The following is a 57,671-nucleotide window of genomic DNA, read 5'->3' as shown; positions in this document are numbered from 1 at the left end:
CGGTGTAGATGTCCGACCCCACCGTCTCCGTCCAGCCATTGGCCAGCGGATAGGCGCGGCCGCCGGCTTCCCCCGTCACGCCCTGGCCGCTGGCATTGATGTTGGCAACGTCGCGGTTCTGGTTCTGATAGGTCAGGAAGCTGGTGAACTTGGTCGCCGCCGACATCTGGTAGCTATAGGCCGTGCTGGCATCCCAGGCGCGGGTGGAGCGCAGGCCATATGCTGCATCATAATCGGTCAGCTTCAGGCTGCCGGTCACCTGCAGATCACTGCGGGGGCTCAGGATATAATTGCTCTGGCCGCGCACCACATGCTGGGTGCGGTCGGCCATGTCGAATTTCCGCAGGTCCGACAGCACCCAGGCCACATCACCGGCAGAGCTTGCCGGGATGTAACCCGGCAGGGAGGTGGAGTAATAAGCGCCATAGGGGTTGGAGACATAATCGCTGCCCGTCCGCCGTGCATATTCATAGGACAGGCGCGCCGTGCCCCATTCATACCCGGTGGTGGAAACTTGCAGGCGGCCAATATGATCGTTGCTGTCCGTCACCTCCCGTACCGAATGGTCGACGGCATCGTTGGTGTAGGAGACGTCCAGCTTCAGATGCTTGTCCAGCCGGTAATCGGCCTTGGCCTTCAGGGTCAAACGATCATTGGCGAACGGCATGTTCCGTATCTGCACCCGGCTGCCGGCCTGATCGGGGCGATAGATGCCGCTTTGCGATGGGATGAACGGGGCCAGCCCGCCATCAATCGCGATGTAGCCATATTGGCCCGTCTGCGGGTTGAAGGCGACGTAATTGGTGCGGTTCTCCTCGTTCCGGCCGCGTGCTTCCAGCGACAGGCCCAGATCGGGGGAGACTGTGTACTGATATTGCACCATGTAATTCAGAACATTGATGGCGGCATTCGCAGAGGGCTGCGACAGGGCGCCGGTGCTGTTCCACTGGTCCAGATTGATGCTGTCCCGCCCGCTGGCAATGATGCCGCTGCCGATGGTCGGGGCCAGCAGATCATCATCCTGGCGCATCATCGTATAAGACAGGCTGCCCGTCAGGCGGGAGGAAGGCGAGAGGACCAGCGCCGCATCGCCCTTGAAACTATGGGCATAATTGTCCGGCGGCAGGCTTAGCCGGCCCACCGGCGGGATATACATGCCGGGCGCATTGATGGAATTCAGCCCCGGATTATCCCAGACCAGTTCCCGGTTCTGATTATGGAAGAAGGAACCGGCATAGGCGAAATTGGCCAGGAAATTCTTTTCCTTGTACCGAACCCCGGCGGTGATGTCATAGGTCTGGTAATCGATCGGCAGGGCGATCTGGGTGGCGCCGTTCTGGAACGGATAGCCAAAGGTGGCGCTGATCGGCTGGGTGCCGTTACGCATTTCCACCGAGCCCCGCATGAACAGCTCGGTATTCTCATCCACCGTATAAGACAGCGCGTTGCCCGCCTTTTCGCGGGTGATTTTCAAGGTCAGCGCATCGGCGGCAGCCGCCACATTATTGACCTGGGCGGCGGTGGATTTGCCCGGTGTCAGGCCCGGTTTCAGGGTCAGCCGGTTGCTGCCCACCCCATCCCACAATGATTTGGCCGTTGTGGCATAGGTGTGGGGGATGGAATCAAAGTACCAGAGCGTGTTGAACACGCCATAGCGCCCGATTTCCAGCTGATAATACTGATCCTCCCGCCCGACATTCTGGCCCAGGGCTGAGACATGCAGGGCGGTTTTGCGGTTCTCCGCCGCAAAGCCGATGCTGGTCAGCACCGGCCCACTGTTCCAGGCACCATATTCCTTCAGCGCCGCCGCCCCCTTGTTCTTGCCGAAGGTGCCGATATAGCCGGCCTCCGCCCAGCGCAGCACCCACCAGTCGGGGTTGGCCTCGCTCTGCTTCATCTCCGGGGTCAGGAAGGGCAACGGGTACATCAGGCCGGTGGGCGTGCGCGTCACATCATCCAGCACGGACAGGCCGTTAACGTCACGCCCCCGGTTGTAAAGCTGGCCCTGCGGGTTCAGCACATTGCCGGGGCCGCCATAGCCGGTGGCCGAGCTGTCGGCCAGCGCCTGGGCGGCGCCAGCCAGATCCATCATGTCCAGCAAGGCTGCTGCCAGCAGCCAGCGGGCGGGGGAAGATGTCAGCCGCTTCCTCATCGTTCGAACCTGGAGCCGGAGGGAGAGTTCGAGCCATGCACGTTGGTGTGGCAGGTGGAGCAGGAGGTGGCCAGCAGCCTGGGGTCCGGCATGGCACCACCGGCCATGTTGCCCGCCGTCAGCAGGGCACCGGGATGGCTGGACTGGGAATGGCACTGCTGGCAGAGCACCGGGCGCGGGGCGGTCAGCAGGGCTTCGAAGTTCGACCCGTGCGGCGAATGGCAGTTCAGGCAGCTTTCACGCACCGGGGCATGTTCGAACAGGAACGGCCCGCGCTTTTCAGCGTGGCAGGTGTAGCAGACCTCATTCACGCTGTCGGCCTTCAACAGCGGGGCGGTGTTGGAGCCGTGCGGGTTATGGCAGTCGGTGCAGGACAGCTTGCCTTCCAGCAGCGGCATATGCGACCGGCGGGAGAATTCGGCGTGCTGCGCCTTGTGGCACTGCAAACAGGTCTCGTTGATGCTCTCCTTGGCCGTCAACCCGCGCGAACCGAAATTGGTCATCGGGTTATGGCAGTCCGAACAGCCGACCTGATTGCTGTCATGGATGCTCTGATGCCAGAAAATCCGCTGGCCGCCTTCATGGCAGGTCAGGCACTGGCCGTTCTGTTCCGGCAGCGGGGTTTTGCTTTTCTTGGAAAAGGCGATGATCTTGCTCAGGTCCGACGGGTCTTCCACATGGGCCGAGCCGGGGCCGTGACAGGCCTCGCAATTCTGCGCCTGCCGGTCATTCTGCGGGTTCAGGTTGAAGACCTTGGCATGAACCGTATGGGCCCAGTTCATGCTTTCCTGCTGGTGGCAGGCGGTGCAGGTTTCCTGCCCTACGAAGGTGCGGTCGGTTGCCGGGGGGATGCTGGCCGGTGCGGGGGGGGCCGCAACGGGTTCAGCGGCGGCAACCTGGGTTACCGCCGCCGCCTTGCTCTCCGTCTGGCCGGCGCGTTCCTGCGACGCGGCCATGCCATCCAGCCATTTCCAGGTCGCTGGCGCCTTCTCCGCCACCGGCTTGGTGGGTTCGGCGGCATGGCCTGCCCCCGCACCCGGCAGGGTCACCCCCATGCCGCTATGCAGGGCCGCGATATCGGCATCAATGCGCAGCATGGCCTTGTCATCGACCTTGCCGGCATGGATGCGCGCCATTTCGGCCCGCAGCGCTGCGGGATCGGGTGTCATGCCGGCGGTTTCGGCCTGGGCGGCAACGCCCAGCCCGAAGGCCAGCAGCAAAGCGGGGAGCAGGCGGCCGATCATCATTTACCGCCCAGGCTTTTCAGATAGGCCACCACATCGGCGCGCTGCTGCGCATCGGGCAGCATGAAGGGCATCTTGTTGGCCAGCGAGGCATCGCCAGCATAATCATCCAGATATTTGCGCGGGTTCTGCAGGTACGCGGTCAAGGTTTCTTCCGACCAGACCAGCCCCTTGGCGGCGGCGGCCTTCACGGCGGGGGAATAGCTGTAGCCATCCACCGACCCGGCCGCGCGGCCGACAACACCGAACAGGGTGGGTCCCACCTTGTTCTTGCCCGCTTCCACCGTGTGGCAGGCGGCGCAGCGCTTGAAGACCTGTTCGCCAGCGGCGGCATCACCGGCGGCCTGCGCCGCACCGGCTGTCCCCAGCGCCAGCAGCATGGCCAGCGTTCCAGCGGCCTTCATCATCGTCTTCCCCACAAACATCCGGCTTCTCCCCATTGGGTCCGGACCTGTGACGGATGGGCGGTGCGGTTTATTCCCGTCCCTTGCGAAAAAACTTTTGAAAGATTTTCGCGCGAAAATCGAAGGGACCGGGAATAAGCCCGCCACCCTATCCGTCTGAGAGGGTGAGGCGTGACTTTCCGGGGCATTCAGCCCTGGGAGCCGGTGGATGGTGATTATATGCTGATGCGGCGACGGTACGTCGTACCCCCCCAACCCCGTACCCGATCCGTGTCGGAGAGCCGGTAGCCGTGACACGCCCCAAACAGTTTGCCAATGCGCTGATCGCGCAGCTTCCGGCGTTGCGGCGTTATGCCATGACGCTGGCGGGCAATGTCGCCCAGGCTGACGATCTGGTGCAGGACTGCATTGAACGGGCACTGCGCCAATCGGCGCAGTTGCGGGAAATGCCGCTGCTGTCGGCTTGGCTGCGTCGTATCCTGCGTAATCTCTATACCGATGAGATTCGCAAGGGCCGCACGCGGGGCACGGAGCAGGACATTACCGAACTGGTCGATGCGGTGGAGTTGAGCGCACCGCCGGTCGATACCGGTGCGGCGCGGGATTTTATCGCGGCGGTCAATCGGCTGGCACCCGAACACCGTGAAATATTGTTGTTGGTGAGTGTGGAGGAACTAAGTTACCGCGAGATAGCGGAGGAATTGAAAATCCCGATCGGCACCGTGATGTCCCGTCTGGCCCGGGCACGTGAGCGGTTGCGGTCGGTTTTACAAGGAGAAGGCGCGGAGGTCATACCGCTGCCCGTGGCACCGAAAGACAAGATGTGAGCGAGCATCGACCCATAGAGCCACCGATCACGGAGGAAGAGTTGCACGCCCTTATCGATGGCGAGCTGCCGCCCCACCGTGCGCGCACGGTGGAAGCGATGATCCAGGCGGATGCCACATTGGCCGCCCGCGTCGCCGACTATCGCGCCCAGAAGGCGATGATGAAACAGCTTTACGGCCCCCTGATCGACCGGCCGGTGCCGCAGCACCTGATCGACCGGGCAAACGCCATTCCTGCCGCCCGCCAGAGCTGGGGCGACTGGCGCCGGTTTGCCGCCGCCGCTGTTGTGGCCCTGGTTCTGGCTGGTGGCGGGGCCCTTTGGCTGCGGCCCGGTGCGGCACCGGGCGATGTGGTGGCGCTGGCGCTGGATGCCCGCACCGCCAGCCTGCCCGGCACGCCGGCGGACCTGACGCCCTATAATGAGGCGTTGAGCCGGATCATGGAGCTGAAGGTGAAGGTGCCGGACCTGAGCCGCGCCGGCTATACGCTGGCCGGTGTGCATCTGGAGGAGGATGCGGCCAGCATCGCCTATCGGGATGCGCAGGGCAAACTGGTCACCATCTATCTGCGTCAATCCGACGGCACGGTGCGGTTTGATCAGTTCAAACGGGCCGATCTGCGCATCTGTGTCTGGCAGGATGACCGGCTGTCCATGGTGATGGCGGGCGACATGTCGGCCGCCATCATGCAGCGGCTGGCCAGCATGGCCTATATCGGGCTGACGGCCTGATCCTTTCACCCGAAAGGGAAGATGATGTTGAAATCCCGGCTGGCGAACCTGCGCTTTGAACTGCGCGGCTGGCGGTCCCGGCCAATGCCGGCCAATGCCAGGCGGGTGTTGATCTATCACGGCGTCACCCGCACCGGCGACCGGCGTTTCAACACGCGCTTTGTCTCTGCCGCCCGGCTGGCTGCCGATCTGGCCATGCTGGCCGCCATCCCCGGCCTGCGCTTCGTGCCGCTGGATGATCTGTTTGACCGGCCGGATGCGGCCGGCCCGCGCGTGGCCGTCACCTTTGATGATGGCTATCGCAATTTCCTCACCCATGCGCTGCCGGTGCTGTCGGCGGCCGGGGTGCCGGCGACGCTCTATGTCACCGCCATCCGGGCGGTGCGGGAACTGGCCCATGCGCAGGACTTCCTGCCGGGTGGGGAGCATGAACCCTTTTTATGGGCTGATCGGCTGGACCTGACGGCGTGGGAATATCCCGGCCCGCTGACGGTGGTGGGGGATGTTTTCGTGCAGGACAGCGCCCGGCAATGGCGGCGCCAAAGCGATGGCGTGCCGCTGAAACGCCTATGCAAGACAAGCCCGCCCGGCTTCCTGGCCGAATTGCTGGCCGTCCTGGAACGACATCGCCGCAATGGCGTATCACAGACCCACCTGCCGGCGGACCTGGCGGATTACTGGCGCCTGCTGGATGAAGGGGAACTGGCCCGGCTGGGCCGCCATCCGCTGGTGCGGCTGGGGGGCCATGGGGTCAGCCATTGCAACTTCTCCACCCTGTCCACGGCAGAGGCGGCCGCCGAACTGGCCTTGGGCAAGAGCTGGCTGGAGGGGGTGAGCGGCCAGCCGGTGCATGATTTCGCCTGGCCGGATGGGGATTACAGCCCGGCTTTGGCCGATCTGGCCGAACAGGCGGGCTATCGCCGCCAGGGGCTGACCGATTATGCCCGCGCCGAGGACGTAAATGATCCGCGCCTGATCAACCGGCTGGGCGTGAACCCCTTCATCAGTGCCAGGGCACAGCGCGCCATCGTGGCCGCCGGCGGCTATGGGCACGAGGCTTACGCGGCATGAGCCTGTCCATCGCCCCCCTGACCCCTTCCACCATCCCGCATATGGTCGCCGTCATCAACGGCGTGACGGGCCAGCGGCTGGACCCGGCACGCTGGCAGCGCAAATATGGCCCCGGCGGCCCGGCGGGGCCGGGCAAAGGCTATGTGCTGTATGAGCAAGGCCAGCCCATCGGCTGCATCGGTGCCATCCATTTCCGTATTGAGGCGGCGGCACGGGTGCTCAGCGGCTGGCAATTATGCGACATCTTCATTGCCAAGGGTCTGCGCAACGGGCGGGCCACGCCCATGCTCTATGAAGCCTTGATGGATGAAATCTGGCGCGATGGCGGCGACCTGACCTTTGGCTTCTGCAACCCGATGAGCGGGGCCTTGCTGAAACGCCGCCTGGGCCATCAGCAGATCGGCCGGATTGATCCGTTTGAAATCCCGCTGGGGCCAGCGGGCGGGCTGGGGGCGAAGCTGCGCCGCTGGCTCTGGGCCCCGCTGGCCCTGGCTGGGGTTGCGGCCGCTGACCTGCCACCGGCAATGGTGGCGGCACCGGCGATGGATGCTGCCGGGCAGCCATCCTTCTGGCGGGTGCGGCATGATGGGGATTATCTGGCCAGCCGGCGGGCCATGGGGGCGCATGTCGTCACCATCCGCGGCCGCCTTCTGCTGCTTTCCCCCGGCGGGGTGCTGAAGGTGGGGGGGATGGAACCCGTCACCCCGGCGGAACTGCCGGCCCTGCTGGCTGAACTACGCCGGTTCGGCCGCAGCATCGGCGCCGGCTCCATCCGCTTCATGGTCGACCGGCGCGACCCGTTGCATGACCAGTTGCGCGCCGTGCTGGGCCCCCCGCCAGAGGGCTGGTTCCTGACCGCCGCCCCCAAGCCGGGGGAGGCGATGCCGGCCCAGGGAATGCGCGTTTGCTTTGCTGATTATGAGAATTTTTAAGCGGGGGTGGCTTCAGGCCTCCGGCTGGAACCGTTCTTCCAGATAGGTGAGGGCGTGGGCGGCGGCGGTGCAGAAATCCGTCAACCGGGTCAGGGCCGGGTCGGGCTGGCCAGCGCGGAGGGCGGCCTCCACCTCCCGGCCCAGCACCACCAGATCGCGGCAGCCGAAGCTGCCGGTGGTGCTGATCAGATCATGCAGATCACGGCCCAGCGCGCCCAGATCGCCGGACAGGCGCGCCGCCTCCACCCGCGCCAGCCGCTGGCGGGAATTGGCCAGGAAATTGCCCATCAGGGTGGTGAATTGCGGCGGCGGCATCAGGGCCTGGATTTGCAGGATCGCCGCCTCGTCAATCCCTGGCGGCGGGGCCGGATCGGTCGCCGCCACTGCGTCGGGCGCGCGGCCGCGCCCGGACCAGGAGCGTACCTTGGCCAGAAAAGCCTGATATTCCACCGGCTTGGAGATGTAATCATCCATGCCGGCGGCACGATAGCTTTCCTCCACCCCCGTCATGGCATGGGCGGTCATGGCGATGATGGGGATATGGCGACCGGCCCCTTCCTCCGCGCGGATGCGGCGCGTCGCCTCCACCCCATCCATCACCGGCATCTGCACATCCATCAGGATCAGGTCATAAGCGCCACGACCCAGGGCGGCCAGTGCCTCGGCCCCATTGCCCACCACATCAACGGTGAAGCCGGCCCCGGTCAGCATATGCAGGGCCACCTGCTGGTTGATATAATTATCCTCCGCCAGCAGGATATGCCCGCCGCTGCCCGGCTCCTCCCGGCGGGGTGAGGGATCGGCCGGGGCAGCCACCGGCAGCGGCCGGCCGGTCAGCAGCGCTGCCAGATTGCTGCGCAACAGGGCGTGCAGCACCGGCTTTTCCAGCACCGCATCGGCCAGCCCGGGATCAACCGGATCGGCCACCGCGCCGATGGGGCGCAGGGCCACCAGGGGCGTAGCGGGGAAGCGCTGGCGCAGGGCCGCCACACGGGCCGGGGTCAGGCTGGTGGCCTCCACCAGCAACAGGTCGGCGGCCTCCGCTGCTGCTTCCCCCACCGGGTCCAGGCGGAGCGGCCCCACCTCCACCCCCAGGCTTTCCAGATCGGCGGTCAGGGCCGCCGTCACCAGCGGGCTGGGATCGGCCAGCAGGGCACGGCGGCCCACCAGTTCGGCCGGCGGCGGCTCCAGGGGCAGCGGTTCGGCCAAGGGCCGCAAGCCCACGCGGAACCAGAAGCTGGAACCGGCACCGACCTGGCTTTCCACCCCGATGCTGCCGCCCATCAGCTCCATGGTCTGGCGGCAGATGGCCAGACCCAGCCCGGTACCGCCGAACCGGCGGGTGACGGAACTGTCGGCCTGCACGAACTTGTCAAACAGCCGCGCCTGCGCCTCCTTCGGGATGCCGATGCCGGTATCGGTCACCCGCACCGACAAAAGCGGGCTGCCCGCGTCCCCTTCCAACCGCACCGCCACCACCACCCCGCCCCGGTTGGTGAATTTGATGGCATTGCCCACCAGATTAAGCACCACCTGACGCAGCCGCATCGGGTCGCTGATGGCGCGGGTGCGGGCGGCGGGGGCGATATCCAAAACCAGTTCGATCCCCTGTTCCGCCGCCTTGGGGGCCATCAATTGCACCACCTCTGCGAACAAAGCGGGGATATCGAAATCGAGATATTCCAGCTTCACCTGCCGCGCCTCCAGCTTGGAGACGTCCAGAATATCGTTCAGCAGGCCCAGCAGCAGCTTGGCGGATGATCCCACCAGTTCGGCGGAATGGCGCTGTTCCGGCGTCAGGCTGGTGGAGAGCAGCAGCGCATTCATGCCGATGATGCCATTCATCGGCGTGCGCAACTCGTGGCTCATATTGGCCAGGAATTCGGATTTGGCCTGGTTGGCGGCCTCCGCCGCCTCCTTGGCGCGGGTCAGTTCGACCTGGGCCTGGGTCAGCTTGGCATTGGTGGCGGCCAGTTCGCGGTTGGAGCGTTCCAGCGCCTCCACCAGGGAGGCGCGGGCCTCAGCCAGCCGCACCTCGTCGCGGGTGCGCTCCAGCTCCTGTTCCTTGCGGCGGAACTCCATGGAGATGCGCAGATTTTCCTCATGCAGCCTTTTGCGGCGCACCAGGGCGCGGATACGGGCCTTGATGATCTCCACATCATTGCCCTTGGTGACATAATCGTCGGCGCCGGCTTCCAGCCCGCGCATCAGGTCGGTCTTGCTGTCGCTGGCGGTCAGCATGACGATCTGGAACAGATCCTCCCGCCGGCGGCGGATGGCATCCAGCCGGGCGCAGAGCGCCACGCCGTCAATCTCCGGCATATGCAGGTCGACGATGATGCAGTCGAAGCTTTCCTGCTGCACCAGGGCGGCGGCGGCCAACCCGCTTTGCAGGGCCACCACCTCGTAGCCTTCTTCCTGCAACAGCAGGCGCAGATATTCCAGGAAGGTCGGGCTGTCATCGACGATCAGCAGGCGCGACGCGCGCAGCGAAGGGGCCGCCAGCCCGCTGGAACCCGGCCCGCTGCCGACGGCACGGCGCAGCAGGCCGCTGATGCGCAACACCAGTTCATCGGCATCGGCGGATTTGGGCAGATAGGAATCCGCCCCGCTTTCCAGCCCCCTGAACTCCGCCTCCGCCGTGGCCTCATCGGTCAGCATGATGACGGGAAGCGGGCGGGTGACGGCATTCAGGCGCAATTGGCGGATGAATTCATCCCCGCTCATCCGGGGCAGGTGGTAATCCACCACCAGCAGATCGGGGTGAAGATGGGTGAGTGCCGCCAGCGCCGCCTCTGCCGTGCCACAGATGGTGGAGGTCCAGCCCTGCCCTTCCAGGATCAGCTCCAGCTGAAGCGCCTGGGTGGGTGAATCCTCCACAATCAGAATATGCGGCGCATTGCTGCCGGACATGGCCCCCCGACCGATCCATCCAGGTCTTTACTATGCCCTTATTATGGGAAGCGGCGGATAATGCCCACCCAAAACTGTACAGTAGGCAGCATTTCAGGCCCGCCACGGGGACGGGGGGAGAGAGGCGGTTTGCGTTCAACCGCAAACCGCCCCCGTTTCATCAGAAGGTGATGCCGCCTTTCAGCCAGAAGGTGCGGCCCGGTTCATTGACACGGATGGTCTGGACATAGCCCTGGCCAACCAGACTGGGCGTGCCGGCCCGGCTGAGTGCTTCGGCATAGGTGCGGTCGAAGAGGTTATCGACGCCCAGCGTCAGCGTCACCCCCGCCGCCGGCCGCCAGCCGGCAGAGGCGGAGAAGATGGCGAAACCATCATTCTTGCCGATATCGGTGCCGGCAATATTGCCCCAGCCAATATCCACCCGGTTCTGTGCCGCCACGAACCGAGCCAGACCGCCGGCCATCCAGGTGCCATCATCATAATTCAGGCCCAGCTTGGCCTCCAGCGGCGGCATCTGGGCCAGCGGCCGGTCCTCGCTGCGGTTGCGGCCATGCACATAGGCCAGCGAGACATCCGCCCGCCAGGCACTGGCAATGGCATAGGCCAGTTCCGCCTCCCCGCCCCATTGGCTGGCACCGATATTCTTGCCCGTGCTGCCGGACAGCAGCATGTAATCATCAATCCGGTTGGCGAAGAGAGAGACGGAGCCCGTCCAGCGGTCGGACCGGTGCATCAGACCGGCATCGATCTGCGTGGTCTTTTCCGGGTCCAGCGCGAAGTTGCGGTTGCGCTCCCAATAATCCGGCGCGCGTTCGCTGTGGCCGACACCGACATGCAGGGTCAGCGGCAGCGCGCCCGCAATCTCCTGTTCCAGCCGGAGGAAGCCGTTATGCAGCACGTCGCTGTCGGTCGGGCCGTTGGCAATGGTCAGCCTTTCCGCCTTGGTGCGGTTCAGGCGATAGCCACCCACCAGCATCCGGTCGGCAGACAGGGCGTAGCTGGTTTCCATGAATGCGCCGATGGTGTTGAACTCTAGATCGGGCAGGCGGGGCTTTTGTTCATAATCCACCCCGGCGCGATATTCGGCCACCGACAGGTTGCGCACAGCGTGCCGGTCATGGCTGGCATCAGCCCCCAGGGTCACGGTCCAGTTGGGTTGCGGGCGCAGTTCCACGGCGGCGCGGCCGCCATAGCCCTTGCGATCGGGGTTGCTGAGCGGCCCCATCATGCCGCCGGTCCAGCGGCGCAGGCTGAAACTATCCATCACATGATCGACATAATCGTAATAGGCGCTGGCCTCCACCCGGCCGATCAGGGGGGAGAGATCGTCGCGGCCAAAGCGCAGCCGGTGGGATTCCCGGTCAAACTTGGAGCCATCCATCATGCGGTCGGCATAGGCGGCCCGCGCCTTGCTGAATTCGCTGCTGGCTTCCAGCAGGGTCTGGTCGTCCGGCGTCCAACCCGCCAGCAGGGTGGCGCTGCTGCGGTTATAGGCGGAATGGACCTTGTTGCCGTCGCCATCCTCATAATCATCGCTATGGGCGCGGGTGCCGATCATGCGGATATAGGCCTGCGACGTGCCGGCCGTCAGGTCCGCCAACTGGTCATTGCGGCCGGTGCTGCCGCCCAGCAGGTTGAGATTGCCCCGCACGCCTGGTGCCGTGAACCGTTCGGTATTGCGTTCGAACAGCACGGCGGCACCAGACATGCCACCGCCATAGCGCACGCTTTGCGGGCCCTTCAGCAGGGTGATCTTATCGAACGCCTCCGGGAAGGCATAGGCGGTGGGCGGGTCCATGCGCATCCCGCAGCCGCCCAGCACCGGCGACCCATCGATCATCATCCCCAGGCGGGAACCGGACTGGCCCCGGAACACCGGGTCGCCGCCCGTGCCACCCTTGCGGATGACCGAAAAGCCGGGGATGGATTTCAGATAGCCCGCCCCGTCATTGGCCGGCACCGGCTGGCGCGGCTGGCGGGGATCGGTTTCCACCATCAGCGGCGTAGACATGGCGGGTGCGGTGACGACCAGCGTGGGCAGCAACAGCGATTGGGCGGGGGCGGGCGGCTGGTCGGCAGCCTGGGCGGCGGCGGGCAGCACGGTACCGAGCAGCAGGCAGGCGGAGAGGCGTGCCGCGATTTTGGTGGCAGACATGATTTCTTGGTCTTTCCGCAAAAGGCGCGCGCGACAGCGCCGCCGGCACAAGGGGTGTGCGGGCAAGGCCGCCCCCTTCGTGACCATCAACAGGGATTGTTTGAAAAGGCGGGATCAGACCAAGGGCGGGGCGCGCGCGTTCCAGGGGATAAACTGGGCCGTGACGGCCAGCAGCAGGCGGTCCGGCCACAGGCGGAACAGCGACAGCCACGCGGGCACCGGCAGCGGCAGGTCGGCTGGCGGGGCGGCAAGGCCCACAGCCAGCAGCCCCAACGGGCAATGTCGCGCGCTGAGATCGACAGGGCCCGTACCCTTGCCATCGGGGGATTTGCTGATCGGGGCGGTACAGATCGGCGTGGTGATTCCGGCCGCCATGGCAGGCGCATAAAGTGACCACACCAAAAGGTTCAGCAGCAAAGCCAAACAGGCCAGGAAGCTGCCCCCCAACGCCAAACGGCGCGCCCATCCGGGAATGGCGGTACGATGCCTGAAGCAGCCCCCTGTCATGAGGGACACCATAATGGAGCGAACAACAAAGCGGCAGTTCCATTTCGCCGCAGGGGGTGGCAGGCTATCCCATCCATTCATGACGATTAACAAATAATGATAGCGTTATCATTGTTGTTTTACATCGCATAAGGCCGTATCGACCAAGAGGGTTGGTTGCAACCACCCTTTCTATCCATCTGAAAAGCCCGCCTTGTGCGGGGCCGGGACATCATGGGCAGCGCGTCTGACAAAAACAAAATCATCCGGACCAGACGCCGCAAAGGCAGCGCTGTCACCATTGAGGATGTGGCGCGGGAGGCTGGCGTTTCCGCCATGACCGTTTCCCGCGTCATCAATGGTGAAAGCGTGGTGCGGGATCAGACGCGGGCCCTGGTGCAGCAGGCCATCGAGAAGCTGAATTACAAGCCCAACAATGCCGCCCGCAGCCTGGCCGCCGGCGGGGCCACCCAGGTGGGGCTGCTTTATGCCAACCCCAGTGCGGCCTATCTGGGCCAGTTCCTGATCGGCGCATTGGAAGGGGCGCGGCACGGCGGGTCACACCTGACCGTGGAATCCTGTGATCAGGAAGGGGCGGAGGCGCAGGGGGAGGCGGCGCGGCTGTTCGCCCGCTCCAATATTGAAGGCATCCTGCTGCCGCCGCCGCTGTGCGAAGCACCGGCCGTGCTGGCCGCCATTGAAGCCGCCGATATCCAGATGGTGACGGTGGCCATGGGGCGGCCGCAGCCGGGCGGCATCAATGTGCGTATTGATGATTTTGCCGCCGCCCGCGCCATGACCCGTTATCTGCTGGAGAAGGGCCATCGCCGTATCGGCTTCGTGCGCGGCCATCCCAACCAGACCGCCAGCGAGGAACGCTGGCGCGGGTTCAAGGCCGCATTGGAGGAAGCCGGGCTGGATGCGGCCAATGCGCCGGTGGAACAGGGCTATTTCAGCTATCGTTCCGGCATCGTCGCCGCTGAACGACTGCTGAGCGGGGCCGACCGGCCGACCGCCATCTTCGCCAGCAATGATGAAATGGCGGCCGCCACAGTGAATGTGGCCCACCGCCATGGGCTGTCAGTGCCGGCCGACCTGTCGGTGGTGGGGTTCGATGATACGCCGCTGGCCACCATGGTCTGGCCGGAACTGACCACCATCCGCCAGCCGGTGGCCGCCATGGCCGAACGCGCCCTGGAATTGCTGATCGCCGCCGTGCGCACGGCCCGCGATGGCGGCACGCCGGTGCCGGTGGAAGAGGTGCTGGATTTCGAACTGGTGGAACGCAAATCGGTGGCACCACCGCCCAAGGGGTGAGCCAAGGGACAGAAAGCGTCCGGCTTTTCCGAAAACCAGCCCGTTCCACTTAAAACAGCTTGATTGATAGCGCTAACTTCCGCATCTTTCCCCCATAAGAAGCGCCATACGGCGCCAATTCGGAAACAAAAGTCCGGGCGATCCGGACAGGGGGAGGAATATGGCACATTTCGCGGCCAGCGGGCCCGCCACCGCCGATGCGGGGGATGAGCAGGCCAATCACGGGCTGATCCTGCTGATCGTCGCCGTGGCGACCATCGGCGGTTTCATGTTCGGCTATGACAGCGGCGTCATCAACGGCACCGTTGACGGGCTGCAAAAGGCCTTCGGGTCCGACAGTGTGGGCACCGGTTTCAATGTCGCCTCCATCCTGCTGGGCTGTGCGGTGGGCGCCTTTGCCGCCGGCCGGCTGGCTGACCGCTGGGGCCGCCGGGCGGTAATGCTGGTTTCCGCCCTGCTGTTCATTGTCACCGCCTGGGGGGCCGGGGCTGCCAACAGCTCCAGCGCCTTCGTCTTTGCCCGCTTCATCGGCGGGCTGGCGGTGGGGGCGGCGTCGGTGCTGGCGCCCGCCTATATCAGCGAGGTGACGCCCGCCAACATCCGGGGCCGGCTGGCCTCTGTGCAGCAGATCATGATCATTTCCGGCCTGACCGGGGCCTTTCTGGGCAATTACGTCATTGCCCATGCCGCCGGCGGTTCGACGGAGCCGTTCTGGTGGGGCTTTGCCGCCTGGCGCTGGATGTTCTGGGTGCAGGTGATCCCGGCGGGCCTGTTCCTGCTGGCCCTGCTGCTGATCCCGGAAAGCCCGCGCTATCTGGTGGCCAAGGGCCGGCTGGCGGAGGCCGAACAGGTGCTGACCCGCCTGTTCGGCGAACGGGCCGCCCGCCGCAAGGTGGCGGAAATCAGCGCCTCGCTGGCCGGTGACCATCAGCCGCGCCTGTCCGATCTGGTGGAAAAGACCGCCAGCGGCAGCCGCATCCGCCCCATCGTCTGGGCCGGGTTGGTACTGGCGATTTTCCAGCAACTGGTCGGCATCAATGTGGTGTTCTATTATGGGGCCGTGCTGTGGCAGGCCGTGGGCTTCACCGAGGGCGATGCGCTGAAAATCAACGTGCTGTCGGGCACCTTGTCCATCCTGGCCTGCATCGCCGCCATGGTGGTGATCGACAAGGTGGGGCGCAAGCCGCTGCTGCTGATCGGGTCCGCCGGCATGGCGCTGACCCTGGGTGCCATGGCCGCCGCCTTTTCCACCGGCACGCTGGAGGGCGGTTCGCTGCACCTGTCGGATACTGCCGGCCTGATCGCCCTGATCAGCGCCAATGCCTATGCCGTGCTGTTCAACCTGTCCTGGGGACCGGTGATGTGGGTGATGCTGGGAGAGATGTTCCCCAACCAGATCCGGGGTTCCGGTCTGGCGGTCAGCGGCTTTGCCCAGTGGATCGCCAATTTCGCCATCACCATGAGCTTCCCCGTGCTGCTGGTCAGTGTCGGGCTGACGGGGGCCTATGGGTTCTATGCTGCCTCTGCCCTGGTCTCCTTCTTCTTCGTTCGTGCCCTGGTGAAGGAGACGAAGGGGCGGGAGCTGGAGGATATGCAGGGGTAAGGGGGGGCTTCCTCCCTTACCCTCCTTAGAGTGATATGAACTGAGATGTGTTTCTCATATACCTGCCTTCCCCGCGAAAGCGGGGATCCAGGGGCCACATGAACCACAGTCCGGTGCCCTTGACCCTGGACCCCCGCTTTCGCGGGGGAGGCCGGAATGTGAAGAGACACACAGGAGCCTGATCGCGGGCAAGGGGAAGAACCGTGGAAGCGTGAAAGGGCCAACGCCCCACCACCTCCCTTCCCACCCCCACCCAATGATGGTAGCGTTATCAACGCCAACACCTGCCAAACCGAGAAATCACCATGGGAAACGCCGTCGCAAATTCCGTTGATCTGCTGCCCGCCGATGCGGCGGCGGGGGTCTTTGTTGGTCGCCTGCAACTGGAGGCCGGCCCCACCCCGGTGATCATCCGCCAGGGCAGGGTGGAAGACGTATCCGACACCGCTGCCACCGTGGCCGACCTGCTGGCGCTGGATAACCCGGCTGCTGTGACCGGCCGGCCACTGTTCGATGTGGCCGAACTGGCGGCACGGGCGGCGGCACAGGATGCCCGGTCCCCCTTCATCCTGGCCCCCATCGACCTGCAGGTGGTGAAGGCCGCCGGCGTCACCTTTGCCATTTCCGCCATTGAGCGGGTGATTGAGGAGCGGGTGCGCGGCGATGCCAATGCGGCGGCTGCCGTCCGCGCCTCCATCGAAAGCCGCATCGGCGGCGGCATCCGCGCCGTGGTGCCGGGATCGGAAGAGGCGGCCAAGCTGAAGCAGGTGCTGATCAATGACGGCATGTGGTCGCAATATCTGGAAGTCGCCATCGGCCCGGATGCGGAGATTTTCACCAAATGCGCCGTTCTGGCCTCTGTCGGCTGGGGCGCGGAAATCGGCGTGCGCTCGGATTCAAGCTGGAACAACCCGGAACCGGAAGTGGTGCTGGCGGTGGATGCCAAGGGCCGCATTCTGGGTGCCACCCTGGGCAATGATGTGAACCTGCGTGACTTTGAAGGGCGCAGCGCGCTGCTGCTGTCCAAGGCGAAGGACAATAACGCCTCCTGCTCCATCGGGCCGTTCATCCGCCTGTTCGATGCCGGTTTCACCCTGGATGATGTGCGCAACGCCGTGGTCGATCTGCGGATCGACGGGCCGGAAGGCTATGTGCTGACCGGGCGCAGCACCATGCGGGAAATCAGCCGCGATCCGGCGGAACTGGTGCGTCAGGCGATGAGCGAACATCACTTCCCCGATGGGTTCGTGCTGTTCCTGGGCACCCTGTTCGCCCCGACGCAGGATCGGGACGATCCGGGCCGGGGCTTCACCCATAAGGTGGGCGACGTGGTGCGGATTTCCGCTGAACGGCTGGGCGCCTTGTCCAACCGGGTGACGACGGCGCGCGATGCCGCCCCCTGGCATTTCGGCCTGCGCGATCTGATGCGCAATCTGGCGGGGCGCGGGCTGCTGCGCTGACGCGCGCAGCCCCCTTCCCTTTTCTTTGTTCTTTGACGTGATTGGAAGAAATCCATGTCGGCAACTGAAACGGCCGGTGCGCTCACCGCCATCTATCCCAGCCTGCGGGGCAAGCGGGTGCTGGTCACCGGTGGCGGGTCCGGCATTGGGGCCGGCATTGTCGAAGCCTTCGTCGCCCAGGGGGCCGAGGTGGTGTTCTTCGACATTGCCGAAGAGGATTCCCTGGCGCTGGTGGCCAGCCTGTCCGGTGCCAACCCGCCCCCGCGTTTTCTGCGCATGGACCTGAAGGATATTGCCGCCACCCAGGCCGCCATTGCCGGGCTGGTGGCCGAGGGCGGGCCATTCCATGTGCTGGTGAACAATGCCGCCAACGATGACCGGCACGGGCTGGACCAGATCACCGAGGCCTATTGGGATGACCGCATCGCGGTGAACCTGAAGCATAAGCTGTTCTGCGCCCAGGCCGTGGTGCCGGGGATGCGGGCGGCCGGCGGCGGGGCCATCATCAATCTGGGCTCCATCTCCTGGCATCTGGCCTTGCCGGAACTGTCGCTCTACCAGACCGCCAAGGCGGCGATTGAGGGCATGACCCGTTCGTTGGCGCGTGAGCTGGGGCCGGATAATATCCGCGTCACCTGCGTGGTGCCCGGCAATGTCCGCACGCCACGGCAGGAGAAATGGTACACGCCGGAGGGTGAGGCGGAAATCGTCGCCGCCCAGTGCCTGAAGGGGCGGCTGGTGCCGCGCGATGTGGCGGCCCTGATCCTGTTCCTGGCCTCCGACGATGCGCGGCTGATAACGGCCCATGAATATTTCATCGATGCGGGGTGGCGATGAGCGTCGTAACCAGCCAACCGGTCAGCGTCTGGTCGCTGGGCGCCACCCTGGGCGAAGGCCCGGTCTGGGTGGCCCGCGATGCCGCGCTGTGGTTTGTGGATATCAAGAAGCAGCATGTCCACCGCTATGACCCGGCCAGCGGGTCGCGGCAAAGCTGGGATGCGCCGGGCCAGTGCGGTTTTGTGCTGCCGGTGGCCGGGGGCGGCTTCATCGCCGGGTTGCAGCAGGGGCTGCACCGGTTCGATCCCGCGACGGGGGCCTTCACGCCGCTGGTGGCCCCGGAACCGCATTTGCCGGGCAACCGGCTGAATGATGGCACGGTGGATCACCAGGGCCGGCTGTGGTTCGGCAGCATGGATGATGCGGAGATTGCCGATAGTGGCAGCATCTATCGGCTGGCCGCCGATGGCACCTGTGTGGCCAGCACGCCCAAGGTTTGCATCACCAATGGCCCGGCGCACAGTCCGGACGGGTCGGTGCTTTACCATATCGACACGCTGGGCGGCCGGGTCCATGCCTGCGCGCTGGGGACGGACGGGTCGGTCCGCTCCAGCGACGTGCTGATCGCCATGGATGTGGCCGAAGGCTATCCGGACGGGCCGGTGGTGGATGCCGAGGGCTGCCTGTGGATCGGCCTGTTTGCCGGCTGGGGCGCCCGGCGCTATTCCCCCAAAGGGGAATTGCTGGAAATGGTGCGCTTCCCCGTGGCCAATATCACCAAGCTGGCCTTTGGCGGGGCGGATGGCACAACCCTGTTCGCCACCACGGCCGCCAAGGGCCTGTCGGATGCCGAGCGCGCCCAGCAGCCGCAGGCGGGCAACCTGTTCCAGTTCAGCGCCAGCGTGCCGGGCTTGCCGGGCGTGGAGATTGCGGTGGGGGTGTGAGGCGGGGGGCTGCGCTTACCGTCTGATCGTCGCCTTAAAGGTACTGTCTTGTCCCCTTGCCTCCCCCGCGCAAGCGGGGGTCCAGGGGCCAAAGTCACTGAAGCCTGGGTTCTAGTACCCCCTGGATCCCCGCTTGCGCGGGGAAGGCAATGTTGTGCATTCGGGCAGGCCCGCCCCCCCAACGGCGTCGCTATAACCCCCCCCTAATCCGCCACCCGCCGGGGCGGTGGCGGCAGGGCGATGATGTTGCTGGTGGGGGACGGGTCGGGTTCCACCGGGCGGGCCAGATCGGGATCGGGGGTCGGTTCCGGCTCCGGTTCTGGTTCCGGATTGGCATTCATCTGTTCCCGTGCCTCGGCAATGGCGGCGATCTTCGCCTGCATGGCCGCGTTATTTTCCAGCGTCTTATGGAAGGCGCTGCCGCCTAGTTCCAGCAGATGGCAATGGGTCAGCGCCACCACGTCGGCGCTGCGCGGCTTGCGGGCGATCAGGCCCATTTCACCGAAGAAATCGCTGCGGCCCAGGCGGATACGCCGCTTCTCCAGCAGAATCTCCACCGCACCGGAGGCGATGAAGAACATGCTGTCGGCCTTGGCCCCCTGGCTGATCAGCCTTTCCCCCGGCCGCGCGAAACGGGGACGCAGCAGCCCGGCCAGCTTGCCCAACTCCTCTTCGCTCAAGGTGGCAAACATGGGGAACTGGGCCAGCAGGGTCTGCGGTTCCAGCCGCAAATCCAGCCGGGGACGGCGCAGCACCGTATCCTGTTCCTCCTGCAATTCCACCCGCAGGTTATGGAACAGTTCCGAACCGATCAGCCCATCTTCGAGCAGGGTGCGGTATTCCCGCTCCTCCAGCCGCAGGGCGTATTGGCGCAGGAAACGGCGTTCCAGCGCGGCGGCATAGCCGGGATATTGCAGATGCTGGGCATCCAGCGCCTTGGATGTCGCCTCGATCCGGTTATCCAGCATTTCCCGCAGGATGGCGGTCATGCGCGGCCCCAGCACCGGCAACAGCTTGGCCGTGGCGAAGCGGCGCAGATCCTCCAGCACGATCCGGCTGACCAGCAGGGTTTCAAACCGGTCGGCCAGCCGCTGCGCCAGCATGGATTCCAGCCGTGTCAGCCGGTGCAGCGCCACGGCAACGCGCAGGGGCCGGTCGAATTCCAGCCAGCCGCGCGCCGCCTTGTTATAGTCCGACCGGCCCTGGCGCGCCGCTTCCACAATGCGGTCAGCCTGCTGCAGCATCGCCTCCAGCACCTTGGGTGAGGCGGTCTTGCGATGGAAATGCTCCAGCAGCACGTCACGCTCCCGCCCCGCCAGCGCCACCAGCCCGATGGACAGCCGGTCGCGTTCGGAAATCCCTTCACTGGCGGCCTGGGCCTCTGCCACCAGGGCAATGCGATCCTCATAGGGGCGCACGGTGGCGGCCAGCGTTTCATCGGACAGGTGATAGGCCTGGGCGCGGCTCGCCACCTCGTCCCGCACGGAGACCAGGGAAATGGCCAGCACCCGGTTGCGCAAGGCCAGATCGACGGGGCTCAACTGGTCCAGCCGCAGCAGCTTGATCACCGGGCGCAGGGTGGTGCCGTTCACCAGCAGGGTGAACAGCACATAGCCGGTGGCGACAATGGCGATGAAGCGCTGGATATCGTGGGAAACGGCACGGTTTTCCGTGATGGAGAGCGCCAAGGCCAGGGTGACGGCACCGCGCAGGCCACCCCACAGGATCACCGTTTTATAGGGGGTGGAGACACGCTGCCCCAGCCGCAGCAGCGACAGGAACGGCAGCAGGCCGAACAGCACGGCCGCGCGCGCCACCAGACAGGCCGCCACCACCACCAGCACCAGCCCGATATCGGCCAGATCGATGCCGCGCACCATCCTGGGCACCAGCATGGCCGCCAGGATGAAGATCAGCGAACTGGCCCAGAAACCCAGCTGTTCCCACACCTCATCCAGGAAGCGCCAGTTTTCCGGGGAAATGCGCGACCGGCCCATGGCCCCCAGCACCAGCCCGCCCGCCACCACCGCCACCACGCCGGAGACATGCAGATAGCGTTCGCAGATGATGAAGATCAGATAGGGCAAGGCCAGGGTCAGCGTCACCTCAGCCGCGCGCAGGTCACGCACCAGCGGCAGCAGCGCCACGAAGGCCCGGGCAATCAGCGCCCCCAGCAGCACCCCGCCGGCGAAGGTCCGCACAAAGCCCAGCAGCACGGCCCCCACCGCCGGCGGCTGCTCCGCAGTGATATAGCCCAGCAGCACGGCGAAAATGGCAATGGCGGTGGCATCGTTCAGCAGGCTTTCCCCCTCCACCAGCCGCGTCAGGCGCGGCGGCGCGCCCAGATCGCGGAAGATGGCCACCACGGCGGCCGGGTCGGTGGTGGCGACAATGGCACCCAGCATCAGGCAGGCCGCCAGCGGCACCCCGGCAAACGGCTCCAGCGCCAGCCCGACCACGGCGGTGGTGACCACCACGGCCACCACCGCCATCACCAGAATGGGGGCCGCATCATCGGCCAGCCGCCGCACATCCAGCGTCAGCGAGGCCTGAAACAGCAGGATGGGCAGGAACAGGAAAATGAAAACCTGGGAGGTGATGGGGAAATCAAGGATCAGTTCTGCCGGCTTGTTGAACAGGTCGGTGAAACTGCTATGCAGCAGGAAAGAAGAAATGGCGGCGATGGCAATGCCGACCACAGCCAGAATCACCGTCTGGGAAACACGCAGCACGCGGGCCACAGGCTGTACCAGGCTGATCACCGCCAGCAGAAAGGCGACGATGATCAGGATAGACGGTAAATCCGACATGTATCCGTTTCCCCTCTGCGCCGCTATCCCGCTGGATGGCTGACAGAATGATAACGGGCGAAGGTGGATTTAAGGCAAACAACGCGGACGACCGGGACAAAATGTGGCAGGCCCGTGGCATTGTTGCCGCTGGACAGACAATTTTGCGAGCGATTATCATGGATGTATCGATTAGACACACCATCCACGGGGTCGCCGCACCAATGCATATAAGACCTGATCCGGCGACCCCGAAAATCACCCTGGTCGCCGTCGCGGTCCTGCTGGCGCTGGCCCTGCTGGGCTTTCTGACGGCGGCGGGGGTTTAGATTATTACCCTGCGGCGATATGCCGGGCGATGGTGTCCCAGGGGCCATTGATGGCCAGGGTGAAGCCGGGCCGCTGGATATTCACGAACAGCGTTCCGGCATCGGGGGAGAAGCAGATGCCGGTGAATTCCCCATTATCCTTGTGCATGTTGGTGGCGAACGGGATCAGGTCGCCCTGGCGGGTGAGGATCTGCATATGGTTGCGGATCTGCTTTGCCACCGGCCGGTCTTCACACAGCATCAGGCCACCCCAGGGCGCGATGGTGACATTGTCGCCGGATTCCATGGCCTCTGATCCGGGGCTTTCATAGAACAGCTCCAGATAGCCCGGTGCCGCCTTCTCCCCGGCCCCGCCTTCCTGGATGGATGGCGTATAGCGCCAGACCTGACCGGTCTGGGCGGCGCCGGCATCGGTGGTGGTGAAATAGATTTCCGGCCGGCCTTCCGGTGACAGGCCGAAAATAATCCCCTCCCCCCGGCTGAACAGGGCCGCCCCCTTGGCGGCACCGCGCACGTTCAAATCGCCCTCCGGCGCTTCCACCTGATCCAGGTCGATCCATTCCACCGGCATCCGCACACCGGGTTTGACCGTGCCAGCCCCCCAGCCGGGTTCGCTGTCCACCGGCCAATTGCGCAGATCGGCCGTCCTGTGGCCCCGGATGGCCAGGGCCTGCAATCGGCCACCCTTGGCCAACTCCCCCTTGGCGGTCGGCAGATAACGATAGAACAGGCAGCGCGGTTCATCCTGGGTCAGATAGACGATGCCCGTCGGCGGATGCACGGCGGCCGCCTCGTGCATGAAACGGCCCATGGCCTTGATTGGCACCGGGGCGACGGGGCTGGTGGCGCTGGCCGGCACCTCAAACACGAAACCATGATCCTTGCCGGTCACATTGCCGGCCAGATCGGCCCGTTCCTCACAGGTCAGCCAGCTGCCCCAGGGCGTGGCGCCGCCGGCGCAGTTCTGCGTCGTGCCGGCCAGCGACAGGTTGGACTGTTCGATGCGGCCAGTCTTCAGATTATAGGTGAAGCTGCTGGTACCGCCCAGCAGCGGCCGCCCGTCCGGTGCGCGGTCATAGATCAGTTCCGGCGCCAACCGCCGGGCCAGCCCATGGTCGGGACCGAAGGCGCCCCGGTTGGTGACGGTGGGGTTCAGTTCATGGTTGCGCACCAGCCGCACCCGATCCGGATCGCCGGGAATGGCGAAGGTCGCCATGCCATCGGGCGAGCCGGGGGTGAGGAACCCATCCGTCATCGGGTCGCCGGTGCGGGAGATGATCTTATAGGTAAAGCCCTTGGGCAGGTCGAGGATGCCCGCCGGATCGCTTTCCAGCGCCAGGGGCAGCGGTTTGGCCCCGCCGCGCTGGGCAAAGGCCGCCAAGCCGGCAAAACCCAGCGAGGCGGCGGTGGCATTTCTCAGCCATTGGCGGCGGGACAGCATCATCGACGGGCACTCCGGCAAAGAGGGGAAAGGACGGGGGTGACGGCATCCCGTCCCCCCGTTCGGCATCAGAACTTGGCGCGCAGCCCCAGGGTGAAGGTGCGGCCATAATAATCATAGCGGGAGAACAGATCGTCGGCGACGAACTGCCATTGCGCCTCATCCGTCAGGTTGATCGCCTCTGCCACCAAGGTCAGATTATCGGTCAGCTGATAGGTGATATTGGCGTCCAGCGATCCGAACGCCTTGTCATTGGCGCTTTCCAGCCCGTTGGTGCCAACCTGCGCCAGCACATCGCCGCGCCAGCTGTAGGACAGGCGCAGACCGATCGGCCCCTTTTCATAAAAGCCGGTCAGGTTGACGCTGTGCTTGGCGACATTCTCCAGATCATCCTTGATGGTCCGGGTGCCGTCAAAATAGGTGGCACGCGTGTCGGTATAGGTATAGTTGGCCAGCAGGCCCAGCCCGTCAAACGGTTCGGGCAGCATGTCAAAGGTCTGCTGATAGGCCAGCTCCGCCCCCTTGATGCTGGCATCCCCGCCATTGACGCGGGCCGACAGCTCATAATTCACGCCATCCACCACCAGGGTGGATTTGCGCGTCGTCATGAAGGTGCCGATATCCTTGTAGAACAGGCCGGCGATCAGGGCGCTGGAGGGGGCGAAATACCATTCCAGCGTGGCATCATATTGCCAGGCCTCGAACGGTTCCAGCCGGGGGTTGCCACCCACAGCGGTCAGGATGGTGCCGGAGGAATTCAACGTCAAACGCGGGGCCAGATCGGCCAGCGAGGGCCGGGTGATCACCTTGGCCACCGACAGGCGGGACACCAGATCGTCACTGATATCGAGCGCCAGATTGGCCGAGGGCAGCACGTCAGTATAGTCCTTTTCGAACCGCACCGGCTCTGCCTTCTTGCCATCATCCGCGTGGCCGGAGGAAACCTGATTGGTCTGGGCCACGCGCACGCCGACATTGCCGCGCAGCGGCATGTCGCCCAGGGCGCTGTCCAGATCGGCCAGCAGATAGGCCGATTTGATGGTTTCAGTGATCTTGTAGGAATTGCGCAGATCGGCGCGGGCCAGCGGCTGGTTGATCAGGGTCGGGTCCATCAGTTCAAAGAACTTGTCGCCATTGGGCACCACCCAGGTGGTGGGCAGCGTGCCGCCGCTTTCGCCCAGGAAATCATCCACCAGGAAGCCGGTCTCGTAATATTCCGCGCCATAGAAGGTGCCGGTGATGGATTTGCCGTTCCTGTCGCGGGTGATGGTCAAATCACGCCGGTTATAGTCGCGCAGCCGGTCACGATATTTCACCCCGGCCTGCAGGGCAGAGATCGGCCCCCATTCCACCTGCTTTTCCAGATCGATCTGGGCGGCCTTTTCCGTATCCAGGCTGTCATTCACCCGCCATTCCAGCCGGCGGCCCGGCAGGGTGGACGGGCTGTTGAGATTGGCGGTCAGGAAGGACAGGTTATGCAGCTTGTCGCCGGCCGGAAAATATTCGAACGCCACATTGCCGACCGGCCCCAGCACGCGGGAGCGGCGGATGGGCGTGGGCGTGTCGCTGACGGCGCGGGAATAGGCCAGATCGCCCGTCAGCTTCCAGCCATCGCCGAACAGATATTCGCCATTCAGCCCGACCTGCAGGTTCTTATGGGCCAGTTCGGACTGTTCGCGGCCGATCTGGGTGGAGGTGCCGACCACGCCCCCCACCAGCACCCCATCCTTGATGACGGCTGTACCGGGCACCAGCTTGGACCAGTCGAAATCCGCCGAATAGGTCAGTTCATCATAGTTGATGTTCAGGTCGGTATAGGCGACATCCAGGTTGATATTGATGTCGGCCGAAGGGCTCCACTGCACAGCACCGGACAGGCCGACACGTTCCCGTTCCTCCTGCTCCAGCGTCGGGCGGGTGCTGGCGGAACGGTAGATGGGGCCGGTATCCGGCAGCTTGTCACCATTGGTGTCGATGCCGGCCCGCACCAGGGACCATTCGCCATTCAGGGCGCGGTCCTGGCGCATGGTGCGCTGGTCATAGACGGCGGCCAGCAGCACGCCGAAGCTGCGATCCTCGTTGCGCCAGCTGGTCAGGCCGGAAAAGCGGGCATCCACCGTATCGGCCAGTTCCGGGTAACTGGCCGTGGCGGAAAAGGCGTGCTGCGTGTCCTTCAGGTCCAGCGGACGAAAGGTGCGGACATTGACGATACCGCCGATGGCCCCTTCATCCAGGGCCGCCGTCGGGCTTTTGATCACATCCACGCGCGACACCAGTTCAGAGGGCAGCGTGTCGAAGCGGAATTGACGACCGCTCTGCCCGCTGTCGCGCACATTCTCGTTCACCGCGGCACTGCGGCCATTCAGGGTGGTGGTCTGGAAATTGGCGCCCAGGCCACGGACCCGGACAAACAGCCCCTCGCCCCGGTCGCGCACGATGGAGACGCCGGGCACGCGCTGCAGCGCCTCGGCGATATTCTGGCTGGGGAACTTGCCGATATCCTCCGCCGAGATGGCATCGACGATGCTGTCGGCCTCGCGCTTGATATCCAGGGCGCGGGTGATGGAGCCCTTGAAGCCGGTGACAATCACCTCTTCCAACGTCTCCGTCGCGGCCGGTGCAGCGCTGGCCGCTGCCGTCTGCACGGGTAGGCTGGTGGCGGCAGCGGCGGCCGGCTTCACCGTGACGCCAGCCCGCAGCAGCACGGTTTCGCCATCCAGCTGGAAATCCAGCCCGGTGCCGGACAGAAGCTGGCGCAGGCCCGCCTGCGGGGCCTGGGTGCCGCTGACGCCTGGGGTGCGCTTACCGGCCAGCAGGGCCGGGTCGGCCATCACCTGCAGCCCGGTCTGGCGGGAAAACTGGTCCAGCGCGCCGGCCAGATCGCCGGCGGGAATGGACAGGGCAGCACTGGCGGCGGCGGGCTTGGCGGCCTGGGCCTGTACGGTGGGTGACAGGGCCAGCAGGGCCACGGTGGCCAGCAGGCCGATACGGATATTCTTCACGCTCTCTACCCCCAAAATGATGCGCGCCCTTGGTGGCGCGTTCGGCTCTGGGGGAAGACGGGCTGGCGGGGTAAAACCGGACAGGAAGATTTTGTGAAGCTTTTGGGTGGGATTTGTGAAGGGGCCTGGGCCTCAGGCCAGCCGCAAATCCAGTTCCCCATTCTCCCGCCGCACGGTGAAGCCATGCAGCTTGCCCAGCGAGGCCAGCAGCTTTTCCGGCTCGGTCAGCTTGAAGCGCCCGGCCACGCGGCGGTCGGCCAGGGCCTTGTCCTGGATGCGGATGGGCAGCGGCGCGCTGCGGTTCAGCCGTTCGGCCAGCTGCGCCAGGGTCAGGCCCTGGGTCACCAGCCAGCCATTGCGGAAATCGCCGGCCAGCGGGTCGAACCGGGTCGGCCCGCGCAGCCGGCCGCCTTCCAGGCTGGCCCGGTCGCCGCGCGCCAGTTTCAGGCTGGCACTGCCGGCCGTCACCGTGGCCGTGCCTTCATAGACAGAGATTTCCGTCAGCCCGCTGCCGACATCCAGGTTGAAGGCGCCAACCGCGCTCTGGATGCGGGCGGTGGCGCAATCAATCAGGAAGGGCACCCCCTCCGCCGGGGCGACCTCCAGATAGGCTTCCCCGCGCAGCAGGGTGGCCTGACGGCCGTCCGGGCTGGTCAGCAGGTCGCTGCCGCCATTGATGGTCAGGCGGCTGCCATCGGCCAGATCCAGCCGCTGGGTGCCGCCCACCGGCACGCGCACGGGTGTCGCCTCCCTGCCGCCCTGCCCCAGCCGGTCCAGCAGCAGCGGGGCGGCGAGCGTCAGCGCCAGGGCGGCGGCAATGCCACCGCCGAGCAGGGCACGGCGGGAGGGGGTGGCCGTGCGCGGCGCCGGCGTGAAACGGGCCATGGCGGCCTGCAGCGCATGATCGATCAAGGTGGCCTGGAAGGCGGCCAGTTCCCCGGCATGGGCGGGGTCAGCCGCCAGCCAGCGCTGAAATTCCGCCTCTTCCGCCGGGGGCAGGATCGGGCATTCATCCAGGCGCAGCGCCCAATGGGCGGCCCCTCTCGCTTCATCCCGGTTGGCGGCTTCACGGTCCGGTTTTGCCATCATCAACGCTTCCCCGCCCGTGCCACCTCTTGGTGCAGCCATTCCAGGGCCCGCACCACATGTTTTTCGACCGCCGCCTCGCTCAGCCCCATGGCCTGGGCGATCTCCCGATGGCTTTGCCCCTGCAGGCGGCGGCGGATGAAAACTTCCCGGCGCAGCGGCGGCATCTTTTCCAGCGCGCGGGTGAACAGGGCCGTGCGCTGGCGTTCCATCAGCACCTGTTCGGCACTGGGGCGACCGCAGGCGATCTCTTCATCCAGCTCACCCGCGGGGGCCACACCACCGGCGCGGAAATGATCGGTGATCAGGTTGGCCGCGATGCGGAAACCCAGTGCCGCCGTATCGCCCACCTTGTTGGTCCTTGCATAGGCCAACAGCCGGGCCAGGGTTTCCTGCACCAGATCGTCGGCCAGAAACGGGTCGCGCACACGGCGGAGGATGAAGCCGTAAAGCGCCTCGCGCTGTGGCAATGTCTCCGCCGAACCCATCGTGCCCTCCCTGCCAAGGCTGATCCCGGTCAGGGCTGGTACAGGAGATTGGTTACGGGGCGATGACGGTTTGGTGTCATCCTGCACGCCACCTACCCACCAATCCCGGTCAGGGGCGGTGCGGGCTGAGCGACAGCCGCCGCCCCGACTGCGGCGCAGCGTGCTGGTATGATCCGGCACGCCCACACCGGCCTCACGGCTCCAATGCCCAGCCGATTTCCACCCCCACCAGGGTGGTGGTGTCATCATGGCCGGTGCGGCGCAGATAACCGCCGGGCTGGAAGGCGGAAAGGGAGGCGGTGACCGAAAGCCCCTCCCCCTTCCAGCCCAGCACCAGTTCGCCTTGATGACCAATATACCGACCGGCATCGGGATCGGCGGGGCGCAGCAGCTGGCCGGGCACGCTATAGACCCCGTCATGGCGGTTTTCCCGCCAATAGAACAGGCTGACCAGCGACAGGTCAAAGCCATGGCCCAAATCCAGTTCCAGGCCCGGATGCAGGTTCATGATGTTGCGCGGGCCGATGGGTGTCAGTTCCCCGAAATATTTGGCGCGCGGGTAGAGCGGGTTGAAGGTGCCCAGCCGGCCATCCTTGGGATCGCCATCCCCGCTGGCAATATTGGCCCGCAGCAGCAGGCGGGGTGACAGGGGCAGATCGGCGAACTGATAGCCCGTCTCACTGGCCAGCGACCAGGCCCGGATATTGCGGTCGACGAAATGGCCCCATTGGGCCATCGCCTCCCAATTCCAGGACCAGGGGCCCTGTTTGCCGGCCAGCCGGATACCCGCCGTGCGCCGCCGTTCCCGGCCATGCCCCTGGGCATAGCGGGCAGTGCCCTGGCCGCTGGCCAGCAGATAGGCATCCATCACACCCTGCGCCCCCTGCAGCGTGGTGTAGAGACCGCGCAGGAAACGGCCCTGGCCCGGCTGGTCATCAAAATCACCCGACCCGGTGATGACGGGCCGTTCCCACAGGGCCTGCGCCTTCCAGCCCTTGCCGGACAGGATCAACCGCCCGCCATCAAACGGCTGCGGCACATTGGCGCCGAACCGCCGCCCCACCAGCCGTTCAGAGCCCAGCCCCAGCAATTCCCGGCCACCGCTGGCCGACAGGGCGACCGGCCCGGCCTGCACCAGATCAACCGCGAGCGATGCCTGCATCAGATCAACGCCGGTGCGATCCGGCGGGCCGGGATCGGCCCGCATTCCGGTAACCCCGGCCCCGATCAGTTGGGTGAACAGGCGAAACCCGTCCCCCTTCACCGAAAGCGAGGGCATGACCCGTTCATAGAGATAATGGTCGCCCCCCTGGCCCCATTGGTCATGGGCCAGATCCTCCCAGCGCAGGCGCAGATCCAGCCCCGGCGTGACCGTGGGGCTTTCGGCTCCGGCCGGTGCGCTCAACGCCAGGGCCAGCGCCAGACCGGCAAGACACCGTCTCATGAGGGGGCGATCAGGTGGCGGACGACAGGCGCATCCGGCCCCAGATGAAAGGCACGCACCGCCTCCTGGTTTTCCCGGTCGGCATGGGTGACGCGTTCATGCTGGCGCAGATGTTCAAGCCAGCTTTCCAGCACAAAGCTCTCCACCATGCGGCCCGGCTCGGCCGCATCCTCGTAAAGCCCCCAGCTGATGGCGCCGTCGCGGTGGCGGATGCGGCGCAGCACCTGCATGGCGGCGCTGAAATCCGCCACCCTGGCCGGATCGACCCGGTATTCAACGGTAATCATCACCGGCCCCCGGTCCACCGGCATGTCGGCGGCCACCAAGGGCGCCGGCCAGTGGGAAGACGGGGCGAGGTTACCCGCGGCTTCCCCGCTGATCCGCCAGCGCAGCGCCAGCACCAGGGCCAGAACCTGACCGGCCGCCGCCACCATCAGGGTCATGGGGATGCCCAGATGCCCGGCCAGCGTCCCCCACAGCGTGCTGCCCGCCGCCATGGAGCCCTGGAAGACCAGCAGATTGACGGCCAGCGCCCTGGCCTTCACCCAGGCCGGCACTGCCATCTGGGCGGCGACGTTAAAGCTGGAGAGCATGGCGATCCAGCCCATGCCGGCCAGCGCCATGGCGCTGGCCGCCTCCCCAAAGTTCCGCGCATGGGCCAGCCCGACGGCGACCAGGGCGAACAAAATCGTCGCGCCAATGGTCAAGCCATTGGCCCCAGTGCGTGCCCGCACATGCGGCAGCAGCACCGCCCCCAGCACGGCCCCCGCCCCCATGCAGCCCAGCAACCCGCCATAGGCGGCAGGCCCCAACCCCAGTTCGCGCCGGGCAATGATGGGCACAAAGGCCCAGAGCGCGCTGGCAAACAGGAAGAAACCGATGGAGCGGATCAGCACCGTCTGCAGGGCCGGTGAATGTCGGGCATAGCGGGCACCGGCGCGCAAGGCGCCGAAGAAGCGTTCCGCCGGCAAGGTGGGGGCCGCCACCTGCCGCCGCCAGGTGACCAGCACCACCATCACCCCCAGCACCGACAGGGCGTTCAGGGCGAAGACGGCGGGTGTGCCGGCGGCGGCGATGATAAAGCCCCCCAGCGCCGGGCCGATGGCGCGGGAAATATTGATGCCCAGGCTGTTCAACGCCACCGCATCGGGCAAGGCCGGGCGCGGCACCAGTTCCGGTACGATGGCCTGGAAGGCCGGGGCGGACAGCGCCGCCCCGGTGGCAATGGCGAAGGTCAGCGCCAGCAGCACCAGCGGCCCGGTCAGCCCCATGAAGGTCAGCACGGCCAGCAAGCCGGCACAGACCAGCGCCCAAAGCTGGGCCCCGATCAGCAGGCGGCGGCGATCCACAATATCAGCCAGCGCCCCGCCCGGCAGGGCGAACAGGAACATGGGCAGGGTGGTGGCCGCCTGTACCAGGGCCACCATGATCGGCGCCTCGGACAGGCTGGTCATCAACCAGCCGGCCCCGGCATCATGCATCCAGGTGCCGACATTGGACACGATGGTGGCAATCCACAGCGCCCGGAACAGTGGCAGGTGCAGGGGGCCGGGGGTGGCGGAAGGGGACGGCGGCGGGGGGGCGGATGGCAATGGGGCAGCTTCCATGTCACACCCCCCGCCGCCGGCATGACAGGATGGCGGCCAGCACCAGCCCGCCGATCAACCCGCCATGTTCCAGAAAAGTATTGCGTTCATGAAAGCGGACCATCGGGTCAGCGATGGTCCAGAACGGATGGGCAATCAGGGTGGCGAGCGCGGTGAACACCCCCAGCGCCCCCGCCCCCAACCAGGCAAACCGGCCCCAGATCAGCAGCACCGATCCGCCGATCTGCACCAGCACCGTGGCGATGACGGTCGCCCAGGCCGGTTCCAGCCCGAAATGCGCGGCCTCGGCCAGGGCGCCCTGGATGTCGAACAGCTTGGCGATGCCGCTAGTCCAGAAAGGCAGCGTCAGCAGCACACGCGCGGCCAGATCGAACCAGGGTGCGGTGAGCAGGGAGGCCAGAGGGGCCGGCGTGTCGCGCATGGGTGGGGGCTTTCGGTTGGGGGCTGTTCGTTGGCAGCCATCACAGGGCGCTCAGCGAAGGGGGCTTCCCGCTCGACATCTCACCGTCACCCCGGCGAAGGCCGGGGTCCAGCTTGTAGAGCAATGCGCCCTTTGATTCTGGACCCCGGCCTTCGCCGGGGTGACGGTTGATGAGGGAACCTAGGAATGGGCGTGACGTTGGAAACGATGTGGCGGAAAGACGCCTCACACCGCCCAGCACCCGCACCCGAACGCCCCCCAGAACCCGCCGGCATCCGCCGCCGGAACGTTCGCGCCCAGCGCCGCCGCATGGTCATGCCCGTGCACGCCGCAAGCCGTGGCGCAGCCACAGAGCGAGCCCATTTTCAGCAGCTTGCCATCCTTGTCCCGCGCCGGCTGGTAATAGCCGCCGAAGGTGGCGACCGGCGACCAATCGGGCATGGGCTTGGGCAGGGCTGGGGCCAGCGGGCCGTAATCACCGGCCCCATGCACCACCTTGCCGCCCAACAGGGTCAGGACCGAGGTGATGTGCAGGATCTCGCTTTCCGGCACGCTGAAATAATCGTCTGACAGCACCACCAGATCGGCCAAATGGCCCTGCTTCACCTGCCCCTTCTTGCCCTGTTCGTTGGAGAACCAGGTATTGGCCTCCGTCCACAGGCGGAGCGCCGTTTCCCGGTCCAGCCGGTTGGTGTTGGGGTAGAGCGACAGGCCGCCCACCGTGCGCCCCGTCACCAGCCAGGACAGCGAGACCCAGGGGTTATAGCTGGCAACCCGGGTGGCATCCGTCCCCGCCCCCACCGGCACGCCAGCGGCCAGCATTTTGGCAATGGGCGGGGTCGCCTCGGCGGCTTTCGCGCCATAGCGTTCGACGAAATATTCACCCTGATAGGCCATACGGTGCTGCACGGCGATGCCGCCGCCCAGGGCCGCAATGCGGTCGATATTGCGCTGGTCGATGGTTTCGGCATGATCGAAGAACCAGTGCAGCCCGTCAAAGGGCACATCCCGGTTCACCTTTTCGAACACATCCAGCGCGCGGGTGATGGTTTCGTTGTAGGTGGCGTGCAGACGCCAGGGCCAGCGATTTTCCACCAGCAGGCGCACCACCGGTTCCAGGTCGCTTTCCATATTGGGCGGCATCTCCGGCCGCTCCACCCGGAAATCCTCAAAATCGGCAGCGGAATAGACCAGCATTTCGCCGGCCCCATTATGGCGATAGGTGTCATCGCCCTGGCCCGGCTTCACCTGTTTCGACCAGCCGGCGAAATCTGCCAGTTCCTGTTTCGGCTTCTGGGTGAACAGGTTGTAGGAGATGCGCAGAGTCAGTTCCCCGTCGCCATGCAGCTTTTCGATAATCTGGTAATCGTCGGGATAATTCTGGAAGCCGCCGCCGGCATCAATCACCCCGGTCACACCCAACCGGTTCATTTCCCGCATGAAATGCCGGGTGGAGTTGAGCTGATAGTCCGGGGCCAGCTTCGGCCCCTTGGCCAGCGTGGAATAAAGGATGGTGGCGTTGGGCTTGGCCAGCAGCAGGCCTGTCGGCTCCCCATTGCCATCGCGGATGATCTCCCCACCCGGCGGGTTGGGCGTGTCGCGGGTATAGCCGACAACGCGCAGGGCGGCCCGGTTCAGCAGCGCCCGGTCATAGAGATGCAGGATGAAGACCGGGGTTTCCGGGGCCGCCTGGTTGATCTCCTCCAACGTCGGCAGGCGCTTTTCGGCGAACTGATGTTCGGTGAAGCCGCCGACAACCCGCACCCATTGCGGCGGCGGCGTCACCTCAGCCTGTTTCTTCAGCATGGCCATGGCGTCGGCCAGGGTTGGCACCCCGTCCCAGCGCAATTCCATATTGTAATTCAGCCCACCCCGGATGATGTGCATATGGCTGTCGATCAGGCCGGGGATGACGCGCCGTCCCTTGGCATCGATGATCTTCGCATCCGGCGATGCAGCCGCGCGTACCTCTGCCTCCGACCCGACGGCCAGGAAGCGCCCGTCGCGGATGGCGACCGCCTGGGCCTGCGGGTTGGCGCGGTCCAGCGTGGTGATCTTGGCGTTGGTGAGGATCAGATCGGTGCCGGGCATCGCGGCTCTCCCAGGGTCGGCAAGGAACGGGGTGATGAAAAGGGATGCGGCACCCGCCAGGGTGCCGCGACGCGTCGGCCCGGTCATGTCGGGCGGCCTTCATTGTCCTGCGCGTCCGGCAGCCGGCCCATCACATGGTTGGCACAACCGGTGCGCAGGTAGGAGACAACGGACTCACCACCCCATAGCCGCTTGGCCACGGGAACCACCTGTTCACCCAGCAGGATGCCCAGCAGACCGATCAGCGCGATGGTGGGCGGTGCGGGGGAGCGCACATTCAACAGGCTGTAGATCACACCGACCAGCAGCCCGGCGGCAAGCGAGAGGAGATAGGGCTTCATGGGCGGCGGGCTCCTGGGTGGGGGAGTACGTAACTTCCCGGCGGTTTTGAAACATGGCCGTCCGCAACCGTCCCCTTTTTCCACCGTCACCCCGGCGCAGGCCGGGGTCCAGGGGCCGCAAGCACCTTGCTCTACGATACTGGACCCCGGCCTGCGCCGGGGTGACGGTAGGGGGCGGAAACGGTCCGCTAAAACAATCACTCACAAAAGCAGGCCTGGCCGGAGAAGCAGTGCCCCCACCGGCCAAGCCCCCGACATCCCTCAATGCGCGCCTTCGGACGCGCCAAACATGGTCTTGGCGTAGATGATACCCAGCCCATAGGCGCCGCCGAACTTCTTGGCGATACCGGTGGTCATGTCATAGGTCTCGGTACGGGCCCAATCGCGCTGCAGCTCCAGCATGTACTGAAGCGAGGTCATCGGGCGGACACCGGCCTGCACCATGCGGTCCATGGCGCGATCATGCGCTTCGGTGGAAACGTCGCCACAGGCATCGGCGATCACATAGACCTCATAGCCCTGGGCCAGCGCCGACAGGGTGGGGCCGACGATGCAGACAGACGTCCACAGGCCGCAGAACACCAGGCGACCCTTGCCGATCTTGTTCACTTCCTCGATCACCGGGGCATCTTCCCAGGTGTTCATGGAGGTGCGATCCAGCAGCTTCTGACCGGGGAAAGCCTCGGTGATCTCAGCGAACATCGGGCCGGAGAAGCTCTTCTCCGCCACGGTGGTCAGGATGGTGGAAACACCGAAGCCCTTGGCAGCATGGGCCACCAGGGCGGCATTGTTGCGCAGCTCCACCGCATCGATCGACTTGGTCGCAAAGGCCATCTGCGACTGGAAATCGATCATGATCAGCGTGTGGTCCTGCGGGGACAGCAGCAGCGGGCCGGGCGTCGGGGTGGCTTTGATGGACATGGGATCGGTTCCTTAAAGGGTTGCAGGCATGGGTGGGCCTTGCCAGAAGCGCTATGGCCCTGATCTGTGCGGGATCGTGTTTGAAATGCTGAACAATGCTGATCGATTATGTTCGCCGCTGATCTTAACCAGATTGGCCGCCGATGCTTGTCCGGATTGCCGGGCTTTAGAACTTTTAACAGCGAACCATTCCGCACCCGGACCATCGGCATATACCCGTGGTATGGGGTGGCGCAGATGCAAAAAGGGCCTGCGGCACGCGTGGTGTCGCAGGCCCTCTGGCGGGATGGAATTCAGCCGGTAACGGGGTCAAACCACCCGGCAGATGGCCTCGATCAGGGAGGCCGGCACCAGCAGCGACAAGGGGGCCAGCAGAATCAACAGCGCCCCCATGGCGCGGCGCAGGGCCGGACGGCGGGCCCAGGCGACAATGCGGCCATAGCCGATGGCGGCCAGCGTGACGGCGGGCAGCGTGCCCAGGCCGAAACCGGCCATCACCAGCATCCCCTGCGGGGCGCTGCCGGCCAGCATGGCATAGAACAGGGCGGCATAGACCATGCCGCAGGGCAGAAAACCCCAGAGGATACCGGCCAGCGGCCCGGCGATCCGGCCGTGACGGCGCAGCATCTCCAGCCCCTTGCCGATGGGGGCCAGCAGCCGGTCGAAAATGGACAGCGGCGGGGCCAGACCGGTCAGGGAAAAGCCGATCCAGCCCAGCGTGACGGCGGCGGCCCATTGCATGACGCGATAGGCCTCCCGCTGGTCGAACATGCCATAGAAGGTAGAACCCAGCGCCCCGACAATGGCCCCGGCCAGCATATAGGCCAGCACCCTTCCGGCCTGCAGCCCCAGCAGGGGCAGCAAGGGGCGGGATGTCTCCCGCCCCGGTGTTAATGCCATCAGCAGGCTGCCGGCGATGCCGCCGCACATGGCGGCACAGTGCAAGGCACTGGCCAGACCCAACAGAAACCCGCCGATGAAATTGACTTCTTCCATAGGAACCTAAAACAAGTGAATGGGACCGCAGGGGTCAGTGATGGTCCCCCGCCCCCTGCGCCTCCGGGTCTTCGCCACCCTTCAGCGCCAGCAGGGCCAGTGCCAGGATCAGCAGCGGCACGGCGATCAGCGCGGCATAGAAGGCCACATCGATGCCAATCACCACCACGCCGCCGATCAACAGCAGGATGACATTGCCCAGAGTCCAGGGCAGCAGCTGGTCGCTGAACAGGCTGGCCCCGAAACGATACAGCCGGCCGGGCACCGTTGCCAGCACGCTGAGCGCGGCCAAGGGGCGCAGCACCGGCTGGGCGATGCTGAGACCAATGCCGATCCCCATGACGACAGCCGCGCCGATCAGCCCCAGCGGAATGGCCAGCGCCTTGCCCAGCAGGCCCAGGCCTTCACCTGCCAGCTTGGCGGCGGCGCTGTCACCGGGATTCTTGGGCAGGCTGCGGATGGCCAGCCACACGCCATAGGCCAGGGCCAGCAGGGCCACCGCCACCGCCGTGCCGATCAGCCCGCCCATCAGATATCCGGCCAGTGCGGCCATGACCAGATTGATCGCCCCGCGCAGCAACTCATTCATCTTTCAACCCCTCCAACCTTATCGTCCGGTTCATTCAGAATGCGCTGGGCAGCGCCATCCAGGTCATCATACTGGCCATTATCCAGGCTCCAGAAAAAGCCCACCAGGCCCAATCCGCCCAGCCCCAGGGCCAGCGGTATCAGAAAAAGGATCACGTCCATCGGCCCCACCCCGCGCGCAGCGCGTTCAAGGTCACGGTCAGGGAACTGACCGACATGGCAATGGCGGCCGCAAGCGGCGTGACATGCCCCGTCATCGCCACCGGTACCAGGGCGGCATTATAGATGGCAGCGATGATCATGTTCTGCCGCATCAGGCCCAGGGCCCGGCGGGAAATCCGCATCGCTTCCGGCAGCAGGGTCAGACGGCCCGCCGGCAGCACGATATCCGCCGCGCATTGGCTGACCGGGGCGCCATGGGTGAAGCTGGCGGAAACATGCGCGCCCGCGAGCGCCGGCGCATCATTCACCCCGTCGCCCACCATCAGCACATGGGCGCCCTGGGCGCGCAACGCCTCCAGCGCTGCCAGCTTGGCAGCTGGGTCAGCGGCGGCCACGGCCGGCACCGCCAGCCGCTTGGCCAGGTCCATCACCGGCCCCTGCGCATCGCCGGACAGGATGGAGGGGGCAAGGCCGGCGCGTTTCAGGGTGGTCACCAGTTCCGCCGCCTCTGCCCGCACGGTATCGGCAAAGCGGAAACAGACGGGCGGCCGACCAGGGCGGGCCAGCCAGACGGTGGAGGCCGCCTCCATCTCGGCTGCGCCAAAACCCGGCGGCACCCCGCAGAAACCGGCCGAGCCCAGGCGTACCGCACCCTGTGGCCCCTGCCATTCTAGGCCGGCGCCCGGCACCTCCTGCACATCGCCCGTCAGTTCCACCGCCGATCCGGCGGGAACCGCCGCCGCCAGGGCGCGGGCCAACGGATGCAGGCTGTGCGCCGCCAGCCCTGCCGCCAGGGCCAGCACCGCCGGATCGCGCGAGGGGTCGCGCAGCAGGCGCGGACGACCCTCTGTCAGGGTACCGGTCTTGTCCAGCACCACCCGATCCACCACGGCCAGCCGTTCCAGCACATCGCCGCCGCGCAGCAGAATGCCCCGGCGCAGCAGCGCCCCCCGGCTGACCACCTGCACCGCCGGCACAGCCAGCCCGATGGCGCAGGGGCAGGCAATAATCAGCACCGCCACCGCATACAGCAGCGCGGTGGCAAAGCCGGCCCCGCCCAGGAACAGCCAGTAAAGGAAGGTGCCGGCAGCACAGGCATGGATGATCGGCGTCCAGATGGCGGAGACCTTGTCGGCCAGCGCCACCAGATGGCCCCGGCGCGTCTCCGCTGCTTCCACCAGCCGCGCCATTTCCGCCAGATGGCTGTCGGCCATGGCGCGGTCGGCGCGCAAATGCAGCGCCCCGCCGCCATTGATCATGCCGGCCACCAGCGCGTCACCGGGTGCCACGGAGAGCGGCACCGGTTCGCCCGTCACGGCAGCGCGGTCCATCTCGCTATGGCCGGACAGGATGGTGCCATCCACCGGCACCTGTTCGCCGGGGCGCACCAGCAGCACCATGCCGGGCAGGATATCGGCCGCGCGCAGCTGCGCCAGCGTGCCATCCGCCATCACCCGCGTCGCCCCGCGCGACTGCATCAGCAGGAACTGTTCCAGCGTCTGCCGCGCCCGTGCCCGCACGCGGAATTCCAGCACCCGCCCCAGCAGCAGCACAAACAGCAGGGAAGCCGCACTGTCAAAATAGACATGCGGGCCGCCGCGCAGCAGTTCCACCACAGAGATGCCCAGCGTCAGCAGCAGGCCCAGCGTGATGGGCACATCAATATTGGTCCGCGCCGTGCGCAGCGCATTCCAGGCGGAGCGATAGAACAGCCGCCCGCCATAAAGCACCGCCGGCACCGCCACCAGCCCGCTGATCGCCTGCAACAGCAGGCGCGTGCCCTCTTCCATATCGGTAGCGAAACCAACCCAGACGGGGATGGACAGCATCATGGCGTTGCTGGCGGCAAAGCCGGCCACAGCCAGGGCGCGCAACAGGTTGCGCCAAGTCTGCTGGTCGCTGCTTTCCAGGAATTCCGGGTCGAAGGGCACTACCTTGTAACCCGCCGCCTCAATCCGCGCGGCCAGCCGGTCCGCCTCGGCGGCATCGCCCTGCCAGCGCAGGCTCAGGCGGCGCAGGGTCAGGTTCAACCGGGCCTCGGTCACCCCCGGTTCGGCCGCCACCGCCCCTTCCACCGCCTGGATGCAGGCGGCGCAATGCGCCCCCTCCACCAGCAGATTCAGCCGGCATTCCGCCCCGTCGCGGTCAACGAAGCCCAGCACGGAACCCTGTTCCGGCAGGGTCCGCTGTTCGGACGGGAAGGTGCCGGCCAGCGCTGTCACGGCCAGACCTCAATTTCAACAATGCGGGCCACATGGTCAGCGCCACGGTTCACCGTCAGCCGCACGAACCAGCGGCCGGCCAGCGGCAGCTTCACCGGCAGCACCGCTTCACCACGGGACGTGGTTTCCGTCGCCAGTTCGACGATCTGCGGGAACTTGGTCATCCGTTCCGCCTGCGCAACGATATGCGCTTCCACAGGCTCCCCGTTGGCATCTGTCACCTGCAGCGTCAGCCGCCCGGCCAGCGGGCCGGTCGGTTCAAAGCGGGTTTGCACCTGCCAGCCCAGGGCGGCTTCCGCCGCCTGTTCCTTAAGCACCGCATTATAGCCCACACCGGTGGCATAGGGCTTGTCCGTCACCAGACCGGGGAAGGTCTTCACCGCGATGGAGACGAAGACGCCCTGTACCGAGAACAGCAGCAGGAAAAAGCCCACAAAAGCAAAGGGAATCCAACGGTCACGCTTCATGATTCCGGCCCCCAGAACTGGGTTTCCACCGTGCCCAGCAACCGCCCGTCGCGGGCATCCTGCACCAGCAGATGCAGCGGCGACCGGCCCTTGGCATCGGCCCCGGCCGGGCGGGTGATCAGCAGACGTTCGCGCAACTCGCGCTGATCCAGCGTCACGTCAACTGTTTCGGCACCGATATGATCCCCACTGCTGGCCAGTCGCAGCAAACCCGCCTCCCCTTCCGCCAGACGCAGGCGCAGGGTGGACAGGCCGGGTTGCCGGGCCTGGATATGCAGCAGGAAATCATTGCGGATGCCACCATCGGACAGGCGCACGAACAGCGGGTTGCGCTGCGGGTCCAGATCAGCGCGCAGCGGGCTCAGCGTCAGCATGGCGAACAGGGCCGCCCCCAGGGCCAGCACCGCCACCGACAGGAACAGCATCGGCTTGGCCGCGAAGGGACGCGGCAGCGTCTTGGTCCAGCTTTTGGCGTTGGCATTCGTTTCGCTGTCAAAACGGATCAGGCCCTTGGGGCGGCCGATCTTGTCCATCACCGTGTCGCAGGCATCAACACAGAGGCCACAGCCAATGCAACCCATCTGCAGCCCGTCGCGGATATCGATCAGGGTGGGGCAGACGGCGACGCAGCGGGTGCAGTCAATACAATCGCCGCGCGTGCCGCCCGGTTCTCCACCCAGATCCTCCCGCAGGGGAATGCGCTTGCGGCCCCGGCTTTCACCGCGCCAGGCCTGATAGGTGACCACCTGGCTGTCACGGTCCAGCAGGGCCGCCTGAAAGCGCGGCCAGGGGCACATATGCAGGCAGACGCGCTGCTTGGCATAAACACCCAGCAGCCAGGTCAGGCCGCCAATGATCAGGACCGCGCCATAGGAACCGGGGGCAGCCGACCCGCCCAGCAACCGGCCGGCCAGCGTCGGCGCATCGGTGAACCAGCAGGCGAAACCGAACCCGGTCAGCAGGGCGATGGCGATCTTCACCAGCACCGGCGGGATGCGGCGATGTTCACAAAACCGGTCCACCGCGAAAAACAGATCGGTCCACACCGTCTGCGGACAGGCAAAGCCGCACCAGACGCGGCCCGCCAGTGCGGTGGCATAAAATAACAGAGAGGCGGCCCCCACCAGCAGACCCACGGCGATCGGCAGATCCTGCGGCCAGAATTCCCAGCCGAACAGGAACAGCCGCCGTCCCGGCAGGTCGAACAGGATGGCCTGGCCCGGCAGGTCAGGCCCCCGGTCCCAGCGCAGGAACGGCACCAGGAAAAACCAGCCAAGCAGCAGGCAGGCCAGCCCCGTCTTGATGCGACGATAGCGGCCGCTGGCTGTGGCGGGGACGCCCTTCATCACTCACCCCCGCCCAGGCCATGGACGTAGAGCGCCAGCATCCGCAGCGATTCCTCATTGAGGCGGCTGGCGAAGCTGGGCATGGAGCCCATGCGCGGGCTGGTGATCTGGTGGATGATGGCGTCGCGGCTGCCACCATAGAGCCAGATGGCATCATTCAGGCGCGGCGCGCCGAAATCACGCCCACCCTCGCCATTCTCACCATGGCAGCCGGCGCAATTATCCTTGAACAGGGCGGCACCCGGCAGGGCGGCGCGGCTGTCGGCCTTGGACTTGTCGGCCAGCGTCAGCACATAATCCGCCACATTGGCGATCTGTTCCTTGGACAGGCTGTCGCCGAACACCGGCATGGCCGACTGGCGGCTTTCCTCATCCGTGTTGCGGATGCCGTGGCGCACGGTCTGGATGATATCGGCGGGCTTGCCACCCCACAGCCAGTCATCGTCCAGCAGCGCCGGGAACTGGCCCTGCTGGCCACCGCCCCCCACACCATGGCAAGGTGCGCAATTTTCATTGAACAGCGCGCGGCCGCCGGCCTGCACGAAGCGGCGCAGCTCCTCATCCTTGCTCACTTCCTCCAGCGGCACGGCCATCAGGCGCTGGCGCCAGGGGGCCTGGGCGGCGGCGGCGATGGCCTGTTCCTCCCGCAGCTCCCCGCGCGAGGACCAGCCGAGCAGGCCCGGCTCCAGGCTCTTGGTCGTGGCGAAGGACGGCATCAGCCACAGATAGATCAGCGCCACCATGATGGAGATCAGGAAGGTCGTGATCCACCAGGTGGGAATCGGCGTGGAGAGTTCCTTGATACCGTCCCACTCGTGACCCGTGGTCAGACGGCCGGTCAATGCATCGCGCTCACGCTGCGCCATGATCATCATCCTTGATCTGGAAAGGAATAAGCGCGTGATCGCGCATGGTCTTGCCGTTGCTGGTCCGCAGGGTCCGCCACAGCAGGGCGAAGAAGACCACCACGGCCATCACCAGCCAGGCCTGACGCAGCAGCGACAGGATTGCCTCTTCCGTCATTATTTGGCCCCCGGATCCAGGCGGGCATCGCGGAAATCAACCAGCGTGCCCAGCACCTGCAGATAGGCGATCAGCGCATCCATTTCGGTGACGCGGTTCGGCTGGCCATCGAAATCACCCAGGCGGGCCTTGGGATAGCGGGCCAGCAGCCCATCGGCATCCACGCCGCTGGCCTGAGCCTTGGCGTCATCGATGGCGGTCTTGATCTGCGTATCGGTATAGGGCACGCCCACCTTGCGCAGGGCCGTCAGATGGTCCGGAATGCTGGTCAGGTCCAGGTCGCGGTTCTTCAGTTCGGCATAGGCCGGCATGATCGACACCGGCACCACGCTGCGCGGGTCTTCCAGGTGGGCCAGATGCCAGGCGTTGGAATATTTCAGGCCAACGCGGGCCAGATCGGGACCGGTGCGCTTGGACCCCCAGAGGAACGGGTGGTCATACATGCTCTCCGCCGCGATGGAGTAATGGCCGTACCGGTCAACCTCATCGCGGAAGGGGCGGATCTGCTGGCTATGGCAGAGATAGCAGCCCTCGCGGGTGTAGATATTGCGGCCCATCTGTTCCAGCGGGCTGTAGGGCCGCATCCCGGCCACCTTTTCCACCGTCGTTTCAATGCGGAACAGCGGCACGATCTCCACCAGACCGCCGATGGAAATCACCAGCAGCGCCAGCATGGAGAGCAGCGAGAGGCTGCGTTCGATAGTCGCGTGATTGGGCATTCTCTATTCCCTCCCGCCGATCAGGCCGTCACGGCCGGGGACACAGCCGCTTTATCTTCGCGGCTGGCCGGCTGGCGGATGGTCATGACGAAGTTGATGGTCATCAGGATGCCGCCGGTCAGGTACAGAACCCCGCCCAGCGCACGGATGACGTAATAGGGGTGCAGCATCGCCACGCTGTCGGCGAACGAGTATTGCAGGAAGCCCATGGCATCATAGGCGCGCCACATCAGGCCCTGGGTGATGCCGCTGACCCACATGGCGGTGATGTAGAGCACGATGGCGATGGAGGCGATCCAGAAGTGCCATTCGACCAGACGGATGGACCAGAGCGGCCGGCGCCACAGGCGCGGCACCATGTAATAGAGCGCGCCGAAGGCAACGAAGGCCACCCAGCCCAGCGCACCGGAATGCACATGGCCAACGGTCCAGTCGGTGTAATGCGACAGGGCATTGACCGACTTCAGCGCCATCAGCGGGCCTTCAAACGTGGCCATGCCATAGAAGGCGACGGCCACCACCAGGAAGCGCAGGATCGGGTCGGTGCGCAGCTTACCCCAGGCGCCCGACAGGGTCATGATGCCGTTGATCATGCCACCCCAGGACGGCATCCACAGCATGATGGAGAAGGCCATGCCCAGCGTCTGCGTCCAGTCCGGCAGGGAGGTGAAGTGCAGATGGTGCGGACCGGCCCAGATATAGAGGAAGATCAGCGCCCAGAAGTGCACGATGGACAGGCGATAGGAATAGATGGGCCGTTCCGCCTGCTTGGGCACGAAATAATACATGATGCCGATGAAGCCGGCGGTCAGGAAGAACCCGACCATGTTATGGCCGTACCACCACTGGATCAGCGCATCCTGCACGCCGGAGAAGGCGGAATAGCTCTTGGTGCCCGTGATCGCCACCGGCATCGCCAGGTTATTGACGATGTGCAGCACGGCCACCGTGATGATGAAGGCCAGATAGAACCAGTTGGCGACATAGATATGTGGTTCCCGCCGGCGGGCGATGGTGCCAGCGAAGATGGCGAAATAGATCACCCAGACGACCAGCAGCAGCAGGTCGGCATACCATTCCGGTTCCGCATATTCCTTGCTCTGGGTAATCCCCATCAGATAGCCGGAAATGGCGATGACCAGGAACGCCTGATAGCCCCAGAAGAACAGGTTGGCCAGACGCTTGCCGCCCCACAGCCCGACCATGCAGGTACGCTGCACGACATAGAACGAGGTGGCGATCAGCGCATTGCCGCCGAAGCCCAGAATAACGCCGGTGGTGTGAACCGGGCGCAGGCGGCCAAAGCTGCCTTCCAGCCCCATATTCAGGTGCGGAAAGGCCAGCAGGGTCGCCACCCAGGTGCCGGCGGCAAAGCCGAACAGCGCCCAGATAACGGTGGCAAGCGTGAAGCGGCGGACAATCGCCTCATTCAGGCCGGGAATGGACCCGGCCGGGGCCAGGCTGGTGGAAGGGGTGCTCATGCTTCTGGTCCCGTTTTCAGGGGCTGGAACAAACTCGCCGGACAAACTGTTCTACCCGCCCGCCCCGGCAAGACCCCGACAGGGCCCTGCGACAAAGGCGACAGCCCACCGCCCGCCCTTAAAAAAGGCGGATGGCAGGCAAGCGGGCGCGGTTGGCGTGATTCACACGGCTGAATGTTTGGCAGAGCCATGCATCCGGCCAGCTTGTGAGACACGCAACCATTCATGGGGTGACGCTTCTGCCATGGCGGGCGGCGCTTTGTCGACGGCGCAAGTGTCGCAGCATCGCATTGCAGCATGGCGGGAATGCAAGGGTGCCGGAATCCCAAGGACCGCACGGCACAAGGGGTGACGATCAAATAGGTTGCTTCGATATGTCACTGCGACAGCTTGTCCGTGCTGCATCGCAACAAATTCCACCCCAAGCACGGCGCAGCATATTCTGCCGTCCCGCCGGGGCGAATCCCCACCCCGGTCCGCTTTGCGGCGGCCAGATCAGCGACACGCCCCGGCAGGACGGGCCTATGCTTTGGCTTGGTTCATCCACCCCCAAGGCAGACCCCGATGCTGAAGCGCAACCGTTCCCTTCTGGATATCGACCGCGACCATCTGATCCACCCGGTCACCTCCTTTCGCGGGCACGAGGCGCGGGGCGCCACCCTGCTGCAAAGCGGCAAGGGCATGTTCCTGACGGACGTGGATGGCAAGGAACTGATCGATGCCTTTGCCGGCCTGTGGTGCGTGAATGTCGGCTATGGCCAGGACAGCATTGTGGAGGTGGCGGCCGAACAGATGCGCCGCCTGCCCTATGCCACCGGCTATTTCCATTTCGGCAGCGAGCCGGCGGTGAAGCTGGCGGAAAAGCTGGTGGAGCTGAGCCCGGCCAATCTGACCCGGGTTTATTTCACCCTTGGCGGGTCAGACGCGGTGGATTCTGCCGTGCGCTACATCATCCATTATTTCAACGCCATCGGCAAACCGGCCAAGAAGCACTTCATCGCGCTTGAGCGGGGCTATCACGGTTCCTCCACCGTCGGGTCGGGGCTGACGGCGCTGGGCAATTTCCATCGCTTCTTCGACGTGCCGCGCCCCTGGCAGCACCATATCCCCTCCCCCTACCCCTATCGCAGCCCAGTGGGCGGCGATGCCCAGGCGGTGATCGACCTGTCGGTCGCCCAGTTGAAGGCCAAGGTGGCCGAACTGGGGGCGGATAATGTCGCCGCCTTCTTCTGTGAGCCGATCCAGGGCTCCGGCGGGGTGGTGGTGCCGCCCAAGGGCTGGCTGAAGGCCATGCGGGATGCATGCCGGGAACTGGATATCCTGTTCATCGCCGATGAGGTGATCACCGGTTTCGGCCGCACCGGCCCGATGTTCGCCTGTGACCATGAAGGGGTACAGCCGGACCTGATGACGGTGGCCAAGGGGCTGACCGCCGGCTATGCCCCGATGGGGGCGGTGCTGATGTCCGAACAGATATTCAAGGGCATCGCCGACGGGGCGTCCCCCGACCTGCCCATCGGCCATGGCTTCACCTATTCCGGCCACCCGGTGAGCGCTGCCGTGGGGCTGGAGGTGATGCGGCTTTATACCGAGGGTGGCATCCTGGCCAATGGGCAGAAGGTGGGGGCCGATTTCGCCGCTGGGCTGGCCAGCTTGGCCGATCATCCGCTGGTGGGCGAAACGCGCGGCCAGGGCCTGCTGGGGGCCATCGAACTGGTCGCCGACAAGCAGAGCAAGGCCCGCTTTGACAATGGTTTGAAGCTGCCCGACCGGCTGTTTGCCAAGGCCTATGCGAATGGCGTGATCTTCCGCGCCTTTGCTGATGGTATCATCGGACTGGCCCCGGCGCTGTGCTGCAATGCTGATGAAATGTCGTTGATTTTCAACCGCATCCGGCAGACGTTGGATCAGTTGCTGGAAGAACCGGACATCCGGGCCGCCCTGCGCTGAAATCAGAACCGCCCACCCCGCCTTCCCCTGCGCCCCTGGCATATTCGAGATAGGTGTTCGGCAGATGTTACCGGGACCGAAGCTAGACCGGATCGACCTGAAGATCCTGGCGCAACTCCAGCAAGCCGGCCGCATCACCAATGTGGAGCTGGCCGATGCCGTGGGTCTTTCGCCCAGCCCGTGCCTGACACGGGTGAAGCGGCTGGAAAAGGCGGGCTACATCACCGGCTATGGCGCCCATATCAACCTGAACAAGCTGGGTGAATTCCTCACCGTCTTCACCCAGGTGACCCTGACCGAACATCGCAGCGGCGATTTCTCCCGCTTCGAGACCAAGATCCGCAAGATCGATGAGATTGTGGAATGCCATCTGGTCAGCGGCGGTTATGATTATCTGCTGAAATTCGTCACCCATGGCGTGGCGCATTACCAGACGATCATCGAAGGGATGCTGGAAGGCGATTTCGGCATCGAGAAATATTTCAGCTATGTCGTTATCAAATCCCCCTTCATCAAACACCATTATCCGATCCAGACCCTGTTCGGCGATCGGCATGAGTGAGGGGGATTGTTTCCAGTAGAATGCAATTTCCTGCCTCCCCCGCGAAAGCGGGGGTCCAGGGGCCAAGGGGAACCACAGCTCCGTGCTCCTGGCCCCTGGTTCCCCGCTTTCGCGGGGAAGGCAAGGTAGGTTATTGCGGCACGCCTCCCCCCCAACCGGACCCGCTCCCATGCCTGACAGCATTGCCGATCTTCTGCCCGCCCTGGTGGATTTCCGCCGTGACCTTCATGCGCACCCGGAACTGGGCTTCAAGGAACATCGCACCGCCGCCCGCATCGCCGCCGCCCTGCGCGAGGCGGGGCTGGAGGTGCATGAAGGCATCGGCGGGACCGGCATTGTCGGCGTGCTGAAGGCCGGATCGTCGGACCGGGCCATTGCCCTGCGCGCCGATATGGATGCGCTGCCCATCCAGGAACAGACGGGCCTGCCCCATGCCAGTTGCCATGCCGGCGTGTTCCACGGCTGCGGCCATGACGGGCATTCCACCATGCTGCTGGGGGCGGCCCGGCATCTGGCGCGGACCCGGCGGTTCGACGGCACCATCCATTTCATCTTCCAGCCGGCGGAGGAAGGCCTGGGTGGGGCGCGGGCCATGGTGCAGGATGGGCTGTTCCAGCGCTTCCCCAGCCAGCGGGTTTTCGCCCTGCATAATTGGCCGGACCTGCCCGCCGGCACCGTGGCCACCCGGCCCGGCCCGATCATGGCCGCCGCCGACAAGTTTGAAATCACCCTGACGGGCAAGGGCGGTCACGCCGCCATGCCGCATGTCACCCCCGACGCGGTACTGGCGGCCAGCGATCTGGTGGGCCAGTTGAACAGCATCATTTCCCGCCGCATCCCGCCCACATCGTCGGCCGTGCTGTCGGTGACACGCATCCAGGGTGGGCACGCCCATAATGTGCTGCCGGCCGCCGTAACGCTGGGCGGCACGGTGCGCAGCTTCGATCCCGCCGTGCAGGATACGATCGAGGCAGCCTTGCGCCAGATTGTCGCCGGCGTAGCCCTGGCCAGCGGGACAGAGGCGGCGATCACCTATGACCGCTATTACCCGGCCACCATCAATGATGAAGACGCGGCGGAAGAGGCGCTGCGCATTGCCGCCAGCGTCTGCACGGCCGTGCGCGCGCCGGAGCCGGCCTTCACGTCAGAAGATTTCGCCTTCATGCTGCAGGCCTGCAAGGGGGCCTATCTCTGGCTGGGTCAGGGCGGGGCGTCGGCCCCGCTGCACCATCCCAGCTATGATTTCAACGATGCCATCATCCCGACCGGCATATCCTTGCTCTGCGCGCTGGCGCAATCGCGGTCATAATCTGTGCGGGACTGGAAAATACGGTCGGCATTGCTGAAGGCCCATTTGCTCAGCGCCTCCACCGGTTCGCGCAGCGAATGGCCCAGATCGGTCAATTGATATTCCACCCGCGGCGGGATGGTGGGATAGATGGTGCGGCTGACCAGCCCGTCCCGTTCCAGCCCCCGCAGGGTCAGGGTCAGCATCCGCTGGGAAATCCCGCCGATGCGCCGCTTCAACTCGTTGAAGCGGCACGGGCCGTCTGCCAGCAGCACGACAATCAGCACGCTCCACTTGTCGCCGATGCGCGTCAGCACGCTGTTGACCATGGCGCAGCGGCCGTGGAAATCATCGCCACCGTGCATTTCCCCAGCTTGTTCAGTCACATTGCTGTTACTGGGTTCCATCCATGTGCCTCCTTGCGCGGACATTGGCAGTTACCTTATGTGTCCCGGTATTCATTTTATACCATGCAAGAAGGTCCAGACCATGAAGCTTTTGCACCTCGATTCCAGCGTTCTCGGCCCCTATTCCGTCAGCCGTGACCTGAGCGCCGACATCACCAAGAAGCTGAGCGCCGCAGCCGGCGTGGATGTCAGCTACCGCGACCTGGCCGCCAACCCGGTGCCGCACCTGTCGGGGCTGACCCTGGCCGCGGCCATGGGCAATTATGACGCCAGCAATGATGCGGCCACCCAGGCCGATCTGGCGCTGAGCGGCAGCATCCTGGAAGAATTCCTGGCCGCCGATGTGCTGGTGATCGGCGCCGGTCTTTACAATTTCACCATCCCCAGCCAGCTGAAGGCCTGGATCGACCGCATCTGCGTGGCCGGCAAGACCTTCCGCTATGGCGCCAACGGGCCGGAAGGTCTGTGCGGGGCCAAGCGCGTGATCGTCGCCCTGGCCCGTGGCGGCATCTATTCCAGCGGCCCGGCCGCCGCTGTTGAACATGGTGAGACCTATCTGAAGGCCATCTTCGGCTTCCTGGGCATCACCGATGTCGAATTCGTCATCGCCGAGGGTGTTGCCCTGGGGGATGAGGCCAAGGCTGCCGCTGTCAGCGGCGCCAAGGCCCAGATCGAAAGCCTGAAGGCCGCCTGAACAACGCCATGATCAGGCAGCAGAGACGGTTGAGAATCGCTCAACCGTCTCTGTTACTTTACTGGGCCATATGTCCCGCCCTTCCCAGCATCGGCAATCCCCCTTAAACTACAAATCAAAAAGGGGGAGCATATGAAGGCCCGGTGGGGGGAATGGTTGGCACATGGCCAATGACGAATCCCGGCTGATTACGCTGGCGGCGCGCTATCTGCGCGACCGGCCGCCTGAGCATGGGCTGTTGCTGGACTTGTCGCGCGTGCTGCATATCGAGGAGCCGGTATTCAAACGCTCCCTGGTGCGCTGGCTGGCCGGTGAGGGCGGGCCGCTGGGAAAGCCCCAGCCTGGCAGTGGACCCGCCATCCAGCTTTTCCAGCTTCCCCACGACCGTATCGTGCTGATCATCCCCGATGCGCAATTGGCCGACCGGCGTACCCGGCTGGGCCGGGTGGCGCAGGTGCTAGGCGAAAAACATGCCGGCAGCATCGGTGCGCGCTGGTTCAACCTGTCCCGCGAGGCGGAAGCCTTTCAGGTTGCCGTGCAGACCCTGGCGGCGGAGGCAGGGCGCAGCCTGTTCCCCCATGCCCCGCCGGACGGGGAGCAGCTTGACCAGTTCATGATGCTGGAGCGGGCGCTGCACGCGGTGGATATCTCCTCCCTGTTGCGGGAGCAGTTCGTTTACCGGATGGAACCGAATGGCAGGCTGGTGCCCATCATGGCTGAACGCACCGTGGCGCTGGAGGTGCTGGACCGGCTGTTTTCCACCAGCCTGCGCCAGAACCCCTGGCTGTTCGACAAGGTGACGGATGTGCTGGACGGGCGGATGCTTTACCACCTGCTGCGCGACCAGCAGGCGCATAGCCTGCCCATCGCCGTGAAGCTGCACGCCGCCACGGTGACCAGCGAGGAGTTCCGGGGCATCGTCGCCCGCTTTCCGGCCCGGCTGCACGGGCAATTGGTGGTGGAACTGCCCTTCCTGGAATGGGAGGCGGCGCGGCGCGCCTTCAACGAGGCGATGCAAACCGCCAAGCGGGAGGATATCGCCATCGCCCTGGATCATGTGCCGGCCGACCCGCCGGAGGACCGCGCCCTGCCGCCGGTCGACTGGTACCGTATCCCCTGGCACGATGGGCAGGGCCATTTCATCAATGTGGTGGATGCCATGGGCTGGCTGACCGGCATTGATCCCAGCCGCTGCATCCTGACCCGCTGTACCCGGACGGATGCCGTATCGGCCGGCCGGCAAGCCGGCATCAGCCATTTCCAGGGGGCGGCCGTGCAACGCATGGCCCGCCAGCAGGAAGATGCCCGCCGCCGCGCCCGCCACCGGCGGGAAGCGGCCGAGACATGAAAAAGGCCACCGGCGTGGGTGCCGGTGGCCTTCTTTGGGGGGGACAGCAGCCCCTATGATGGACGCAATCACGTTCCGATGCTGACGTTTCCGCTCGCCCAACCCTCACCCCGGCCTGTGCTGATTGGCGCTAAGTTAAACCCTTGCACCGAAGTGCTTTCCCCGCGAAAGCGGGGATCCAGGGGCCACAAGACCAGCGCTCCGGCGCCCCTGGCCCCTGGACCCCCGCTTTCGCGGGGGAGGCAGGGAAGGTGCGAACCCCTGCCTGAGAGCCTAAAGGCCAAAGCATGGATGAAGGTGATAGTCGCGGAAACAGGCGCGAAAATTGCCGGGTCAGCCAAACCCGCCGCCTCACACCACAGTGCTGCTCTTATCCTCTTCATGGCCGATCAGCCAGAAATTCACCCCCACACCGAACAGGGTGAACAACATGCCGCCGACAAACATGCCGGTATCATGGGCATTCGCGGCCAGTATCATGCCCAGCAGGGCCAGCAGCACCGCGAAAATACCGAAAATCCACTTGCCCATGTCACTTCTCCTTGGATGGGGCGGTTTGATCAGGGACGACCGGCAAGGGTTTGCCGTCGTCGTAAAGGACGCGGACGGCGGCACCGTCCAGATCGTCGTACTGGCCACTGCGCACCGACCACATGAAGCCGGCCAACCCGGCCAGACCCAGCAGCAATGCGATGGGGATGAGGAATAACAGGGCCGTCATGGCAGGCTCCGTTTAACGCGGGAAAGGCGCAGCGCATTGACCAGCACCACCAGCGAGGAAGAGGACATGGCCAAGGCCGCGATCAACGGCGTGGCATGGCCCAGCATGGCAATGGGCACCGCGCAAAAATTATAGAGCAGGGAAAAGGCCAGATTCTGCGTCACCAGCCGTTCCGACCGTTTGGCCACCCACAGCAATTCGGCCACCGGGGCCAGATGATCACCCTGGAAAATGCTGTCCGCCGCCGTCTGCGCCACATCCACCGCCGTGCTGGGGGAAACGGACACATTGGCCGAGGCCAGGGCAGCGGCATCGTTCAGGCCATCCCCCACCATCAGCACCCGCCGCCCCTCTGCCCGCATGGCGGCCAGGGCGGCGGCTTTGCCGGCCGGGTCCACCCCGGCGCGCCAGTCACTGATGCCCAACTGGTCGGCAAGGGCGGCCACCGCCCCTTCCCGGTCGCCGGACAATAGCGCCACGCCATAGCCGCGCTGGCGCAGGGTGGCAACCGTGGCCGCCGCATCCGGGCGCGGTGCATCGATGAAGCTGAAGCGCAGCGGCGCGCGGCCCGGCTGGGCCAGCCACAGTTCCGGCCCGGCAGCATTTTCCACCAGGGGGGCCGGCACCGGGCCGACAAAGCCGCGCCGGCCCAGCCGAACCGTGCCGCTCGGCCCATCCCATTCCAGCCCGGCCCCCGGCACTTCGCGTACATCATGCGCCACCGGCCCCGGCCCGGCAGCCCGCGCAATGGCGCGCGACAGCGGGTGCCGGCTGAACCGGGCCAGACCGGCCGCCAGTTCCAGATCGGCAGCACTGCGCGCCGGATCGGCCTGCAATTCCGGGCGGCCCAGGGTCAGCGTGCCGGTCTTGTCGAACACCACCAGATCGACCTTGGCCAGCCGTTCCAGCGCGGTAGGGGATTTCAGCAGCACGCCCTGGCGCATCAACCGGCCCGTGGCCACCACCTGCACCGCCGGCACGGCCAGTGCCAGCGCACAGGGGCAGGTGATGATCAGCACGGACACGGCGATGAACAAAGCCGGCTGCCAGGCCAGGCCCACACCCAACGTCCAGGCCAGGAAGGTGGCGATGGCAGCGGTATGCACCACGGGCGTGTAATTGCGGGCCACCCGGTCGGCCAGGGCGACGAAACGGGCCCGCCCCTGTTCGGCCGATTCCATCAATCGGACGATTTCCGCCAGCAGCGTATCTTCCCCGCGCGCCGTCACGGTGACGCGCAGCGGGGCCGACAGGTTCACCATGCCGGCAAAGACCTTGTCCCCCACACCGGCCGCCTGCGGATTGCTTTCGCCAGTAACGACAGAGGTGTCGATGTCCGATGTACCGGCGGCAATGGCACCATCCACGCCAATCCGTTCCCCCACCGCCACCAGCACCGTTGCCCCCACCGGCACCTGGGCCGGCGGCGTCGGCACGGCGCTGCCATCCGGCCCCAGCATCATCACCGGGGCGCGGCCCAGCGCCAGCAGATGTTCAGCCGCCGAGCGGGCACGGCCACGGGCGCGCGCATCCAGAAAGCGGCCGATCAGCAGGAAGAACAGCAGCATGACCGCGCCATCGAAATAGGCGTGCTGGCCATGGCGCAGCGTTTCCCACAGCGATGTCAGGGTGGCCAGGGTGACGCCGATGGAAATCGGCACATCCATGTTGGACCGCCGCGCCCGCAGCGCCCCAATGGCGGAGCGGAAGAAGGGCCGCCCGGCATAGGCCACCGTGGGAATGGCGATCAAGGCGGAGAGCCAATGCATCATGGTGCGCGTCGCCTCCCCCATGCCGCCGGCATGGCCGGACCAGATGGAGACAGACAACAGCATGATATTCATGGCGGAAAAGCCCGCCAGCGCCATGGCGCGCACCAGTTCCCGTTCACTGCGCTTTTGTGGATCATCCGCCCCGTCGGTCCCCGGCACGGCGGGGCGATAGCCCAGCCGGCGCAGGATATCGACAAAACGGGCGGCCAGAGCAGCATCGCCATGCCAGCGCAGGGCCAGCCGGCTGCTGGTCAGGTTGACGCGGGCGGACACCACCTCCGGTTCCCGCCGCAGCACGCTTTCGATCAGCCAGACGCAGGCGCCGCAGGTCAGCCCGTCTAGCACCAGCCGCATCTGGCAATCGCCCCCCGGCAGGGTGTCTGTAGCCGAGGCCAGATCCAGCGGCGCTTCCTCTGAAAGGTCGCCCACCGGCTTGGCCACCACATCGCGCCGTGCGTAATAGGCATCCAGCCCCAGATCATGGATCAGGCCATGCGCGCCCTCGCAGCCGGGGGAGCAGAAGTGGCTGCCCGGCAGGGCCGGCTGGCCACAATGGGCGCACAGCACCGTTTCACCCGGCATCCGGGCCTGGAGGGCGGCTTGATCGGTCACGGAACGAACACCCTTTCAACCAGCAGATAGCGTTCGCCGCCATTCAGCAGCGTGGCATTCACGTCCCACTGCCCATGCTGCGGTACCGCATCCAGGCGGGCGACATAGCGGCCATTGCCGACACCGGTGAAGGACAGCGCCACCGGCGCCAACCCGCCCAGCGGGCGTTCCAGATCGCCCGTCACCGTGGCCCGGTCCATCGGCAGACCATCGCGGCCGGTCAGATGGATTTCCAGCATCCGGCCCTGGACCTTGGTTTCCACCTTCCAGCCCAGCGCATTCTGGTGCGCCTGCACGGCCAGCACCTGATTATATTGCACCCCCCGTTCATAGGGCTTTTCCACCGCCAGACCGGAGAAGGATTTCAGCGCATAGGTCACCAGCACGCCATTGACGGCGATGACGACCAGCATGGCGCCAACGAAAACCCAGGGAATCCACAAGCTTTTACGGGGTGTCTCGATCATGGTCATGGCATCACCGGCGGACAGGGTGGGGACCGACGAAGACGGCGTGATATTCATCGCCTTCGCCACGAACGGGATTTTGCAGCAGGAATTCGAACTCGGTCTTCTCATCGCGCTTGCGATCAGGCGGCAGGGTGACGAAGACACGGAAGGTGGCCACCTTGTCACCCTTGGTGGGCAACACCACCGGCTGGCCATCGCGCGCCTCGCCCACATCCTGCACGGTCAGCAGGGCTCCCGGCGGCACATCTTCCAACGACAGGCGGAAATCCACCGCTTCACGACGCTTGTTGAGGATTTTCAGCGTATAGCCATTGCGCACGCCGCCATCGGACAGGGTGACGAACAGCGGCGCCCGGTCGCGCAGCACACTGACCTGAACCGTGGTGCGGGTCAGCAGGGCCCCCAGCATGATGGCGCTGACGATCAGCAACGAGGCAGCATAGATCAGCACGCGGGGACGGATGATCTGCCACTTGGCGCGGCCGCCCTGGGCACGGGCGCGCTGGCGGGCTTCGGTATCGAAGGTGATCAGTTCCTGCGGGCGGCCGACCTTGGCCATGATTTCGTTGCAACTGTCGATGCACAGGCCACAACCGATACATTCAAGCTGGATACCGTCGCGGATATCGATGCCGGTGGGGCAGACGGCGACGCACTGGCCGCAATCGATGCAGTCGCCGCGCCCTTCCCAACTGGTGCCGGCCTTGTGCGGCCCGCGCTTCTCACCCCGCCAGGATTCGTAGGTCACCACCATGGACTGGTCGTCCAGCATGGCAGCCTGGAAACGCGGCCAGGGGCACATATAGGTGCAGACCTGTTCGCGGGCCCAGCCGGCCAGCACATAGGTGGTCGCCGTGAACAGACCGACGAAGAAATACTGCATGGAGGTGGCGGTGCCGGTGAAAAACTCCACCACAAAGGTCGGCGCATCATTGAAATAGAGCGCCCAGGCCCCACCGGTGGCCAGCGCAATGGCAAACCAGACACTGTGCTTGGCCGTTTTCCGCCAGACCTTCTCGAAAGAGAGCGGCGCCTTGTCCAACCGCATCCGGGCGCCGCGATCCCCCTCGATCCAGCGTTCCACCAGCATGAACAGGTCGGTCCAGACTGTCTGCGGGCAGGCATAGCCGCACCAGAGCCGTCCGAACAGCGAGGTGACCAGGAACAGGCCCAAGGCCCCCAGCACCAGCAAGCCGGTGATGAAATAGACCTCCTGCGGCCAGATCTCGATATTGAACAGATAGGCGCGCGGCGCCCCGATATCGATCAGCAGCGCCTGGTTCGGCGCTTCCGGTCCGCGATCCCAGCGCAGCCAGGGCGCCAGATAATAGAAAGCCAGACAGAAGATCAGCACCGCCCATTTGATGGTGCGGTATTTGCCCTTCACCCCCTTGGGATAGACCTTCACATGCTCGGCATAAAGCGAGTTGGACGGGCCGGGATCGCCCTTCGGACGCGGCTTGCGGCCGCCAGGGGCCGGCTTGTCCTTGCGGCCATTCTCGAAAGAAGCCTGGGCCGCATCGGCGGCGGCGGCCTTTTCCAGCAATGTGTTCGGCCCGGTCATGGGGGGTCTCTCGGGGGTTGGGGCACCAAAATAGTTCGGGCGGCAAGCCACCCGTGAGCGCACCCTATGCCCCCCGCCCCGCCCCCGCTTTGCGATAGATCAAATCCCGGTCTGCCAATCATATGGTGACCAACATGTCGCAAGCCGCTGGGGCAATCCCGACAAACCGATGAAAAGCAAAAGGCCGCCGTCCATGGGGAACGGCGGCCTGTAATACCAGCGGCACGAAATCATGACCGATGGTCACGCTTTCATGCCCCTCAATCGCCGGCGCCAGCATCCGCTGGCTTGGCTACGCCGCACGAGCGGCGCGGCGGCAGTCGCCGCCGTACCAACGGTCATGAATTATGACCGTTGGTATAAAGCTTATGCAATGCCCCCGGCAGCGGGAACAAGGATCAGGTCAACGGCCCTTCTTGGACTTCTGGTTACTGTTCTTAATGCCGTACCAGGTTTCCCAATCAACAAAGGCGCTGAAGCTGACACCGCCAGACGCCAGATCCAGCAGTTCGTCGGACAGTTCATTTTCATCCAGGGCGGCGGGCAGCACGATGGTCACTTCACCCGGCTGCTCTTCCACCACAGTGATCTTGTAACCAGGGATCGGATCAACCCCCAGCAAGCTCTTCACCGCCTCATGCGGGTTGGACAGCAGCAAGGCGCGGAAGGCCGGATCGGCCTCGGCACGCTCGATAAGGCCAGCGGTCACATGGGCACGGGCCTTGCTCAGGGGGGAGATTTCAGCGGTCATCCTGGCACCTCTGATAAAGGGTGTAACAAACAGGCCGCATTATTATCGGTAACCACGAAAACAAGGGTGCCACAATCTCTATGCAAAATGTTTGAAAGGCTCTGCAAAACGGAAATCCCAAATATAATCAAACATTAATATAAATAGCTTCGACACCATTTCATGCGAATGAAAAAGAAATGGCCGCCGGTACTGTCACCGGCGGCCACGAATGCATCTGCCCAACAGATTGGGCAGATGGAATGACGTAAAACAGATCAGCGATTCTTCGGCTTCCTGTCCGGGTACGGCGGGCCATAGAGGATGAAGGCGCTGAAGGAGGTGCCACCGGAGGCCAGATCCAGCAGCTCGTCCGACAATTCGCTTTCTTCCAGGGCGGCCGGCAGCACGATGGTCACTTCGCCCGGCTTTTCTTCAACCACATTGATCTTGAAACCGGGAATCGGGTCGATGCCGAGTGTCCGCTTCACCCCTTCATGTGGATTGGCCAGCAGCAGCGCGCGAAATTCCGGGTCGGCTTCGGCCCGTTCAATGATGGATGCCACGGCGTGATCGCGCGCCTTGCGCATCGGGAAGGGTTCGGCACTCATCGTGGTTTTCCTCCGGTGGGTGGGTGACGGTGTGCCGCAAACCTACCGCGAGCGGCAGCAATGTGCGCGGTCGCCCTTCTATGCGTTGAGCACTAAAGGGTCTGCCGGCGGGAACCAGGGGGCCGCCCGGATCGTTATTCATTTGGAAACAAGAGGGAGGTTGCGATGCGTGGCATTCTGCTCTGGGCCGTGGGTATACCCATCCCCATCATCATCCTGCTTTACCTGTTCGGCGTGTTTTAATGATCTTGCCGGGAAACCTTTGACCGAGATCAAGGAAACCGTCGCCGCCCCCAGGCATGATGCCCACCAGTTGACACATGATCGATCAAGGGCACACACGCCATGGAACCCAAGGATATCGTCGTCTTTCTGGAAGAGACGGAAGGCAGCGACGGACGGTTGAACTACGCCGCCGCACTGGCCAAACGCTGGCAGGCGCATCTGATCGCCACCTATGTCATCAATCCGCTGCACCTGGATCGCCATGCCGGTTTTGCCATCGGCGTCGGCCTGACGGAGATGTTGAACCAGCATCGCCTGCGCACCCAGGCGGCGATGCTGGATAACCGCGCCCGGTTTGAAACCCTGTGCCAGCGCCGCAGCTTCACCGCCGAATGGCGGGTGGCAGAGGATGAAACGGGCGAGGGGTTGATGCTGCACGCCCGTCACGCCGGGCTGGCCATCGTCGGCCCGCCGCTGAAGCCCGATATCGCCAATCCCAGCCTGCTGGGGCTGGCCAATGACATCATCTTTGCTTCCGGCCGGCCCACGCTCTGCCTGCCGGCCCATTGGTCGGCCGCCCGTATCGGCGGCCCCATCGTGGTGGGCTGGAATGCCAGCCGGGAGGCAACGCGCGCCATTGCCGCCGCCATGCCCTTCCTGATCGCCGCAGAGGAGGTGCATGTGGTGGTGGCCCCCGATGCCCGCCTGCGCCGGCTATATGGGCAGGAACCGGGTGC

50 protein-coding genes (2 of these 50 cut by a window edge) are annotated in these 57,671 nt (G+C 65.3%); 15 read left to right on the top strand and 35 right to left on the bottom strand.

Annotated features, from left to right (window positions below; all coding sequences use genetic code 11):
- The 3 genes in view from CHB97_RS16665 to CHB97_RS16655 are tightly spaced (each overlapping or abutting the next) and all read right to left on the bottom strand, a layout consistent with a single transcriptional unit that may run on beyond the window.
- On the bottom strand, positions 1-2,152 hold the 5' portion of the coding sequence (locus CHB97_RS16665; RefSeq protein WP_089289121.1) for an MtrB/PioB family decaheme-associated outer membrane protein. The gene continues 374 nt to the left of window position 1, outside the view; 2,152 of the gene's 2,526 nt are visible here — the first part of the coding sequence; its start codon is at positions 2,150-2,152; its stop codon lies beyond the left edge, outside the window.
- The gene (locus CHB97_RS16660) at positions 2,149-3,399 is read right to left on the bottom strand and encodes a DmsE family decaheme c-type cytochrome (protein WP_200819989.1); all 1,251 of its coding nucleotides are present in this window, start codon (positions 3,397-3,399) and stop codon (positions 2,149-2,151) included. The genes CHB97_RS16665 and CHB97_RS16660 overlap by 4 nt, the downstream gene beginning before the upstream one ends.
- A complete protein-coding gene (locus CHB97_RS16655; protein ID WP_244559575.1) occupies positions 3,396-3,821 on the bottom strand; it encodes a cytochrome c family protein in 426 nt (141 codons plus the stop codon). Before CHB97_RS16655 ends, CHB97_RS16660 begins: the two co-directional genes overlap by 4 nt.
- A 269-nt stretch (positions 3,822-4,090) precedes the next feature.
- Here CHB97_RS16655 and CHB97_RS16650 point away from each other — a divergent pair, with 269 nt between their 5' ends.
- The 4 genes from CHB97_RS16650 to CHB97_RS16635 are packed head-to-tail and all read left to right on the top strand — an operon-like array spanning position 4,091 to position 7,361.
- A complete protein-coding gene (locus CHB97_RS16650; protein WP_244559574.1) occupies positions 4,091-4,627 on the top strand; it encodes an RNA polymerase sigma factor in 537 nt (178 codons plus the stop codon).
- Between the two features lie 41 nt (positions 4,628-4,668).
- Positions 4,669-5,358, top strand: a complete 690-nt coding sequence (locus CHB97_RS16645) for an anti-sigma factor (RefSeq protein WP_089289120.1) — start codon at positions 4,669-4,671, stop codon at positions 5,356-5,358.
- 21 nt (positions 5,359-5,379) lie between these two features.
- Positions 5,380-6,429, top strand: a complete 1,050-nt coding sequence (locus CHB97_RS16640; protein WP_089289119.1) for a polysaccharide deacetylase family protein — start codon at positions 5,380-5,382, stop codon at positions 6,427-6,429.
- Positions 6,426-7,361 carry a hypothetical protein gene (locus CHB97_RS16635; RefSeq protein WP_089289118.1) on the top strand — a complete coding sequence of 312 codons (936 nt, stop codon included), beginning with the start codon at positions 6,426-6,428 and terminating at the stop codon, positions 7,359-7,361. The genes CHB97_RS16640 and CHB97_RS16635 overlap by 4 nt, the downstream gene beginning before the upstream one ends.
- 12 nt (positions 7,362-7,373) lie before the next feature.
- Here CHB97_RS16635 and CHB97_RS16630 read toward each other — a convergent pair whose 3' ends face one another.
- The 3 genes from CHB97_RS16630 to CHB97_RS16620 form a co-directional block, all read right to left on the bottom strand.
- Positions 7,374-10,274, bottom strand: a complete 2,901-nt coding sequence (locus CHB97_RS16630) for a response regulator (protein ID WP_089289117.1) — start codon at positions 10,272-10,274, stop codon at positions 7,374-7,376.
- A 160-nt stretch (positions 10,275-10,434) separates the two neighbouring features.
- Positions 10,435-12,429: a TonB-dependent copper receptor gene (locus CHB97_RS16625; protein ID WP_089289116.1), complete on the bottom strand. Its 1,995-nt coding sequence runs from the start codon at positions 12,427-12,429 to the stop codon at positions 10,435-10,437.
- A gap of 114 nt (positions 12,430-12,543) precedes the next feature.
- Complete coding sequence (locus CHB97_RS16620; protein WP_089289115.1) at positions 12,544-12,936, bottom strand: DUF2946 family protein; 393 nt, start codon at positions 12,934-12,936, stop codon at positions 12,544-12,546.
- Between the two features lie 213 nt (positions 12,937-13,149).
- Between CHB97_RS16620 and CHB97_RS16615 the strand changes: the two genes are divergently transcribed.
- From CHB97_RS16615 to CHB97_RS16595, 5 genes are all read left to right on the top strand, one after another.
- Positions 13,150-14,232, top strand: a complete 1,083-nt coding sequence (locus CHB97_RS16615) for a LacI family DNA-binding transcriptional regulator (RefSeq protein ID WP_089289114.1) — start codon at positions 13,150-13,152, stop codon at positions 14,230-14,232.
- A 160-nt stretch (positions 14,233-14,392) separates the two neighbouring features.
- A complete protein-coding gene (locus tag CHB97_RS16610; protein ID WP_089289113.1) occupies positions 14,393-15,835 on the top strand; it encodes a sugar porter family MFS transporter in 1,443 nt (480 codons plus the stop codon).
- A 305-nt stretch (positions 15,836-16,140) separates the two neighbouring features.
- Positions 16,141-17,295 (top strand): fumarylacetoacetate hydrolase family protein, encoded by a 1,155-nt coding sequence (locus CHB97_RS16605; RefSeq protein WP_089289112.1) that lies wholly within the window; start codon positions 16,141-16,143, stop codon positions 17,293-17,295.
- 54 nt (positions 17,296-17,349) lie between these two features.
- Positions 17,350-18,132, top strand: coding sequence for an SDR family NAD(P)-dependent oxidoreductase (locus CHB97_RS16600; protein WP_089289111.1), 783 nt, complete (start codon positions 17,350-17,352; stop codon positions 18,130-18,132).
- The gene (locus CHB97_RS16595; RefSeq protein ID WP_089289110.1) at positions 18,129-19,016 is read left to right on the top strand and encodes an SMP-30/gluconolactonase/LRE family protein; all 888 of its coding nucleotides are present in this window, start codon (positions 18,129-18,131) and stop codon (positions 19,014-19,016) included. The genes CHB97_RS16600 and CHB97_RS16595 overlap by 4 nt, the downstream gene beginning before the upstream one ends.
- 203 nt (positions 19,017-19,219) lie before the next feature.
- Here the strand turns inward: CHB97_RS16595 and CHB97_RS16590 are convergent, their stop codons facing one another.
- The 21 genes from CHB97_RS16590 to ccoN form a co-directional block, all read right to left on the bottom strand.
- Positions 19,220-21,826 carry a cation:proton antiporter gene (locus CHB97_RS16590; RefSeq protein ID WP_089289109.1) on the bottom strand — a complete coding sequence of 869 codons (2,607 nt, stop codon included), beginning with the start codon at positions 21,824-21,826 and terminating at the stop codon, positions 19,220-19,222.
- Positions 21,827-22,138: 312 nt separating this feature from the next.
- Complete coding sequence (locus CHB97_RS16580) at positions 22,139-23,578, bottom strand: alkaline phosphatase PhoX (RefSeq protein ID WP_089289107.1); 1,440 nt, start codon at positions 23,576-23,578, stop codon at positions 22,139-22,141.
- A 65-nt stretch (positions 23,579-23,643) separates the two neighbouring features.
- Complete coding sequence (locus tag CHB97_RS16575) at positions 23,644-26,577, bottom strand: TonB-dependent receptor (RefSeq protein ID WP_200819988.1); 2,934 nt, start codon at positions 26,575-26,577, stop codon at positions 23,644-23,646.
- Positions 26,578-26,709: 132 nt separating this feature from the next.
- Positions 26,710-27,666, bottom strand: a complete 957-nt coding sequence (locus tag CHB97_RS16570; protein ID WP_160105939.1) for a FecR domain-containing protein — start codon at positions 27,664-27,666, stop codon at positions 26,710-26,712.
- Positions 27,666-28,331: an RNA polymerase sigma factor gene (locus CHB97_RS16565; protein ID WP_244559573.1), complete on the bottom strand. Its 666-nt coding sequence runs from the start codon at positions 28,329-28,331 to the stop codon at positions 27,666-27,668. The genes CHB97_RS16570 and CHB97_RS16565 overlap by 1 nt, the downstream gene beginning before the upstream one ends.
- Before the next feature lie 13 nt (positions 28,332-28,344).
- A complete protein-coding gene (locus CHB97_RS16560; RefSeq protein ID WP_089289103.1) occupies positions 28,345-29,595 on the bottom strand; it encodes an alginate export family protein in 1,251 nt (416 codons plus the stop codon).
- Positions 29,592-31,202 carry an MFS transporter gene (locus CHB97_RS16555; protein WP_089289102.1) on the bottom strand — a complete coding sequence of 537 codons (1,611 nt, stop codon included), beginning with the start codon at positions 31,200-31,202 and terminating at the stop codon, positions 29,592-29,594. The genes CHB97_RS16560 and CHB97_RS16555 overlap by 4 nt, the downstream gene beginning before the upstream one ends.
- A gap of 1 nt (position 31,203) precedes the next feature.
- On the bottom strand, positions 31,204-31,623 hold the full coding sequence (locus CHB97_RS16550; RefSeq protein ID WP_089289101.1) for a DoxX family protein: 420 nt from the start codon (positions 31,621-31,623) through the stop codon (positions 31,204-31,206).
- Between the two features lie 225 nt (positions 31,624-31,848).
- Positions 31,849-33,714 carry an amidohydrolase gene (locus CHB97_RS16545; RefSeq protein ID WP_244559572.1) on the bottom strand — a complete coding sequence of 622 codons (1,866 nt, stop codon included), beginning with the start codon at positions 33,712-33,714 and terminating at the stop codon, positions 31,849-31,851.
- An 83-nt stretch (positions 33,715-33,797) separates the two neighbouring features.
- On the bottom strand, positions 33,798-34,055 hold the full coding sequence (locus tag CHB97_RS16540; protein WP_089289099.1) for a DUF1427 family protein: 258 nt from the start codon (positions 34,053-34,055) through the stop codon (positions 33,798-33,800).
- Positions 34,056-34,316: 261 nt separating this feature from the next.
- Positions 34,317-34,976 carry a hydrolase gene (locus CHB97_RS16535; protein ID WP_089289098.1) on the bottom strand — a complete coding sequence of 220 codons (660 nt, stop codon included), beginning with the start codon at positions 34,974-34,976 and terminating at the stop codon, positions 34,317-34,319.
- A 309-nt stretch (positions 34,977-35,285) separates the two neighbouring features.
- Positions 35,286-35,972 (bottom strand): sulfite exporter TauE/SafE family protein, encoded by a 687-nt coding sequence (locus CHB97_RS16530; RefSeq protein ID WP_089289097.1) that lies wholly within the window; start codon positions 35,970-35,972, stop codon positions 35,286-35,288.
- Between the two features lie 34 nt (positions 35,973-36,006).
- A complete protein-coding gene (locus tag CHB97_RS16525) occupies positions 36,007-36,561 on the bottom strand; it encodes a hypothetical protein (protein WP_089289096.1) in 555 nt (184 codons plus the stop codon).
- A complete protein-coding gene (gene ccoS, locus CHB97_RS16520) occupies positions 36,558-36,722 on the bottom strand; it encodes a cbb3-type cytochrome oxidase assembly protein CcoS (protein WP_089289095.1) in 165 nt (54 codons plus the stop codon). Before ccoS (CHB97_RS16520) ends, CHB97_RS16525 begins: the two co-directional genes overlap by 4 nt.
- The gene (locus CHB97_RS16515; RefSeq protein WP_200819987.1) at positions 36,713-38,944 is read right to left on the bottom strand and encodes a cation-translocating P-type ATPase; all 2,232 of its coding nucleotides are present in this window, start codon (positions 38,942-38,944) and stop codon (positions 36,713-36,715) included. Before CHB97_RS16515 ends, ccoS (CHB97_RS16520) begins: the two co-directional genes overlap by 10 nt.
- Positions 38,941-39,411, bottom strand: coding sequence for a FixH family protein (locus tag CHB97_RS16510; protein WP_089289094.1), 471 nt, complete (start codon positions 39,409-39,411; stop codon positions 38,941-38,943). The genes CHB97_RS16515 and CHB97_RS16510 overlap by 4 nt, the downstream gene beginning before the upstream one ends.
- The gene (ccoG, locus tag CHB97_RS16505; protein WP_089289093.1) at positions 39,408-40,757 is read right to left on the bottom strand and encodes a cytochrome c oxidase accessory protein CcoG; all 1,350 of its coding nucleotides are present in this window, start codon (positions 40,755-40,757) and stop codon (positions 39,408-39,410) included. Before ccoG (CHB97_RS16505) ends, CHB97_RS16510 begins: the two co-directional genes overlap by 4 nt.
- Positions 40,757-41,623: a cytochrome-c oxidase, cbb3-type subunit III gene (ccoP, locus tag CHB97_RS16500; protein ID WP_089289092.1), complete on the bottom strand. Its 867-nt coding sequence runs from the start codon at positions 41,621-41,623 to the stop codon at positions 40,757-40,759. The genes ccoG (CHB97_RS16505) and ccoP overlap by 1 nt, the downstream gene beginning before the upstream one ends.
- Positions 41,610-41,780, bottom strand: coding sequence for a cbb3-type cytochrome c oxidase subunit 3 (locus CHB97_RS16495; protein WP_089289091.1), 171 nt, complete (start codon positions 41,778-41,780; stop codon positions 41,610-41,612). Before CHB97_RS16495 ends, ccoP begins: the two co-directional genes overlap by 14 nt.
- Positions 41,780-42,499: a cytochrome-c oxidase, cbb3-type subunit II gene (gene ccoO / locus CHB97_RS16490; RefSeq protein WP_089289090.1), complete on the bottom strand. Its 720-nt coding sequence runs from the start codon at positions 42,497-42,499 to the stop codon at positions 41,780-41,782. Before ccoO ends, CHB97_RS16495 begins: the two co-directional genes overlap by 1 nt.
- A gap of 20 nt (positions 42,500-42,519) precedes the next feature.
- Positions 42,520-43,980: a cytochrome-c oxidase, cbb3-type subunit I gene (gene ccoN, locus CHB97_RS16485; protein ID WP_089289089.1), complete on the bottom strand. Its 1,461-nt coding sequence runs from the start codon at positions 43,978-43,980 to the stop codon at positions 42,520-42,522.
- Between the two features lie 564 nt (positions 43,981-44,544).
- Between ccoN and CHB97_RS16480 the strand changes: the two genes are divergently transcribed.
- The 3 genes from CHB97_RS16480 to CHB97_RS16470 all read left to right on the top strand — a co-directional run bounded on the left by CHB97_RS16480 (position 44,545) and on the right by CHB97_RS16470 (position 47,801).
- Positions 44,545-45,930, top strand: coding sequence for an aspartate aminotransferase family protein (locus tag CHB97_RS16480; protein ID WP_089289088.1), 1,386 nt, complete (start codon positions 44,545-44,547; stop codon positions 45,928-45,930).
- A 64-nt stretch (positions 45,931-45,994) separates the two neighbouring features.
- Complete coding sequence (locus CHB97_RS16475; protein ID WP_089289087.1) at positions 45,995-46,492, top strand: Lrp/AsnC family transcriptional regulator; 498 nt, start codon at positions 45,995-45,997, stop codon at positions 46,490-46,492.
- Positions 46,493-46,661: 169 nt separating this feature from the next.
- On the top strand, positions 46,662-47,801 hold the full coding sequence (locus CHB97_RS16470; RefSeq protein ID WP_089289086.1) for a M20 aminoacylase family protein: 1,140 nt from the start codon (positions 46,662-46,664) through the stop codon (positions 47,799-47,801).
- Here the strand turns inward: CHB97_RS16470 and CHB97_RS16465 are convergent.
- A complete protein-coding gene (locus tag CHB97_RS16465) occupies positions 47,729-48,187 on the bottom strand; it encodes a helix-turn-helix domain-containing protein (protein ID WP_089289085.1) in 459 nt (152 codons plus the stop codon). The two genes, CHB97_RS16470 and CHB97_RS16465, sit on opposite strands and share 73 nt — an antisense overlap.
- 82 nt (positions 48,188-48,269) lie before the next feature.
- Between CHB97_RS16465 and CHB97_RS16460 the strand changes: the two genes are divergently transcribed.
- Both CHB97_RS16460 and CHB97_RS16455 read left to right on the top strand, forming a co-directional pair.
- Complete coding sequence (locus CHB97_RS16460) at positions 48,270-48,881, top strand: FMN-dependent NADH-azoreductase (protein ID WP_089289084.1); 612 nt, start codon at positions 48,270-48,272, stop codon at positions 48,879-48,881.
- Positions 48,882-49,044: 163 nt separating this feature from the next.
- Positions 49,045-50,229: a hypothetical protein gene (locus CHB97_RS16455; RefSeq protein WP_089289083.1), complete on the top strand. Its 1,185-nt coding sequence runs from the start codon at positions 49,045-49,047 to the stop codon at positions 50,227-50,229.
- A 351-nt stretch (positions 50,230-50,580) separates the two neighbouring features.
- Here CHB97_RS16455 and CHB97_RS16450 read toward each other — a convergent pair whose 3' ends face one another.
- The 7 genes from CHB97_RS16450 to CHB97_RS16420 form a co-directional block, all read right to left on the bottom strand.
- Complete coding sequence (locus tag CHB97_RS16450; RefSeq protein ID WP_089289082.1) at positions 50,581-50,760, bottom strand: hypothetical protein; 180 nt, start codon at positions 50,758-50,760, stop codon at positions 50,581-50,583.
- Between the two features lies 1 nt (position 50,761).
- A complete protein-coding gene (gene ccoS, locus CHB97_RS16445) occupies positions 50,762-50,950 on the bottom strand; it encodes a cbb3-type cytochrome oxidase assembly protein CcoS (RefSeq protein ID WP_089289081.1) in 189 nt (62 codons plus the stop codon).
- Positions 50,947-53,304, bottom strand: a complete 2,358-nt coding sequence (locus tag CHB97_RS16440; RefSeq protein ID WP_089289183.1) for a heavy metal translocating P-type ATPase — start codon at positions 53,302-53,304, stop codon at positions 50,947-50,949. Before CHB97_RS16440 ends, ccoS (CHB97_RS16445) begins: the two co-directional genes overlap by 4 nt.
- 26 nt (positions 53,305-53,330) lie before the next feature.
- Complete coding sequence (locus CHB97_RS16435) at positions 53,331-53,858, bottom strand: FixH family protein (protein ID WP_244559571.1); 528 nt, start codon at positions 53,856-53,858, stop codon at positions 53,331-53,333.
- Positions 53,812-55,368, bottom strand: coding sequence for a cytochrome c oxidase accessory protein CcoG (gene ccoG / locus CHB97_RS16430; protein WP_089289080.1), 1,557 nt, complete (start codon positions 55,366-55,368; stop codon positions 53,812-53,814). Before ccoG (CHB97_RS16430) ends, CHB97_RS16435 begins: the two co-directional genes overlap by 47 nt.
- A 403-nt stretch (positions 55,369-55,771) precedes the next feature.
- Entirely contained in the window at positions 55,772-56,119 is a 348-nt protein-coding gene (locus CHB97_RS16425; protein ID WP_089289079.1) for an NHLP leader peptide family RiPP precursor, read from the bottom strand.
- A gap of 257 nt (positions 56,120-56,376) precedes the next feature.
- Positions 56,377-56,709, bottom strand: a complete 333-nt coding sequence (locus tag CHB97_RS16420) for an NHLP leader peptide family RiPP precursor (protein WP_089289078.1) — start codon at positions 56,707-56,709, stop codon at positions 56,377-56,379.
- Positions 56,710-57,054: 345 nt separating this feature from the next.
- Here CHB97_RS16420 and CHB97_RS16415 point away from each other — a divergent pair, with 345 nt between their 5' ends.
- Positions 57,055-57,671, top strand: the 5' portion of a protein-coding gene (locus CHB97_RS16415) for a universal stress protein (protein ID WP_089289077.1). It continues 223 nt past the right edge of the window; only the first 617 of its 840 coding nucleotides appear in the window; the start codon lies at positions 57,055-57,057; its stop codon lies off the right edge, out of view.

The organism is Azospirillum sp. RU38E, from assembly GCF_900188385.1.
In the GTDB taxonomy this organism is placed as follows: domain Bacteria; phylum Pseudomonadota; class Alphaproteobacteria; order Azospirillales; family Azospirillaceae; genus Niveispirillum.
The sequence above is the reverse complement of the archived record's forward strand: the minus strand, read 5'-3'. Positions and strand labels throughout refer to the sequence as shown.

Bases quoted from the DNA above. Each gene is read 5' to 3' on its own strand.
- CHB97_RS16560 (WP_089289103.1), bottom strand. From the start codon at position 29,595: ATGAGACGGTGTCTTGCCGGTCTGGCGCTGGCCCTGGCGTTGAGCGCA.
- CHB97_RS16630 (WP_089289117.1), bottom strand. From the start codon at position 10,274: ATGTCCGGCAGCAATGCGCCGCATATTCTGATTGTGGAGGATTCACCC.
- CHB97_RS16605 (WP_089289112.1), top strand. From the start codon at position 16,141: ATGGGAAACGCCGTCGCAAATTCCGTTGATCTGCTGCCCGCCGATGCG.
- CHB97_RS16455 (WP_089289083.1), top strand. From the start codon at position 49,045: ATGGCCAATGACGAATCCCGGCTGATTACGCTGGCGGCGCGCTATCTG.
- ccoG (WP_089289093.1), bottom strand. From the start codon at position 40,757: ATGAAGGGCGTCCCCGCCACAGCCAGCGGCCGCTATCGTCGCATCAAG.
- CHB97_RS16550 (WP_089289101.1), bottom strand. From the start codon at position 31,623: ATGCGCGACACGCCGGCCCCTCTGGCCTCCCTGCTCACCGCACCCTGG.
- CHB97_RS16595 (WP_089289110.1), top strand. From the start codon at position 18,129: ATGAGCGTCGTAACCAGCCAACCGGTCAGCGTCTGGTCGCTGGGCGCC.
- CHB97_RS16435 (WP_244559571.1), bottom strand. From the start codon at position 53,858: ATGAATATCACGCCGTCTTCGTCGGTCCCCACCCTGTCCGCCGGTGAT.
- CHB97_RS16480 (WP_089289088.1), top strand. From the start codon at position 44,545: ATGCTGAAGCGCAACCGTTCCCTTCTGGATATCGACCGCGACCATCTG.
- CHB97_RS16530 (WP_089289097.1), bottom strand. From the start codon at position 35,972: ATGGAAGAAGTCAATTTCATCGGCGGGTTTCTGTTGGGTCTGGCCAGT.
- CHB97_RS16425 (WP_089289079.1), bottom strand. From the start codon at position 56,119: ATGACCGCTGAAATCTCCCCCCTGAGCAAGGCCCGTGCCCATGTGACC.
- CHB97_RS16475 (WP_089289087.1), top strand. From the start codon at position 45,995: ATGTTACCGGGACCGAAGCTAGACCGGATCGACCTGAAGATCCTGGCG.
- ccoG (WP_089289080.1), bottom strand. From the start codon at position 55,368: ATGACCGGGCCGAACACATTGCTGGAAAAGGCCGCCGCCGCCGATGCG.
- ccoP (WP_089289092.1), bottom strand. From the start codon at position 41,623: ATGGCGCAGCGTGAGCGCGATGCATTGACCGGCCGTCTGACCACGGGT.
- CHB97_RS16450 (WP_089289082.1), bottom strand. From the start codon at position 50,760: ATGGGCAAGTGGATTTTCGGTATTTTCGCGGTGCTGCTGGCCCTGCTG.
- CHB97_RS16540 (WP_089289099.1), bottom strand. From the start codon at position 34,055: ATGAAGCCCTATCTCCTCTCGCTTGCCGCCGGGCTGCTGGTCGGTGTG.
- CHB97_RS16610 (WP_089289113.1), top strand. From the start codon at position 14,393: ATGGCACATTTCGCGGCCAGCGGGCCCGCCACCGCCGATGCGGGGGAT.
- CHB97_RS16420 (WP_089289078.1), bottom strand. From the start codon at position 56,709: ATGAGTGCCGAACCCTTCCCGATGCGCAAGGCGCGCGATCACGCCGTG.
- CHB97_RS16555 (WP_089289102.1), bottom strand. From the start codon at position 31,202: ATGGAAGCTGCCCCATTGCCATCCGCCCCCCCGCCGCCGTCCCCTTCC.
- CHB97_RS16655 (WP_244559575.1), bottom strand. From the start codon at position 3,821: ATGTTTGTGGGGAAGACGATGATGAAGGCCGCTGGAACGCTGGCCATG.
- CHB97_RS16570 (WP_160105939.1), bottom strand. From the start codon at position 27,666: ATGATGGCAAAACCGGACCGTGAAGCCGCCAACCGGGATGAAGCGAGA.
- CHB97_RS16535 (WP_089289098.1), bottom strand. From the start codon at position 34,976: ATGTCCATCAAAGCCACCCCGACGCCCGGCCCGCTGCTGCTGTCCCCG.
- CHB97_RS16580 (WP_089289107.1), bottom strand. From the start codon at position 23,578: ATGATGCTGTCCCGCCGCCAATGGCTGAGAAATGCCACCGCCGCCTCG.
- CHB97_RS16470 (WP_089289086.1), top strand. From the start codon at position 46,662: ATGCCTGACAGCATTGCCGATCTTCTGCCCGCCCTGGTGGATTTCCGC.
- CHB97_RS16525 (WP_089289096.1), bottom strand. From the start codon at position 36,561: ATGAATGAGTTGCTGCGCGGGGCGATCAATCTGGTCATGGCCGCACTG.
- CHB97_RS16615 (WP_089289114.1), top strand. From the start codon at position 13,150: ATGGGCAGCGCGTCTGACAAAAACAAAATCATCCGGACCAGACGCCGC.
- CHB97_RS16600 (WP_089289111.1), top strand. From the start codon at position 17,350: ATGTCGGCAACTGAAACGGCCGGTGCGCTCACCGCCATCTATCCCAGC.
- ccoN (WP_089289089.1), bottom strand. From the start codon at position 43,980: ATGAGCACCCCTTCCACCAGCCTGGCCCCGGCCGGGTCCATTCCCGGC.
- CHB97_RS16510 (WP_089289094.1), bottom strand. From the start codon at position 39,411: ATGAAGCGTGACCGTTGGATTCCCTTTGCTTTTGTGGGCTTTTTCCTG.
- CHB97_RS16635 (WP_089289118.1), top strand. From the start codon at position 6,426: ATGAGCCTGTCCATCGCCCCCCTGACCCCTTCCACCATCCCGCATATG.
- CHB97_RS16640 (WP_089289119.1), top strand. From the start codon at position 5,380: ATGATGTTGAAATCCCGGCTGGCGAACCTGCGCTTTGAACTGCGCGGC.
- CHB97_RS16625 (WP_089289116.1), bottom strand. From the start codon at position 12,429: ATGTCTGCCACCAAAATCGCGGCACGCCTCTCCGCCTGCCTGCTGCTC.
- CHB97_RS16620 (WP_089289115.1), bottom strand. From the start codon at position 12,936: ATGACAGGGGGCTGCTTCAGGCATCGTACCGCCATTCCCGGATGGGCG.
- ccoS (WP_089289095.1), bottom strand. From the start codon at position 36,722: ATGGACGTGATCCTTTTTCTGATACCGCTGGCCCTGGGGCTGGGCGGA.
- CHB97_RS16590 (WP_089289109.1), bottom strand. From the start codon at position 21,826: ATGTCGGATTTACCGTCTATCCTGATCATCGTCGCCTTTCTGCTGGCG.
- CHB97_RS16660 (WP_200819989.1), bottom strand. From the start codon at position 3,399: ATGATGATCGGCCGCCTGCTCCCCGCTTTGCTGCTGGCCTTCGGGCTG.
- CHB97_RS16440 (WP_089289183.1), bottom strand. From the start codon at position 53,304: ATGCCGGGTGAAACGGTGCTGTGCGCCCATTGTGGCCAGCCGGCCCTG.
- ccoO (WP_089289090.1), bottom strand. From the start codon at position 42,499: ATGCCCAATCACGCGACTATCGAACGCAGCCTCTCGCTGCTCTCCATG.
- CHB97_RS16495 (WP_089289091.1), bottom strand. From the start codon at position 41,780: ATGACGGAAGAGGCAATCCTGTCGCTGCTGCGTCAGGCCTGGCTGGTG.
- CHB97_RS16460 (WP_089289084.1), top strand. From the start codon at position 48,270: ATGAAGCTTTTGCACCTCGATTCCAGCGTTCTCGGCCCCTATTCCGTC.
- CHB97_RS16545 (WP_244559572.1), bottom strand. From the start codon at position 33,714: ATGCCCGGCACCGATCTGATCCTCACCAACGCCAAGATCACCACGCTG.
- CHB97_RS16465 (WP_089289085.1), bottom strand. From the start codon at position 48,187: ATGGAACCCAGTAACAGCAATGTGACTGAACAAGCTGGGGAAATGCAC.
- ccoS (WP_089289081.1), bottom strand. From the start codon at position 50,950: ATGACGGCCCTGTTATTCCTCATCCCCATCGCATTGCTGCTGGGTCTG.